52 protein-coding genes and 1 riboswitch are annotated in these 56177 nt (G+C 58.9%); of the genes, 28 read left to right on the top strand and 24 right to left on the bottom strand.

The genetic code is table 11. The features are described 5' to 3' along the window. Positions 1-85: 85 nt before the first annotated feature. Positions 86-1270, bottom strand: coding sequence for an IS256-like element IS3503 family transposase (locus HMPREF1206_RS00465; RefSeq protein ID WP_011018353.1), 1185 nt, complete (start codon positions 1268-1270; stop codon positions 86-88). Positions 1271-1460: 190 nt separating this feature from the next. Then, positions 1461-1718 (bottom strand): tyrosine-type recombinase/integrase, encoded by a 258-nt coding sequence (locus tag HMPREF1206_RS00460; protein ID WP_016421438.1) that lies wholly within the window; start codon positions 1716-1718, stop codon positions 1461-1463. A gap of 329 nt (positions 1719-2047) precedes the next feature. Between HMPREF1206_RS00460 and HMPREF1206_RS00455 the strand changes: the two genes are divergently transcribed. Both HMPREF1206_RS00455 and HMPREF1206_RS11240 read left to right on the top strand, forming a co-directional pair. Next, positions 2048-2620, top strand: a complete 573-nt coding sequence (locus HMPREF1206_RS00455; protein ID WP_016421437.1) for a TetR/AcrR family transcriptional regulator — start codon at positions 2048-2050, stop codon at positions 2618-2620. Further along, positions 2620-2982, top strand: a complete 363-nt coding sequence (locus HMPREF1206_RS11240; RefSeq protein ID WP_016421436.1) for a DoxX family protein — start codon at positions 2620-2622, stop codon at positions 2980-2982. The genes HMPREF1206_RS00455 and HMPREF1206_RS11240 overlap by 1 nt, the downstream gene beginning before the upstream one ends. Before the next feature lie 812 nt (positions 2983-3794). Here HMPREF1206_RS11240 and HMPREF1206_RS00445 read toward each other — a convergent pair. Next, a complete protein-coding gene (locus tag HMPREF1206_RS00445) occupies positions 3795-5297 on the bottom strand; it encodes a hypothetical protein (protein WP_016421435.1) in 1503 nt (500 codons plus the stop codon). Between the two features lie 567 nt (positions 5298-5864). Here HMPREF1206_RS00445 and HMPREF1206_RS00440 point away from each other — a divergent pair. Continuing rightward, positions 5865-6239, top strand: coding sequence for a hypothetical protein (locus tag HMPREF1206_RS00440; protein ID WP_016421434.1), 375 nt, complete (start codon positions 5865-5867; stop codon positions 6237-6239). A 138-nt stretch (positions 6240-6377) separates the two neighbouring features. Beyond that, on the top strand, positions 6378-7220 hold the full coding sequence (locus HMPREF1206_RS00435; RefSeq protein WP_016421433.1) for a PaaI family thioesterase: 843 nt from the start codon (positions 6378-6380) through the stop codon (positions 7218-7220). 9 nt (positions 7221-7229) lie between these two features. Here the strand turns inward: HMPREF1206_RS00435 and HMPREF1206_RS00430 are convergent, their stop codons facing one another. The 3 genes from HMPREF1206_RS00430 to HMPREF1206_RS00420 form a co-directional block, all read right to left on the bottom strand. Beyond that, positions 7230-8003, bottom strand: coding sequence for an alpha/beta fold hydrolase (locus HMPREF1206_RS00430; protein ID WP_016421432.1), 774 nt, complete (start codon positions 8001-8003; stop codon positions 7230-7232). Continuing rightward, complete coding sequence (locus HMPREF1206_RS00425) at positions 7993-8679, bottom strand: triacylglycerol lipase (protein WP_255348483.1); 687 nt, start codon at positions 8677-8679, stop codon at positions 7993-7995. Before HMPREF1206_RS00425 ends, HMPREF1206_RS00430 begins: the two co-directional genes overlap by 11 nt. A 203-nt stretch (positions 8680-8882) precedes the next feature. Further along, positions 8883-9305, bottom strand: coding sequence for an HIT family protein (locus HMPREF1206_RS00420; RefSeq protein ID WP_005511554.1), 423 nt, complete (start codon positions 9303-9305; stop codon positions 8883-8885). A gap of 80 nt (positions 9306-9385) precedes the next feature. Here HMPREF1206_RS00420 and purD point away from each other — a divergent pair, with 80 nt between their 5' ends. The 3 genes from purD (at position 9386) to HMPREF1206_RS11175 (ending at position 12996) form a co-directional block, all read left to right on the top strand. Continuing rightward, the gene (purD, locus tag HMPREF1206_RS00415) at positions 9386-10660 is read left to right on the top strand and encodes a phosphoribosylamine--glycine ligase (RefSeq protein WP_042388932.1); all 1275 of its coding nucleotides are present in this window, start codon (positions 9386-9388) and stop codon (positions 10658-10660) included. 239 nt (positions 10661-10899) lie between these two features. Next, positions 10900-12027, top strand: a complete 1128-nt coding sequence (locus HMPREF1206_RS00410) for an aminotransferase class I/II-fold pyridoxal phosphate-dependent enzyme (RefSeq protein ID WP_042388927.1) — start codon at positions 10900-10902, stop codon at positions 12025-12027. An 813-nt stretch (positions 12028-12840) separates the two neighbouring features. Then, positions 12841-12996 (top strand): hypothetical protein, encoded by a 156-nt coding sequence (locus HMPREF1206_RS11175; protein ID WP_016421428.1) that lies wholly within the window; start codon positions 12841-12843, stop codon positions 12994-12996. 66 nt (positions 12997-13062) lie between these two features. Here the strand turns inward: HMPREF1206_RS11175 and trpB are convergent, their stop codons facing one another. Next, positions 13063-14388 (bottom strand): tryptophan synthase subunit beta, encoded by a 1326-nt coding sequence (gene trpB / locus HMPREF1206_RS00405; protein WP_016421427.1) that lies wholly within the window; start codon positions 14386-14388, stop codon positions 13063-13065. Positions 14389-14823: 435 nt separating this feature from the next. Here trpB and HMPREF1206_RS00400 point away from each other — a divergent pair, with 435 nt between their 5' ends. Both HMPREF1206_RS00400 and HMPREF1206_RS00395 read left to right on the top strand, forming a co-directional pair. Further along, on the top strand, positions 14824-16254 hold the full coding sequence (locus HMPREF1206_RS00400; protein WP_016421426.1) for a TrkH family potassium uptake protein: 1431 nt from the start codon (positions 14824-14826) through the stop codon (positions 16252-16254). Then, entirely contained in the window at positions 16247-16948 is a 702-nt protein-coding gene (locus HMPREF1206_RS00395) for a TrkA family potassium uptake protein (protein WP_016421425.1), read from the top strand. The genes HMPREF1206_RS00400 and HMPREF1206_RS00395 overlap by 8 nt, the downstream gene beginning before the upstream one ends. A gap of 10 nt (positions 16949-16958) precedes the next feature. Here the strand turns inward: HMPREF1206_RS00395 and HMPREF1206_RS00390 are convergent, their stop codons facing one another. Together HMPREF1206_RS00390 and HMPREF1206_RS00385 are read right to left on the bottom strand one after the other, a co-directional pair. After that, positions 16959-17300 (bottom strand): hypothetical protein, encoded by a 342-nt coding sequence (locus HMPREF1206_RS00390; RefSeq protein ID WP_016421424.1) that lies wholly within the window; start codon positions 17298-17300, stop codon positions 16959-16961. 4 nt (positions 17301-17304) lie between these two features. Then, positions 17305-18063, bottom strand: a complete 759-nt coding sequence (locus HMPREF1206_RS00385) for a thiamine phosphate synthase (protein ID WP_016421423.1) — start codon at positions 18061-18063, stop codon at positions 17305-17307. A 70-nt stretch (positions 18064-18133) separates the two neighbouring features. Continuing rightward, positions 18134-18256, top strand: a riboswitch (TPP riboswitch). A 7-nt stretch (positions 18257-18263) separates the two neighbouring features. Here HMPREF1206_RS00385 and thiO point away from each other — a divergent pair. The 4 genes from thiO to HMPREF1206_RS00365 are packed head-to-tail and all read left to right on the top strand — an operon-like array spanning position 18264 to position 21760. Next, positions 18264-19439 carry a glycine oxidase ThiO gene (gene thiO / locus HMPREF1206_RS00380; RefSeq protein ID WP_231367210.1) on the top strand — a complete coding sequence of 392 codons (1176 nt, stop codon included), beginning with the start codon at positions 18264-18266 and terminating at the stop codon, positions 19437-19439. 13 nt (positions 19440-19452) lie between these two features. Further along, on the top strand, positions 19453-19686 hold the full coding sequence (thiS, locus tag HMPREF1206_RS00375) for a sulfur carrier protein ThiS (protein WP_016421421.1): 234 nt from the start codon (positions 19453-19455) through the stop codon (positions 19684-19686). Between the two features lie 29 nt (positions 19687-19715). Then, entirely contained in the window at positions 19716-20561 is an 846-nt protein-coding gene (locus HMPREF1206_RS00370) for a thiazole synthase (RefSeq protein ID WP_042388917.1), read from the top strand. Next, entirely contained in the window at positions 20561-21760 is a 1200-nt protein-coding gene (locus tag HMPREF1206_RS00365) for a ThiF family adenylyltransferase (protein ID WP_016421419.1), read from the top strand. The genes HMPREF1206_RS00370 and HMPREF1206_RS00365 overlap by 1 nt, the downstream gene beginning before the upstream one ends. Positions 21761-21796: 36 nt before the next feature. Here HMPREF1206_RS00365 and HMPREF1206_RS00360 read toward each other — a convergent pair whose 3' ends face one another. Further along, complete coding sequence (locus tag HMPREF1206_RS00360) at positions 21797-23383, bottom strand: alkaline phosphatase (protein ID WP_016421418.1); 1587 nt, start codon at positions 23381-23383, stop codon at positions 21797-21799. A 209-nt stretch (positions 23384-23592) separates the two neighbouring features. Here HMPREF1206_RS00360 and HMPREF1206_RS00355 point away from each other — a divergent pair, with 209 nt between their 5' ends. Further along, complete coding sequence (locus tag HMPREF1206_RS00355) at positions 23593-25404, top strand: BCCT family transporter (protein WP_016421417.1); 1812 nt, start codon at positions 23593-23595, stop codon at positions 25402-25404. Positions 25405-25620: 216 nt separating this feature from the next. Here the strand turns inward: HMPREF1206_RS00355 and HMPREF1206_RS00350 are convergent, their stop codons facing one another. The 5 genes from HMPREF1206_RS00350 to HMPREF1206_RS00330 all read right to left on the bottom strand — a co-directional run bounded on the left by HMPREF1206_RS00350 (position 25621) and on the right by HMPREF1206_RS00330 (position 30348). Next, the gene (locus HMPREF1206_RS00350) at positions 25621-26559 is read right to left on the bottom strand and encodes an amino acid ABC transporter permease (RefSeq protein WP_016421416.1); all 939 of its coding nucleotides are present in this window, start codon (positions 26557-26559) and stop codon (positions 25621-25623) included. After that, the gene (locus tag HMPREF1206_RS00345; RefSeq protein WP_042388211.1) at positions 26559-27245 is read right to left on the bottom strand and encodes an amino acid ABC transporter permease; all 687 of its coding nucleotides are present in this window, start codon (positions 27243-27245) and stop codon (positions 26559-26561) included. Before HMPREF1206_RS00345 ends, HMPREF1206_RS00350 begins: the two co-directional genes overlap by 1 nt. Before the next feature lie 19 nt (positions 27246-27264). Further along, positions 27265-28206, bottom strand: a complete 942-nt coding sequence (locus tag HMPREF1206_RS00340) for a glutamate ABC transporter substrate-binding protein (RefSeq protein ID WP_016421414.1) — start codon at positions 28204-28206, stop codon at positions 27265-27267. A gap of 15 nt (positions 28207-28221) precedes the next feature. Continuing rightward, positions 28222-28950, bottom strand: a complete 729-nt coding sequence (locus HMPREF1206_RS00335; protein ID WP_042388208.1) for an amino acid ABC transporter ATP-binding protein — start codon at positions 28948-28950, stop codon at positions 28222-28224. A gap of 120 nt (positions 28951-29070) precedes the next feature. Continuing rightward, positions 29071-30348, bottom strand: a complete 1278-nt coding sequence (locus HMPREF1206_RS00330; RefSeq protein ID WP_016421412.1) for an MFS transporter — start codon at positions 30346-30348, stop codon at positions 29071-29073. Between the two features lie 260 nt (positions 30349-30608). On the opposite strand from HMPREF1206_RS00330, the gene HMPREF1206_RS00325 reads away from it, so the two are divergent. From HMPREF1206_RS00325 to HMPREF1206_RS00305, 5 genes are all read left to right on the top strand, one after another. After that, complete coding sequence (locus HMPREF1206_RS00325; protein WP_016421411.1) at positions 30609-31058, top strand: MarR family winged helix-turn-helix transcriptional regulator; 450 nt, start codon at positions 30609-30611, stop codon at positions 31056-31058. A gap of 34 nt (positions 31059-31092) precedes the next feature. Continuing rightward, positions 31093-32523, top strand: coding sequence for an adenylosuccinate lyase (gene purB / locus HMPREF1206_RS00320; protein WP_042388205.1), 1431 nt, complete (start codon positions 31093-31095; stop codon positions 32521-32523). A gap of 185 nt (positions 32524-32708) precedes the next feature. Then, positions 32709-33638: an alpha/beta fold hydrolase gene (locus tag HMPREF1206_RS00315; RefSeq protein ID WP_016421409.1), complete on the top strand. Its 930-nt coding sequence runs from the start codon at positions 32709-32711 to the stop codon at positions 33636-33638. A gap of 385 nt (positions 33639-34023) precedes the next feature. Then, on the top strand, positions 34024-35217 hold the full coding sequence (locus HMPREF1206_RS10840; protein WP_231367152.1) for an IS30 family transposase: 1194 nt from the start codon (positions 34024-34026) through the stop codon (positions 35215-35217). Positions 35218-35409: 192 nt separating this feature from the next. Continuing rightward, complete coding sequence (locus tag HMPREF1206_RS00305; RefSeq protein ID WP_016421407.1) at positions 35410-37386, top strand: VWA domain-containing protein; 1977 nt, start codon at positions 35410-35412, stop codon at positions 37384-37386. Between the two features lie 2 nt (positions 37387-37388). On the opposite strand, the gene HMPREF1206_RS00300 is transcribed toward HMPREF1206_RS00305, so the two are convergent. The 7 genes from HMPREF1206_RS00300 to HMPREF1206_RS00270 form a co-directional block, all read right to left on the bottom strand. Next, positions 37389-38084, bottom strand: a complete 696-nt coding sequence (locus tag HMPREF1206_RS00300; protein WP_016421406.1) for a VOC family protein — start codon at positions 38082-38084, stop codon at positions 37389-37391. Between the two features lie 120 nt (positions 38085-38204). Beyond that, positions 38205-38780, bottom strand: coding sequence for an NADPH-dependent FMN reductase (locus HMPREF1206_RS00295; RefSeq protein ID WP_016421405.1), 576 nt, complete (start codon positions 38778-38780; stop codon positions 38205-38207). A 42-nt stretch (positions 38781-38822) separates the two neighbouring features. Next, positions 38823-39827: a class 1b ribonucleoside-diphosphate reductase subunit beta gene (nrdF, locus tag HMPREF1206_RS00290; protein WP_016421404.1), complete on the bottom strand. Its 1005-nt coding sequence runs from the start codon at positions 39825-39827 to the stop codon at positions 38823-38825. Beyond that, positions 39824-40288, bottom strand: coding sequence for a class Ib ribonucleoside-diphosphate reductase assembly flavoprotein NrdI (gene nrdI, locus HMPREF1206_RS00285; protein WP_016421403.1), 465 nt, complete (start codon positions 40286-40288; stop codon positions 39824-39826). The genes nrdF and nrdI overlap by 4 nt, the downstream gene beginning before the upstream one ends. A gap of 356 nt (positions 40289-40644) precedes the next feature. Next, complete coding sequence (locus tag HMPREF1206_RS00280) at positions 40645-41607, bottom strand: MaoC/PaaZ C-terminal domain-containing protein (protein WP_016421402.1); 963 nt, start codon at positions 41605-41607, stop codon at positions 40645-40647. Positions 41608-41660: 53 nt separating this feature from the next. Continuing rightward, positions 41661-43019, bottom strand: coding sequence for a 3-oxoacyl-ACP reductase (locus HMPREF1206_RS00275; RefSeq protein ID WP_016421401.1), 1359 nt, complete (start codon positions 43017-43019; stop codon positions 41661-41663). A 47-nt stretch (positions 43020-43066) separates the two neighbouring features. Beyond that, positions 43067-44389, bottom strand: a complete 1323-nt coding sequence (locus HMPREF1206_RS00270) for an acetyl-CoA C-acetyltransferase (RefSeq protein WP_016421400.1) — start codon at positions 44387-44389, stop codon at positions 43067-43069. A gap of 296 nt (positions 44390-44685) precedes the next feature. On the opposite strand from HMPREF1206_RS00270, the gene HMPREF1206_RS00265 reads away from it, so the two are divergent. From HMPREF1206_RS00265 to HMPREF1206_RS00245, 5 genes are all read left to right on the top strand, one after another. Beyond that, positions 44686-45579 (top strand): phosphoribosylaminoimidazolesuccinocarboxamide synthase, encoded by an 894-nt coding sequence (locus HMPREF1206_RS00265; RefSeq protein ID WP_016421399.1) that lies wholly within the window; start codon positions 44686-44688, stop codon positions 45577-45579. Between the two features lie 5 nt (positions 45580-45584). Continuing rightward, entirely contained in the window at positions 45585-47816 is a 2232-nt protein-coding gene (locus tag HMPREF1206_RS00260; protein WP_369707168.1) for a S9 family peptidase, read from the top strand. Positions 47817-47820: 4 nt separating this feature from the next. Beyond that, a complete protein-coding gene (gene bluB / locus HMPREF1206_RS00255) occupies positions 47821-48492 on the top strand; it encodes a 5,6-dimethylbenzimidazole synthase (RefSeq protein WP_016421397.1) in 672 nt (223 codons plus the stop codon). 133 nt (positions 48493-48625) lie between these two features. Continuing rightward, complete coding sequence (locus HMPREF1206_RS00250) at positions 48626-49435, top strand: polysaccharide deacetylase family protein (RefSeq protein WP_222865203.1); 810 nt, start codon at positions 48626-48628, stop codon at positions 49433-49435. A gap of 46 nt (positions 49436-49481) precedes the next feature. Further along, positions 49482-49973, top strand: coding sequence for a glutathione peroxidase (locus HMPREF1206_RS00245; RefSeq protein WP_016421395.1), 492 nt, complete (start codon positions 49482-49484; stop codon positions 49971-49973). A gap of 6 nt (positions 49974-49979) precedes the next feature. Here the strand turns inward: HMPREF1206_RS00245 and HMPREF1206_RS00240 are convergent, their stop codons facing one another. Further along, positions 49980-50918, bottom strand: a complete 939-nt coding sequence (locus HMPREF1206_RS00240) for a hypothetical protein (RefSeq protein WP_042388202.1) — start codon at positions 50916-50918, stop codon at positions 49980-49982. A 120-nt stretch (positions 50919-51038) separates the two neighbouring features. Between HMPREF1206_RS00240 and HMPREF1206_RS00235 the strand changes: the two genes are divergently transcribed. After that, a complete protein-coding gene (locus HMPREF1206_RS00235; RefSeq protein WP_016421393.1) occupies positions 51039-51746 on the top strand; it encodes a hypothetical protein in 708 nt (235 codons plus the stop codon). On the opposite strand, the gene HMPREF1206_RS00230 is transcribed toward HMPREF1206_RS00235, so the two are convergent. Beyond that, a complete protein-coding gene (locus tag HMPREF1206_RS00230; RefSeq protein ID WP_016421392.1) occupies positions 51743-52750 on the bottom strand; it encodes an acyl-CoA thioesterase in 1008 nt (335 codons plus the stop codon). The two genes, HMPREF1206_RS00235 and HMPREF1206_RS00230, sit on opposite strands and share 4 nt — an antisense overlap. A 29-nt stretch (positions 52751-52779) precedes the next feature. Between HMPREF1206_RS00230 and HMPREF1206_RS00225 the strand changes: the two genes are divergently transcribed. The 3 genes from HMPREF1206_RS00225 (at position 52780) to purM (ending at position 56062) form a co-directional block, all read left to right on the top strand. Next, positions 52780-53220, top strand: coding sequence for a sterol carrier family protein (locus tag HMPREF1206_RS00225; protein WP_016421391.1), 441 nt, complete (start codon positions 52780-52782; stop codon positions 53218-53220). A gap of 50 nt (positions 53221-53270) precedes the next feature. Beyond that, the gene (gene purF / locus HMPREF1206_RS00220) at positions 53271-54839 is read left to right on the top strand and encodes an amidophosphoribosyltransferase (RefSeq protein WP_016421390.1); all 1569 of its coding nucleotides are present in this window, start codon (positions 53271-53273) and stop codon (positions 54837-54839) included. Positions 54840-54997: 158 nt separating this feature from the next. Further along, positions 54998-56062 (top strand): phosphoribosylformylglycinamidine cyclo-ligase, encoded by a 1065-nt coding sequence (gene purM, locus HMPREF1206_RS00215; protein WP_016421389.1) that lies wholly within the window; start codon positions 54998-55000, stop codon positions 56060-56062. The last annotated feature ends 115 nt before the right edge of the window (positions 56063-56177 follow it).

Genomic DNA, 56177 nt, shown 5'->3' with positions numbered 1-56177 from the left:
TCCTTTTTCGTCGCTCCAATGCAAAAACCCCCGCGCCAAGAGGGGTTAAGTAAAGAAAAGTGTGTCTTTTCCGGGCGTGTTGCGGTTATTTGATCCAGCCTTTTTGGATGCCGAGGTTGTGTTGGTAGCTGGTGTCGATGGCGGTGTCGTATTCTGCTGGTGCACCGATGTCATTGGTAGTGGCTGTGGTGTTGTGGGTGATCAGGTCTGTTGCTGTGGAAAGTGCGTCTTGACCCCATCGTTGGTCCCTGGCGATCTTGACCGGATCGTCAGGGACTTCTGTATGTAGATACAGCCACCAATCCATCACTGTGCGTTGATGCGGTAGTGATAGTCCGCGGTGTCTGCGGGCTAGTTCTTTTATGGGGGCGTTGATGCCACCTTCGAGGCTGTTTGTTGTTGCTGCAAGGTTGTCGGGGTCGATGGTTGTTGGTGGGGGTTGCAGGTAGGTAAACAGCAGGTCTCTGCGGTGCAGAGATAGCAATGATTGATAGGCCGCTCGGACGCGTTGGTGGGTGTAGACCTTGGTGTAGGCGCCGGTAGCAGGGTCTTTGATGGTGGTTTTCTCGTTCATCCATTCCCGGTAGGTGTGGTCGAATTCGTGCAGGTGGGCGACCCATGTGGATGCTTGGTCAAGGTCGGTGATGCGAGTGAGTTTCAGGGCTAGGCGGTAGAGGGTTTTGCCGGCATCGGTGCGGGGGTTGCTGGTGGTGTGGCGGCGGACTGTTCGTTGGGCGTGGACGAGGCAGCGTTGGATGCGTGTTGTTGGCCAGCAGTGGTGGATGGCTGATTGGGCACCTTGTCCGCCGTCTGTGACTGCGATTAGTGGTGCGGCAATGGGGCGTAGGAGTTCGGTGTAGGCGGCGGTGGTTTCGTGTCTGGCCCAGGTCCAGTTGATGACGTGGGTTTTACTGGCTGCGATCAGGAGGCATCCGGACTTTAGATAGGTCGCGTCGAGGAAGATTTGGTCATGGATGCGGAATGAGTCGATGGTGGGTGTGGGGATGATCCACCAGCACCATCGGAATCGGTGGTGCATGGTTTGCCTGGTTACGCCATGGTGTGCGGCGAAGGTGGTTAGAGATTGGGTGCCGGTGGCCCATTGGATGAACAAAGCCATGGTGGCGGTGTTTTTGTTGTGGGTTTGGGTGTTGCGGGTAAAGGAGTGTCCGCAGTGGGTGCAGCGCCAACGGGTGGTTGATTTGCTGGTGGTGCCGTTTTTCTTTGTGTTGTTGCCGCATAGTGGGCAGCTGGGGCGGTTGGTGGTCATCCTTTAATCCAACCGGTGTGCGGTTAGCACAAATGTGGCCGGAGGTGCGGGATGGTGTGGGTAATAGCTTTCGGGGAGCTATTCTTTGGTGATTTGTGGTGTGTGGTCTGGGGTTATGGTGGCATGCGGACACACTTTTCTTTACTTAACCCGCCAAGAGGGCGCAGGGGCGGCGGCAGGAGGGCAGCGACTAGCCGCCGAAAATTGCCAGCGCGTCGGCAGCGAACGCTTCAATGATTGCGGAGTTGTCAACATCTCCCGCGCGGTTGATGTAGGCGGCCTCCGTAGTCGAGGCGGAGGCATGGCCCAGTTGCAAGGTGGCCAGCGCCGCGTTGCCCGTTGCAGCCATGGCGGTCGCTACCGTGTGACGGAGGTCGTGATAGGAAATCACCGCAGGCAGCAGCTCCCGGTCGGCCTGCGCCACATCGTCGCCGGCGAGGTGCGGCAAGCCTGCCCATGTTAGAGCCCGGCCAGAGTTTTGCCAGGGTGGGGGTATGTGCCGGATGGGTCGTCACGCATAGGCAGTACCCGCGTCGTCGGTGCCCCTGTCGTGCGTTGGCCGTGGAACAAGCTCGTAGGCTTATCGGCCAAGCGCTCGGCAATCCTTGAGTCTATTGGCCCGAGAAGCTGGTCTGGCAAAAACATGTAGGTGTGTGACGATCAGCTATAACTTTCCTCCTTGTAAGCAGGAAACCCGCTCGCCTCTCATGACAGCAATGTACTTGGATAACCACATCGCTACTTGACCGTAGATTGATGTAGCGATACGATTTGAACATGTTCAGTGAACAAGTTCAATCAAGTCGTGCTACTCAAAAGGAGGCGACGCGCAATAAAGTCTTGGATACCGCCTATGCCCTTTTTGTGTCAGTCGGGTACGCGGATACAAATGTGCGTGCCATCGCGCAGAAAGCTAACGTCAGCGTTGGAACCGTTATGAACGTCGGGAGCAAGCAGTCGCTGTTGATTCAGACCATCGGACATCGAATCACCGTCATGCACGATGAGCTCCGTGGACAATCAGACAACCTTCTCGACGTTCTCGCTCCTTTCCTGAAAATGTTTACTGGGCAGGAAGAATTATCGAAAGCGTATGGCGCTGCCCTAATCACACAGGGAGACAACGGAGAGATTCTCAACGAGCTTCGAACTCTCTTGGTAGATGAAATCGTGTTGCGCCTAGGCAATATGCTCCCTAAAGATGACGCTAAAGAGTTCGCGACAATCCTTTACAACATTTATCTTGGGTTGCTTCTTGGCTGGGCTGCCGGTGCATACGACACCGACGAACTATCCATTCACGCGAACAGTTCCATCTCCCGTCTTAAAATCGCGTACGGAGTAAAATAATGATTCTCGAATCTTCGCCTGCTTGGCCCTCCATCATTCTTGCAGCCATTTTGTTCGGAGACGCGGTACTCTCGCTCAAACCCGTAGCATTCATCGAGGCCTGCCTCAGAGGAGTACGACTTCCTACAGAGTGGTGGTGGGCTCTTATCGTTATCAAGTGCCTAGCAGCAAGTGGACTCATTATTGGGCTCTGGATACCAGGCATTGGAATAGCGACGATGGTTGGAGTCATTGCCTACTTCTGCACCGCAGCAATCGCACATATCCGAGCCAAGTTTCTAGGTAGCGAGTTTTGGGTCAATTGCTTAGGGATGCTCGCTATTTCACTAGGCGCTCTCATTGCGACACTATTGATAGCCTGAAACGACCAATTTACCAATTGTGTTCGCCCATTGAGGGGCGCCGTTGCCCGCGCCGGGCGGCTTGCCGCGGGTGCCTGGGACCCGCTAGCCGCCTACCGCCTCGCCGGCCTGTCGAAGGGTATGAGCGTCTGCCTCGGTGCAGAAGGCATGACAAAGCCCTAGCTGATGGGTCGGGGTTGTGGGATTTGCAGAGTGGCGGGCTGCTGCGGGACTGGTAGATAGGCGTCCAGCTCTTCGACGGGTATCTGCGGTACTGCATCCGAGATACCAGTGGCGAGCGCTGCGCGACTGGGCCCGCGCCGGGATGTCACACCCGACGACGTGGGGTGGCAGGAGCAGTAACCGGAATTGAGGGGTTGGGGGCAATCCCAGTCCATTTTTATGCGTGGGGGGTAGGGGTGCGACGGGCAGGGGTTGCTGGGGCAAGGGGTGTGTGGCCCCTAGTCGACACCGTGTAGCCACCGCCGGTTAAGTCTTGTACTCAGGCTGTGGCGTATGTCCAGCTGCGGGTCTACTTCGGAAAACTCCGCACTTCCCCAAAGACTTTCCTCAAAAATTAGTAGGGGAGGTGTCCCTGTGTGGCGCGAGAAACGGCTTTGACAGGCATAAATGGCATTATAGGTCAAACCTTTACAGGGTACCCTAACGGTAGGTTACGGGTTCGAGTCCCGTTTCCGGCTCCAAAACTCCAGGTCAGGAAGTTTTCCGGCCTGGGGTTCTTTGGTTTAAAGGGGAAAATGTAGGGGTTAAGTAGCGTGAGGGGTGAAATCGTCTAACAGAACGTCCGCATCCCCTCTGTCCCGTAAGTCGGCTTAGAAGCTGGAAGAACCGCCTGAACCGGAAAACCCTGAGCTAAACCCGCTGTTGACGCCACCGCTACTGGAAGAGCTGTCGCGGGCAGTGGTGGCATCGCTATCCCAGGTGCTCACGACATAGAAGGGCACGTAGCCGTGGTAGCCAGAGCCAGCGAAGAAATCAGAGTCGTAGATGCGCGTGCGCTCGGGGCGCTCGTCGGCCTCATTGCGCTTCTGCAGCTGGGACTGCACGTGCTCCGACAAGAGCGCGGAGCGATCCAAGAGTTCTAGGTAGCGCTCCATGAACTGCGGATGGTGTGGTTCCTTGGATAATTCAGTGGCGGCATCTTCCAACTCCTTCGCGTGGCGCTCAAGCGCCGAGTCGATGCTTGCGGCCAAGTAGCCTGCCTGTGCCAGATCCTTCTCCAGCTCGTAGAGTTCATAGCGGCGAGCATCCGCATCAGCGTTCTCAATGCGGTGCAGCTTTTCAATATTGGCCTCAGCGGTTTCCACGCGCTCGCACAGTTGGCGCGCGTTGGCGATGAGCTCGGAGTGTGAGCGGAATTGCTCATCTGGCGCATCCGCCGGAATCGACATGAGGAAACCAACCTGGCTATCGATTGCTAGGAAGTCATCGCGCAAACCCTCCCAGTCCTGGCGCAGGCGCTCATCCACCAGCCCTGATTGGAGCGAGTGCGCTCGAATATCAATCTCCCTTAGCCGTTGCGCCACATCGGTGTAGGTCTGCGACACGTAGTCCCAGTCCTCGCGTGCCTGCTGTGTCTTCTTCTGCCGGCTGCGGCGTACACCGCCGGCGAGGCCGACACCAGCGCCGCCAACGCTCAGGCCCGCCACCCCGAGGCCAACGGCCGCCGCCATCCGGTCCTCTTTTGCGCCCTCGTACTGAGTATCCGCAGCACGGTCTACGTCGATTGCAGCCGCTGCGCCAGCAAAGAGGCCAGCAGGAATGTTGTCATCCCGCACGCCCGGCTTAATTGCTTCGATGGACTGTTTCAGATGGCTGTCATTCTTGCGTAGCTTCATTTGAGCAGCCACGTCCTCACCCGCGAAGACGAAGGCTTGGCGCGGATCAAGGCCCACGCCGACGAAGACCTGGCCATCAGCAAACTTATCCTTGCCGATGAGCTCCTGGTGGTTATCGCGCAGGTACTCCTCTACGGAGTCATTAACGTTTTCCTTGTTCTCGGCAAAGACCATGTAGTGCAGCCCTTGGACCACGTCAGGGGCGGCGATCCGGGAGACATCGCGAAGCATGCGCTGTTCTTCCTCCGGGGTGAGCACATCGTCTGAGTCCATGATGTCAGCCTGCACCTCACGCTGCGCGGGCTGCATGACGTAGTCAGAGCGCTCGGGCGAATCAAAGACCGCCAAGCAGGTGCCCGCACCGACACCTCCGAGAAGCAGGCCGCCCACTGCTGCTGCGCCGATGATGGCACCGATGGAGGTCACTTTGGGGCCGCGGTTGGATGCAAAAGGTTTAATATCGCGAGAGTCGGTCACGGTGATTCTCCTATTCGCGAGCGATCGGCCCCGCCAATTTTATCCGGTTTAAGGAGGTCGGGCGGGGAACAAAGGGTGCGTTTGAAGACTGATTAAAGGGCAAATGCCTGTCGGGGGCTGGGGCGGGGGAATTTTCTTTCACTTATGCGCACGTTGTCGGAAGTCCCGGTCAACATATGGATGAGCTATTCACTTATGGCCACGCTGCTGCGTATCGATAGGTGAATATTGCATCGATAGGACAGCGCAACGCCGCCAGCAGGACAGCGCAACACCGACAGCAGGACAGCGCAACGCCGACAGCCGGAAAATCACAGGCCACGGAGCTTTCACATCTGCAACTCTAGCCCCACGCTTCACAGGGGTTACATGCGCATGTAAAGTGGACTTTGTTCTTAAGTCATAAGCGTCGATAGGGCTGGTCTCGGGGAAGGGCCTGCGCTATGGGCGCTTTTGGCATTTTTCTGCAAAACCTTCCAGAAAACCCCACAAGCTGGGGTGATTTCTCCGAGAAAAATATTCTACGATAGAGCCATGTCAGAGGTGCTCTTTGTCAGTAGTTCAAACATGGGACTCTCACGCGTACTAGAAGGGCTGCTGCGGCAAGCTGCCCCAGGCCTGACAGTGTTGTCAGCAGGTATCAGCATCGATGATGATGACCGCGGTCTGGATGAAGACGCGCGGCGTGCGCTCTGTGAGGTGGGGGCACGGTGCGATGGCGATCCTCATCAACTCACGCCGTCTCTCGCAGACAGTGCGGATGTGGTCATTGTTGTGGGGAAAATCGACGTTTCGGACTACATCGCGCCAGATGTAGAGACTGAGCGCTGGGAATATGATGACCCAGCTGACCGCGGGATTTATGGTTATTCCCGCTACGCGGAATTGCGGGATTTCTTCACTCTGCGCGTCAATACGCTGGCGGAACGGTTTGCTGCCTAAATAGTCGCTGAAATAGTCGCTGTCTTAATAAAAGGTGGGGCGCGGGAACCGTCGTAAAGCATGTGCTGAAGCTGACACACTTTTGTTTTCTGACAATAATGCCCGCGTTCGCCCGGTCAACACCTAATGTAAGTAGTTATGTCTATTGGTCCATCGCTGCGACGCACCCTGTACAAACTTGCTGAGAAAGAGATGTCCCCGGCTAAGGCAAAGTTCTTGCTGAACATTTGGCCGCCGCTGTTTGGCACCGGCATCCGTATCACTGAGATTGCGGATGACTGGTCTGAGGGGCGATTGGAGCTGCGCCTAAACGCTCTGACTGCGAATATGCATGGCGCGGCATTTGGCGGTGCACTGTTTTCGATGACGGATGTGCTGTTTGGCACGCTGGTTATGCAGCGTCTGGATGTCAAGAAGTACGAGGCGTGGACGCGAACTGGGTCGTTTGAATTTATCCGGCCGGGTAAGAATGGTGCGTACCTTGAGGTAGAGGTGCCGGATGAGATGGTCGAAAAGCTTAAGGCCGAAACTGAAGGTGGCTATTCGACGGTCGTTCCATACACCTCTGTAATCCGAAACCGCGATGGCTCCCTGGTCGGTATTGGTCAGCAGGAGCTCTACGTGCGCCGTCGTGGTCGTAAGAAGCCGCCGGCCAATCCGAACCAGCAGGATTGTGTTGCCGGTGAGAACCTCATCTCTGCTGCTCGCACTCTTGCACGGCTGGGGATGCGCGGGGTGGAAAACCGTGATGTGCTCGTCCAGCAGGAACGCACCGCACGACGCTGCATTTCACCAGAGTCGCGTGCAGTCGCATGGCTCCACGGGGTCCTCGAGTACGGCGATGTCACTGTCGACGACTACCGCGCCGCAGGGCTTCCCGACGTCGTCATCGAGGCCCTCACCTCCGATAACCCCTCGCCAGCCGCGCAGCAGCTGCTTGCGGATGTCGTCACCGCGCGCGAGTCGCTGACCAAGTTCTAGGTCGAAGCTCTACGCCAATAGCCGAGTGATCAGTTCGATCACTTCGGGGTCTGTTTGCTGCTTCCAATGCGCAACAGACCTGCCCTCCAGCTCGGTTTCGAGCAAAACAGCTCGACTGTCCGGCAGGAAGCTCTGCGCGGTATCGGACCACGGAATGACCAGGTTGTCATGGTGGCTGATGACATTAATCCAGTCAGGTGTGGCTGCCTTGCGCCTTCGGAGGTGTGGGGCAGTGTTGGCTGCAGGAAGTTCATATTGTCCTGCCGCTACCGCAATTTGATCGGCTAAAGCCTGTCCCATTAGCCAGCGGGCAGGAGCCCCATTCCACCAGCCCAAAATGCGGGAGATCTCAGTCAGATTTACACCGCCGACAGAGCCCGACACACTGATGACACGTCGAAACGAAAAACGCTCGCATTCATGGTTTGCAAGACGCGTAAACAGCAGGAAAGCCAGTAGCCCACCCTGCGAGTGAGCCACAATATCGACCGTGTCCGAGTTCGTTTCAGTGCAGACTCCGTTGATATAGGCCTCGACTTCGGCGACAGAATCTACGAGGGCAGCAGTGCCACGGTCTCCGTAGGCCGGTACATAGACTCGGCGGCCGCGGGCACGGAGTCCGTCGGCAAGCGGTGCCCACGCGCCGGGACTATCGAGCGTGCCATGAAGTGCGATAACCGGAACGGGGTCTCTGAGGTCCCCCGACGCTGGACTTGGATTTGGCAGGGACGGATGTGCGGCTGTCGGTGGGAAAATCCGCGTTAGGAGCGGTCTATTCCGCATGCTCGATTGGGTCAAAATCCTCGCCTACCAGCTTGAATAGTGCCTCGCGAGTAAGCGCGCGGGGGCGCCAATCGTGCGCCATCTGCTCATGCAAAACGATGGCTTGAGGGAACGTGTCCTGCACATAGAGATTGGTGACCATGCCTGTGTCACCATCATCCAAGAAACAGGACTGTGGAGGGGAAATGAGCTGGTCATACTTAGTGGCAATACAGGTGTAAGTAACGCCGGGGCCGAGAATATCGTGGGAATTGGAGTTCAAAACCATCTTTGAGCCCGTGAGCTGTTCCAAGCCGGAAACGCCCCAGTAGCTCTGAACAAAGTTGCTCATCAGCGACCTCGTGCCGGGAATCTTAGTGATGCCGGAAGCGATGCCGCCCAGGTTGGTGCCGTGATTGGGGGCGGCAAGACAGACAACATGCTTGATGTACTTGGAAATGCGTAGAGAAAGCAGGGTGGCGATTAAGCCGCCTTGCGAGTGCCCCACGATAACGGCGTGCTTTGCGTCAGTGGCGTGCAGGACAGCCTTGATGTAGGGCACGAGCATGTCGATGGACTGATTGATGGGGTCTGTTGCGCGGTGCCCAAAGTCTGGCGCGAAGACAGCCCAGCCATCCTCCCGCAACTGACCGCCAAGGGCCTCCCAAATGCCCTTGACCTGGCCTGTTCCGTGCAGGAGGATGACCGGCCACGGCCGGGACTTGGATACTTTGGCTCCCCAGTTATCTTCGAAAACACCGCGCAGCGGACGGAAGATGGCATAGGGAAGCGATGCTGATCCTTCAGCTGCAGCCGGTTGTTGCGCCTCCGGTTCCTGCGCTTCAGGGGCAGGGACTACCGGAAGTTGTTCTTCCCGAAAATCCTCGTTTGAAGCGGCGATTAGCGCACCAACTTTCCGTCTTCGTCAGTCCCGAGGGCCTCCCGTAGCTTAGCGGCGGCCTCATCCATGGACTCTGCGGAAGGATTGCGATCTACCGACTGTAGGTTGTACCCGGACATATCGTGGGCAGGGAAGATATGAATGTGGGTGTGGGGAACCTCGAAGCCGGCGATGAGATAGCCAGCACGCGGAGCGTCAAAAGCGGAGACAACAGCCTGACCAACCTTCTGGGCAACCTCATTGAGGTGAGCCCATAGCTCAGGCGAGGCGTCCGTCCACTTGTCCACCTCTTCAACAGGGACGACCAGCGTATGACCAGGCGCAATTGGCTCGATGGTCAAAAATGCGACGACCTTGTCATCGCGGTAGACAAAACGACCGGGGAGTTCACCGTTGATGATTTTGGTAAATACTGTGCTCATGTGCCAAGGGTAACCCGAATAGCGGATTGAGGGGTTGGGTGCGATGAGAGTTATCCGGGCTGATTAGTAAGATGATTGCTATGCGCATCCTCGTAATTGGCTCCGGTGCCCGTGAGCACGCCCTGTTGTACGCAATGAGTAAGGACCCGCAGGCTACTGATCTTCACGTAGCCCCTGGTAATGCGGGTATGAGTGAAATTGCAACCATGCATCCACTGGTCGTGGATGACCCCGCTGGCGCTGTTGCGCTGGCCAAGGAAATTGGGGCCGATTTGGTTGTTATTGGCCCTGAGGTTCCGCTGGTCGCGGGTGTGGCAGACGCGCTGCGCGACGCTGGTTTCGCAGTCTTCGGACCGAACGCTGATGCAGCTCGGATTGAGGGGTCCAAGGCTTTCGCTAAGGACGTCATGAAGGCGGCTGGGGTAAAGACCGCCTCGGCAGAGGCCATCCAACCGGAGGCTTCCGACGAAGACATCGAGGCCGCCATTGACCGCTTTGGCCCGAACTGGGTCGTGAAGGATGACGGTCTGGCTGCTGGCAAGGGAGTCGTGGTCACTAAGGACCGCGCTGAGGCTCTCGAACACGCAAAGGCGGTGCTGGCAGCCGGTAACCCGGTGCTGCTGGAGTCCTTCCTGGACGGCCCGGAAGTTTCCCTGTTCTGCCTGGTCGACGGCGAAACCGTCGTCCCGCTGTTGCCGGCTCAGGATCACAAGCGCGTCGGTAATAATGACGAGGGGCCGAACACCGGTGGCATGGGTGCTTACAGCCCGCTGTCCTGGCTGCCGGAAGGCGCAACTGCGCGCATTGTCGCCGAGGTCTGCGAACCGGTCGCTCGTGAAATGGCTGCTCGCGGCTGCCCGTTCCAGGGTCTGCTGTACGCGGGTCTGACCTGGGGCGAGGACGGCCCGGCTGTCATTGAGTTCAACTGCCGTTTCGGTGACCCGGAGACCCAGGCCGTGCTGGCGCTGCTGGAGTCCCCGGTGGCGCAGCTGCTCAACGCCGCTGCTACCGGAACATTGGCGGACTTCGGTCCGCTGTCTTGGCGTGATGGTTACGCTCTGACTGTTGTACTGGCCGCTGAAGGCTACCCGGTATCGACTCGCACGGGTGATGTCATTGAAGGTGCAGAGCCTGGCCGCGAGGAAGATGGCATTCTCCACGCTGGTACTGCCCGCAACGCTGCAGGTGAGCTGGTCTCCGCTGGTGGTCGTGTGCTCAACGTTATCGGCGTTGGTGACACGCTGGAAGAGGCCCGCGACAAGGCGTACGAGACCATCAAGACCATTAAGCTCGAGGGCTCGCACTACCGCACCGACATTGCACTACCTGCAGTTGAGGGCCGCATTTCCATCTAAATAATGCCCGAGGCGGTCAGGCTGCACTCGGATACCTCACTGGTGCACCCACCCGGGTTGAACTGGATTTCCCGGGTGGCCTCGGTGGCTGCAAAGATGAAGGTATGCACGCCGAATCTCCGCAGTTGCCAAAGTCGTCGCAGTCACCGCAGCCGTTAAACTCCTCGCAGTCACCGCAGGCATCCCAGCCCCAGCGCGACCTAGCATCCCGCCGCTGTGAGGTCGCACCCTTCCATGTGATGGATGTTCTCGCGCTCGCACAGGAGCGTCAGCGTACTCACGGTGATGCTCTATTCCTCTGCGTGGGACAGCCCGCGACCGCGGCCCCGGCTGCCGCGATTGCCCGTGCGCGTGCTGATTTAGAAAATCAGGTTCTAGGCTACACAGCGGCCGTCGGCACGCCTGAGCTGCGTGAAACCATCGCCGCCTGGCATCGTGAAAACTACGGCACGGCCACGGAGGCCGCTGATGTTGTCATCACTACCGGTTCTTCCGGCGGTTTCGTGGCACTCTTCCTCGCAGCGCTCGACGTCGGCGACGATATTGTGCTCGCGCGCCCGGGCTATCCCGCATACCGCAATACGCTGCAGGCGCTCGGCGCCAACATTGTTGAGATCGACTGCGGTCCCGAGACTCGTTTCCAACTCACTGCCCAGCACCTGCAGGCACTTCCGCGCGTGCCCAAGGCCGTGATTGTCACCAGTCCGGATAATCCCACTGGCACCATTATCGATGCCGACGAGCTGCGTGCCATTGCGAAGTGGTGTGAGCAGCACGATTGCCTGCTCATTTCCGACGAGATTTATCACGGCATTACTTATGGCCGACAGTGTGCGTCTGCACGCGAGTTCTCCGACGCGGCGGTCGTGGTTGGCAGTGTCAGTAAGTACTTCTCGATGACCGGCTGGCGCGTCGGCTGGCTCATCGTTCCCAAGTGGCTGCGTGCGCCGCTTGATCGCCTCGAAGCCAACCTCACTGTCTGTCCACCGGCAATTTCGCAGGCAGCGGCGGTGGAAGCGTTCAGCCCCGAGTCCATTGCCGAGCTCAATTCGCACGTGACGCGTTACGCACGCAACCGCGACGTTTTGCTCGAGGGGCTGCCCCGCGTCGGTCTCGGTAATATCGCTCCGCCCGACGGCGGTTTCTATATCTACGCCAATATCGCAGGGCTTTACGACGACCCGAACTCCGTCGACTCCATGACATGGGCACGGGAACTGTTGGCTGCAACGGGCGTGGCCGTTGCCCCTGGAATCGACTTCGACACAGAGAACGGCCATGAGTGGGTTCGCCTCTGCTTCGCCGGTGAGACGTCCGAGATGGAAGAGGCTGTTCGGCGTATTGGGGTATTTACTGGTCGTGGTTAAAGCGGCTTTAGTGGCGCTCACGGTGTGATTTACCTCACCCTTTCAGGGGTGTTTTTCAGCCGGTCGAGATAGGGAGCTCGACGAGCAAATCGCTGCTTTAAATCCTCTACCGGCGGCCACAGGTAGAGCCGATGTTGGGGCATTCCTGGAAGGGGCCGTTGGGCCTCTGTTTTCTTGATCGCCCGTTCGCTGTAAAGGCGGAAAACCGCCTCAGATTGAGGGCTCTGTGGCTGCGGTCACATCAAGTGAGGCTGGGGTTGGGGCGATAGTGGAGTGGGGTGGCCTTCGTGGCAGCATCTTTGACAGCCGGCAGCTCTGTCGGTGGTCTATTTCCGCTGGCAGGGGACCCTTTTTCTTTAATTGCCGATGGGGTTGGCCTCTGAGGAGTTGGCGGCTATCCCCGCACGGGGTGACGATTGAGCGCGGTGTGTAACTCATGTTCAACGATGGTTGCAAGCGCTTTTAGTGGGGATAGTTTATGTCCGACCGAAAGATGCTTCCGCGCCCTGTTTTTGGCTGTGTAAAAGCGTGATTTTTGAAACCGTTGTCGGGAGCGGTGAAGCGAGGCTTGGGGTGGCGCTGAGGGGCGCTGTTTGTGGTGCAGTGATTGCGCTAAAAAACGTCCAAAAGTTAACAAAAGGTTAACTAAAAATAAAGTTTAGTGCTTGCCAGGTCTTGTGTTGTGGTCTACGGTTGCAAGTCATAAGTTCCAATCGGTTCGATGAAACATTGTTTCAACTGCGGAATCGCAAAGAATCGGTTGGAGAAGTCCAACAATAAAGATCAAAGAGATCTTAAGAGAGGTGACCTCTGATGAACGCATTCAACGAGATTATGGATACTGTGTCCCCGATTTTCCGGGACGGCAAGGAATCTAAGCAGGATGCGCTGGCATCGCTGCTTGCCGAAGCCATCGTGGAGGCGAACCCGAACCAGGGCATCGCCGCCGACGACCGCCGCGCTGCCTAACAAGAATTAGCTTTGGTCCGATTCCTGCTAGGCAGCTAGTGGGGAAGCAATCCCTACTGGTTATTCCTACTGGTTCAGGTACTCCCGGACCTGCTCCATATCCTTATCACCGCGACCCGACAGGTTCACGAGCAACAGCAAAGGCTCATCGCCTTCGTGAACCGGCAGCCCGAGCTCGCTACCAGCGGCAGGGTCGGTTTCACGGAGTCGCGCAATTTTAATGGCCTGCGCCAGCGCATGCGAGGATTCCATCGCCGGAATAATGCCCTCCATGCGGCTGAGCAGCTGGAACGCTTCCAGCGCCTCCTCGTCGGTAATCCCGACATAGCTGGCGCGGCCATTCTCCTTCAGCATGCCGTGCTCCGGGCCAACAGACGGGTAATCCAAGCCCGCCGAGATGGAGTGCGATGGCAACACCTCGCCGTCGTCGGAAAGCATGACAAATGAGCGCATGCCGTGAAGGACGCCAGTCTTGCCCGCATTGATGGGCGCGCCGTGACGATCGGTGTCGAGTCCCTCACCTGCGGGCTCGACGCCAATGAGGGCGACATCGGAGTCGTCGATGTAGTTAGCAAATGCACCGATGGCGTTGGAGCCGCCACCGACGGCTGCGATCACAGCGTCGGGAAGCTTGCCGTAACGCTCGACCATCTGGCTGCGTGATTCCTCCGAGATGACCTGCTGGAATTCACGCACGATAGTGGGGAATGGGTGCGGACCGGCGGCGGTGCCCAGCAGGTAGAAAGTGGAGTCGAGAGTCTTGCTCCACTCGACCAGTGCCTCGTCAATAGCATCTTTCAAACCGGCCTCGCCGGTGGTGACGGGAACGACCTTCGCGCCCATGAGCTCCATGCGCTCGACATTGGGGTGCTGGCGGGCGACATCGTGCGCGCCCATGTAAATCTCGCACTCAAGTCCCAGCAGCGCTGCGGCCATCGCGGTGGCCGTGCCGTGCTGGCCTGCACCCGTCTCAGCAATGAGGCGGGTTTTTCCCATGCGCTTTGCCAGCAGCGCCTGGCCGACCACGTTGTTGCCCTTGTGCGCGCCGCCGTGGTTCAAATCCTCGCGTTTCAGCACAATCGTCGTGTTCGGCGTGGATAGACGACGGCATTCGAACAGCGGGGTCGCGCGGCCGAGGAAATCGCGACGCAGTTCTTCCAGCTCGCGCTGGAACTCCGGATCGCTCATCGCCTCGATGTAAGCCGCTTCCAGTTCATCGAGAGCTGGCAGCAGGAACTCTGGCACTTCCTGTCCGCCGAAGCGACCGAAAAATGCAGGTAAGAGGGTTTCGCGCACCTCGCCCGCGCCGTTAACGCTTGCCGACGGCACCCTAGTTGCAGTCGGTGCTGAAGCCTTGGCGATGGCATCCGCGCTGGGGTTGTAATCAGTCATTGAGGGGGCCTTTCGTTGCTGTTGTTTATTTCAGCGGGCCCTGGTTCTCTTTGTCGAACCGATAAAAGTCTCGAACCGATAAAAGAAAAGAGCCCGCCAGATTTATCTTCTTGCGAGCTCGTACTTGACGGGTTTGCCGTCGACATTAATGAGATGACGTGACGTTGCTCGCAGACTTAAGCGAGCCACCACCACTGTGCGCCGCACGGCGCGGGTGTGTTCATCAGGGGTGTCATCATGAATCTGACCATAACTCAAGGTTTCCGCAGTAGCCAAAGCGGGGTGGGGTGTGGGGGCGGGGATTAAGCGCGAATTGTGTACGGATATTGCAACTGTGCATGGGGCGTAAGGCAGTTCCCCTATTAGTCGGGTACGCGTAAGGGGCAGAATTCTCGGATCCCCTCGACACCGCTGGCCACGAGGACTAACGTTTCGATGGTGATTACGCTGTCGCGGCAGACCACTAAATCACGTCGGGGAGTTCGTCCCACGACGTTGGTGGTGTGGTGTTATGTCGCCCTCATAACCGTTGGCACGGTTTTGTTAATGCTGCCGATTTCGGCAGCCAATAGCCACCCCACGGGGCAGTGTGCCCCGAGCCCTGGGGATATGTGCCTGCCCACGGCGCTGTCTGATGCGCTGTTCACAGCCACCTCGGCAACGAGCCTGACCGGATTGATCACCGTAGATACGGCTACCCATTGGTCAACCTTCGGCAAAGTCGTCATCATGTTGTTGATTCAGCTGGGTGGCCTCGGGTTCATGACCTTGGCTTCTCTTTTTGGCCTCTTCGTAGCAGGAAGGCTCGGCCTGAACCGCCGTGCCGGTGCGCGCGTTGAGGGCCGCGGTATGGACATGGGCGAGATCTCGTGGGTTGTCCGTGCTGCCGTTAGCTTCACGCTGTTGGTGGAGTTTGTTGTGGCAGTGGCACTTATGCTGCGGTTCCACCTAGGTTATGGGTACGGCTGGGGGAGAGCTGCGTGGGAGGGCTTGTTCCATGCCATCTCAAGCTTCAACAATGCCGGTTTTGCTCTGTATACGGACAACGTCATTGGGTTCCGCAGTGATGCCTGGATACTTTTGCCGTTGGCCTTCTCTCTTATCGTTGGTGGTCTGGGTTTTTCTGTTCTGCTCGAGGCTTGGCGACACCTGAAAGCGTGGCTTAGTGTCCGCACGCGAGGGCAGTTGCCTAAACGCTGGTCTCTGACTACTCGCTTCACTATCAAAGGCACCATCCTGCTGATTGCTTTGGGCACAATCATGGTGGCATTTGGTGAGTGGTCCAATGCCATGTCTGGATTCACTACAGGGGAGAAGATACTCAACTCATTCTTCGCTAGTGTGAGCCCGCGTACCGCGGGGTTCAACGCGCTCGATTACGCGGACTTCCACCCATCGACACTGCTGGGCACTGACTTCCTCATGTTCATTGGCGGCGGCACCGGTGGTACTGCAGGTGGCGTGAAAATCACGACGTCGGCAGTCATTCTCGCCGCCGTTCTCGCGGAGATTCGCGGTGACACCTCCGTGTCCGTGGCTCGGCGGCGCCTCAATCCAAAGGTGCTGCGTCAGGCCCTCGTCGTTCTTGCATTCGGTATTGGCCAGGTTTTTCTGGCAGTGATCGCCGTCAGTTTCCTAGCGCCACAGTTTTCTACTGATCAAATCCTTTTTGAAGTAGTCAGTGCCTTCGCCACGGTAGGCCTATCCACAGGCATAACCGCTAATCTGCCGGTGGCAGCACAGGCAATCTTCATCGTGCTGATGTTCACCGGACGTGTTGGCCCGATCGCTTTGGCGACGGCCTTGGCCGCCCGCCCACGCCAGCGCATCTACGAATATCCGGAAGAAAGGCCCTTCATTGGCTAACTCGAAATTCAACCCGTTTGCTGGTTTTGCAGAGCATTTCGCCGACCAAGTCAGCTCTTCTCCTGTTGTAATCCTTGGCATGGGGCGTTTCGGACAGGCGCTCGGCGAGGAGCTGGTCGCTGGCGGTATCGAGGTTCTCTGCGTAGACCATCGCGAAAAGGTGGTTCAGGAGCTGTCCTCGACCTTCGACCACGTGGTCACCGCCGACACCACCATGCCGGAAGTACTGAAGCAGCTCGGTGTCGATGAAGCCGAACGCGTGGTCATTGCAATCGGCAGTGATATCGAAGCGTCGTTACTGACCGCGTCCGCGCTGGTGGACATGGATGTACCGCTGATTTGGGCGAAAGCTGATAACCAGGCTCACGCCAAGATTCTGGGCCAGATCGGTGTGCACCATGTCATTCGCCCGGAGGCCGACACTGGCCGTCGTATTGCGCACCTAATCGGCGGCAAGGTCCAGGACTTCCTTGAGTTCGATCGCGACTACGCAGTCGGTAAGGTCGCGCCGCCGATCCATTGCCTGGATAAGACCGTGGCGGAGATTAACCAGAGCGCACCGATTACGGTTGTCGCCGTGCAAAAGCGCGGTCAGCGCTTCCGCCCTGCGCTTGCCGACGACCGCATTACCGCAGGTGACCTGTTGATTGTCTCGGGCGCCATTCGGCAGTTGGAGACGTTCGCCGGAGAGTAGGCGTTGATTGCTACTTGTCGCCGTGGCTGTCGATTCCTTCGACTCCCGTGACCGTTGTCAGTAGGAAGACGGAATCCGCTAGAGCCTTCACTCCGTGCTTGACGTGGGTGAGCACTTTGAGATTGCCCTCGGAAATCGTGGTTTTATCGGCACCGGTGATTTCAACTTCGCCAACAAGCACAAGCATCGAGGCTGCGGGCGGCGAGTTATGGGCGGAAAGCTCAGTTCCTTCAGTCAGTGCGATGAGAGTCTGGCGTAGCGGGCCGTCGTGGACAACAATTTCCGCAGCGCGGCCATTACTGTTGCTTTTGGCCTGAGCGAGAAGTTCGTCCTTGTGGGAAAGAATCCTCATGGTCCTAGCTCCTTGGTGAAACCACAGCGCGCAGAGCACGCGCTGCCTCTTCCGGATTCTCCGCATCGGTCAGTGCGCGAACCACCACAATGCGCTCCGCACCAGCGGCGATAACTTCGCCGGCGGTCTCGGCGTTGATACCGCCGATTGCCCACCATGGCTTTACCGGGTCACTTGCGCCGCGGTCGTGCGGGCGCACAATATCGGCCACGGAATCTTGGTGGGACTCCGCTGAACCCTGTGCACGCGCCCTCCGCACGAGTGCCGCAGCTTCACAGACCATCTCGACTCCGACGGGTTGACGGTCGGGCTTCGTCGGGGTGGCATACACCGGACCGATTACCGCGTAATCGATGCCATCGTCGGCAAGCGAGGCGGCGAACATGTCCAGATTTCGGTTGGATCGGCCGATGAGAACCTCGGGGCCAACGATCTGGCGGGCCTGCTCGGTGGTGAGGTCCTCCTGGCCCACATGCAGGATGTCTGCGCCGGTCAGTGCGGCAATGTCGGCGCGGTCATTGACGGCGAAGAGCTTGCCGTGTTCAGCGGCGACCTCGGCGAGGGTCTCCACAGCGGCAATCTCGTCGCGGGTGTCGACTTTCTTGTCGCGCAGCTGGATGATGTCGGTGCCGCCTTCGTAACAGGCGTGCAGGAATTCGCGCAGATCACCGCGGGATGCGCGCGAGTCGGTGCAGAGGTACAGGCGGGCGTCGGCAAGCAGGGCGCGTCGTGTTGTGCGAGTGGCGGCTGATGAGGCGTTCATGTCCCCATGTTAGGCGAGGTTGGGGATGCGGTGTCGTGGCGGTGAGTCCGAAGTCATATGATGGGGGAGTACCACGTTCCGCGGGAGCCGTACTCGGTATCGATGAGATGCCGCTGGCTGAGAGGGCGAGTAACGCCGACCGCTTTTACCTGATGCGGGTTATGCCGCCGGAGGGAGGAATGGCAGTGAATGCTGCCGCTATGGGTGCTGCCTCGACAAGTGAGGGCGGCACAGGGGAGACGTCGTCGAGCGTTGTTATCGCAGGCGCGGGCATTATCGGCTTGGCGACGGCATGGAGACTACTCCGCCAGGGATTCGATGTGACCGTCCTCGATGCCGAGCCCGTTTCCGGCGCAACCTTCGCCGCAGCTGGCATGCTGGCGCCGGTGGCCGAAGTCGTGTGGGATCAGCCGACGCTGTATCCGCTGATGGTGGAGTCGGGCAAGCTTTACCGCGACTTTGCCCTCGCCATCGCCGAGGAATCGGGCCACGATGTCGGCTACATCGAGAATTCCACGTTTGTTTGTGCGGGCGATGCCGCTGACCGGCAGACACTCAGCGAGCTCGTTGAGCTGCAGCATGACATGGGCATGGAGATTAACCGCATCACTGCCACCGAGGCGCGCCGGGCAGAACCGGCACTGGGGCCGGGCTGTGTTGGTGCGGTGGATATTCCGGGAGATCACCAGGTCAATCCGCGTCTGCTCGCCGAGGCGTTGCTGACCATTCTGGGAGACCGCGTCATCCGCACCCGCGCGGAAGAGGTTATTTACGCTTCCGATGCCGACCCCCGCCAAGCCATTGGGCTGCGCGGTACGGACCGAAATGACTACCTCGCCGATGAGGTCGTTCTGGCTGCGGGGCTGAACACTGCTGACATCGCGGGGCTGCCGGAGAATCTGAATCTGCCGCTGCGCCCGGTCTATGGGGATGTGCTGCGGCTGCGTGTACCGGAGCGCTTACAGCCACTGGTCACTCGCACTATTCGCGGTGTGGTTCAGGGGCGTCCGGTTTATATCGTCCCGCGTGCCGACGGCACCGTCGTGCTCGGCGCAACCTCGCGTGAAGATGACCTGACCGGTGTCTCCGCCGAAGGAGTCCACCAGCTACTCCGCGACGCATACCGCCTGGTGCCCGGCATTCTCGACTGCGAAATCTACGAGATGACCGCCCGCGCCCGGCCTGGCTCCCCAGACGATGTCCCCATGATTGGTCGCGTGGCTCCAGGACTGACCGTGTCGACCGGCTACTTCCGCCACGGCATTCTGCTTACCGCCATCGGTTCCAAGCTCACGGCCGATGTCGTCGCAGGTCGAGAAACTGACAACGACCCGGCGCTTCTTTCCGCCGTCAATCCATTCCGCTTCAGCGATTAGAGGAGGCTCGCTTATGTCCACCACAACACTCAATGGCGAAGGCTACACACCGGCTGCGGGGGAGATGGTCGCAGATCTCGTCGCAAAGCACACGGGGCACGCGCTTAACGACGACGGCACCGCCGCGGACGGCACCCGCCTGGGAATCGCGGTAGCCGTGGATGGCGCGGTAATCCCGCGTGCCAAGTGGACGACCACACCCGTGGCAGGCGCCATCGACATCGTGACAGCAGTTCAGGGAGGCTAGAGATGACCGCGAATTCCGCACAAGCAAAGATGTCCGCACAGGAAAATGAAACCGGGGCGGCAAGCGAAGTTACACGCGAACCGCTGCGCATTGGCGGGCTGGAGTTGAACTCCCGTCTGATTATGGGAACTGGCGGTGCGACCAGCATGGATACGCTGGAGCGCGCGCTGGTGGCTTCGGGCACCGAGCTGACTACGGTGGCGATGCGCCGTTTTACGCCCGGCACGAAGCAGAACGTTTTTGAGATTTTGCAGCGCAACAATATTGCGGCGCTGCCGAATACTGCGGGGTGCTATACCGCTCGTGACGCGGTGCTGACTGCGCAGTTGGCCCGCGAGGCGCTGGAAACCAACCTGCTGAAGCTCGAGGTCATCGCCGACGAGGACACGCTGCTGCCGGACCCGGTCGAGCTGGTCGCGGCAGCGGAGCAGTTGGTAGCTGACGACTTCGTCGTTTTCGCCTACACCAACGACGATCCGGCGCTGGCCAAGCGGCTGGAAGATCTGGGCTGTGCAGCTGTCATGCCGGCGGGCTCGCCGATTGGCACTGGTCTGGGCATTCTTAACCCACACAACATCGAGCTGATTGTGGACCGCGCGAATGTGCCCATCATCCTGGATGCGGGCATCGGTACCGCGTCTGAGGCAGCTCAGGCGATGGAGCTTGGCTGCGATGCAGTGCTGTTGGCATCCGCAGTGACCCGTGCACATGATCCGGTGGGCATGGCCACGGCGATGCGCTTCGGCGTTGAGGCAGGACTGACTGCTCGCGAGTCCGGCCGCATTCCACGGCGTCGACTAGCCCAGGCGAGCTCGTCGTTTGAGGGAATCATCACTGAGCGCGTCAGCGGCGCACGCGAGCAGGATTCTCTGTAATGGCGGAGCAGGGTGTCAATCTTTCGGACCGCGACCTGCGCCGGTACGCACGGCACCTAACATTGCCGGGCTTTGGTGCCGAGGGTCAGCGAACTTTGCGAGCCTCCCGCGTCCTCGTTATCGGAGCTGGCGGCTTGGGATCGCCTGCGCTGTTGTACCTGGCCGGGGCAGGGGTCGGGCACATCACCATCATTGACGATGACGTGGTCGACGAATCCAATCTTCAGCGCCAGGTCATTCACCGTGAGTCCGACATTGGTCGCCCGAAGGCCGAATCCGCCGCGGATGCCGTGCGGCGCCTTGACTCCGAGGCATCGGTGACCGCAATCGTCGGCAGGTTAAGCGTCGACAATGCTGAGGAGCTCTTCGCCACTCACGATGTAGTGCTCGACGGCGCGGACAACTTCGCCACGCGCTACCTGTCCTCCGATGCCGCGGAGTTGACCCGAACGCCACTGGTCTGGGCCACAATTCTGCAGTTCGCAGGACAACTGTCCGTCTTCTGGCCCGGCCACGGCCCCATGCTTCGCGATCTCTACCCCGACATCCCCGACCCCGGCTCCGTGCCGTCGTGCGCCGCAGGCGGTGTCCTCGGCGCAATGGTCGGACAAATCGGCTCCATGATGGTCGTCGAAGCTATCAAGGTGCTCACCGGTGTCGGCAAGGTCGCCGTCGGCAAACTCGTGCTTATCGACGCCCTGGAGGCAACCACCCGCACACTGTCCTTTGCGGCCGACCCGGAGCGCGAACCCGTTTCCGACTTGACCGAAATTGCGCAGGTGTGCGCAGCATCGTGGTCGGAAAATGAAGACGGCGCGGAGCAGAATGTGCGCAGCGTTGGTCCTCATGCAGTGCGTGAGCTTCTCGCCGAGGGCGTGCCTCTTATCGATGTACGCGAGCCCGAAGAGTATGCAGAGGCCGCCATTGCCGGATCGGTGCTTGTACCGCTCGGCGAAATTCGCAGCCGTAGGTGGGCTGCGATTCGCGAAGCGTGGGCTGAGCGGAACCTCCAGCCGAACTCCCCACGAGTTGTCATTCACTGCCACTCGGGTGCCCGTTCGCAGCAGGCAATTGAGCTGCTGGCTGGTGAGGTCGAGACTGATGGTGCCACGCCGGAGCTCATCAACTTGGACGGAGGTATTGTGGCCTGGCAGGCTGCGGGGCAGGAGACCGTCGTAAAGCGTGGTGGAACGCACTAATTAGCAGCTACCGCCACGCGCTGTTGAACAGTGTGCCTACGCCTGCGGCTTCAGCGTTGTCGACCACAACTCGGTGCCACGAGTGGTGAGCAGACGGACGGTCATCTCGCGTGAGTCGCCGTCGATATCGACTTCGCCGAAGTGCTGGAAGTCCTGTGTGGGGTCGGCGTTGGCATTGTCTTTACCCGGTGCGTGGACGTACTCCACCTTCGGCCCGAAGGTCGAGTCCATTTCGTTGGGGCCGAATGCGCCCGCGTGGAGAGGACCGGAGACGAATTCCCAGAAGGGTGCGAAGTCGGTGAACTGTGCGCGCTCTGGGCTGTAGTGGTGAGCCGCGGTGTAGTGCACATCGGCGGTGAGCCAGACGACATTTGAAACATCTTTAATGGCGCTGAGCAGGCGGGCGATTTCACGTTCACGTCCTGCAGGTGCACCGGCGGCACCATTGGATACGCTTTCTTGGTCACCATCGTCGCCGTCGGGGACGATGATTCCAAGCGGTAGGTCATTAGCAACAATCTTCCACGTCGCGCGGGAGTCCTTGAGGGAGTCGATTAACCAGTTGGTCTGCTTTTCGCCAAGGATTGGTTCTTCGGTTGTCGAGCGCGGATTATTGGAAGTGTTTTCTCCCTTGTAACTGCGCATATCCAGAATGAAGATGTCTAGCAACGGGCCGTAGGAAACCTTGCGGTAGACGCGCCCATCTACAGCCATTTGCTGATCAATTGGCTGCCACTCATGGAAGGCCTGGTAGGCGCGCTTGGCCAGAGTGTTGACATCGCGCTCGGTATAGCGATCGTCGTCTAGGACTTCGTTGGGGTACCAGTTGTTGACTGTTTCGTGGTCATCCCACTGAACCAGCTGCGGAACCTGCGCATTGAAGGCCAAGTAGTTCTTGTCCATGAGGTTGTAGGAGTACTGGCCACGATACTCTTCGAGGGTTTCAGCAACCTTGGATTTGGCCGGAGTGACATGGTTGCGCCACACAGTGCCGTCGGAAAGCGTGACGGATTCATCCAGCGGACCGTCGGCATAGCAGGTGTCGCCTGAGTGAATGAATAGGTCTGGATTGCGCTCCATCATGGTGGAAAAGCCGGTGTAGCCACCGATTTCGTCGTTAATTCCCCAACCCTGACCTGCGACATCGCCGGACCAGTGCAGGCGGATGTTGGATGCGCGGTTTGGGGCAGTACGGAAGGTGCCGATAACGGGATCAGAGCAGATTCCAGTATCTGCCTCTTCGAGCGTGACGCGATAGAAGATTTCCTGCCCCGGTTCGAGACCGACGACACGTAGACGTCCGGTGCCGTCAGTGTCTGGAGTTAACAGAGAGTTACTGCGGAATACCTTGGCATTCTGGAAGCTCTCAGTTGCAGCAGTTTCAACCACCATGTGGGCGGGGCGGTCTGAGCGAGCCCAAATTAATGCGCCGTCGCCGCGGATATCGCCACTTGCAACGCCGTGGGTGAGCTGTGGCCGAGAACGCAGTAACCCTGGGGAGGCCAGTGACGGCGAACCCGGTGTAGCTGAAGCCGCAGCTCTAGAGGCATGAGCGAGCGTGACTGAAGTGGCAAGTGCGGTGGATGCGCCTAAACGTAGAGCGCTGCGACGGGAAAGCTGCATGGAGTCGAACGATAGGTTTTCCACTTTGACGTTCAGTTAAACCAGCGTGAACTCGAAGGAAAAAGTCGCAATTACAGAACAAAGGCTTAGTTATTGAGAATGACTGGGCTTCCTTTTGTAACGTAGATAACCGACTTGGGAGGAATGTGTCTTCCGAGCTGTCTTTTCTGAGACAAACAATCTAGAAGTGAAAGGCGCTGACCCCGATAATGGGATCTACACAAACGCCACAAGTAAAAACGCAAGAAAAGAAGTCGGGCGGTTTTCTTAAGAACCTGCCGACCGACCCGTTGATCTTCACGACGGCGATGGGTTTCATTGTCCTCTTTGTGGCAGTGACCATAGCGCTGGGGGATACCGCTCGGGATGCCTACTCGGCCGCTTCCGATTGGGTTACGTCTAACATGGGCTGGCTGTTCATCGGTGGTGTCTCGGCAAGCTTTATCTTCCTCATCGGCTTGTTTGTGTCCCGCTACGGACGCATCCAGCTTGGCGATGATGACGAAGAGCCCGAATACACCATCGCCGAGTGGTTCGGCATGCTCTTCGCCGGTGGTACTGGCTCCATGCTGATGTTCTGGGGCGTGGCTGAACCGCTCAACCACGCTTACAACCCGCCGTTCGGTCAAGAGCCGATGAGCCGCGAAGCTCAGAACACTGCGATGGCATTTACCATCTACCACCTGGGTATTCACATGTGGGTCATCATGGCGCTGCCGGGGCTCGCGCTGGGGTACTTCATTTACAAGCGTCACCTGCCGCCGCGCGTCTCCTCCATCTTCGCGCCGCTGCTCGGTGCCCGAATCTACTCATGGCCGGGCAAGCTTATCGACGCCGTCGCCATCATCGGTACCGTCGTCGGTATCGCGGTATCGGTGGGCATGGGTGCGCTGCAGATTAACTCCGGTGCTGCTCGTGTAATCGGTACCCCGGAAAACTCGATGGTGCAGCTCATTCTGATTGCCATCATTATTGTGATTGCCTCGATTTCCGTGGCCCGCGGTCTGGACAAAGGTATTAAGGTGTTGTCCAATGCGAACATTTGGGCCGCCATGGCATTGATGGTCTTCGTGCTGCTCATGGGCCCGACATTGACGCTGCTGCGCCAGACCGTCGATACGACAGGTGTCTACTTGGATGCGCTGCCTCGCATCATGTTCTGGACTGACTCCTACGACGTCAACCCGAATTGGAAACAGGGCGCCTGGACGGTCTTCTACTGGGCCTGGACAATCTGCTGGTCGCCATTTGTGGGCATGTTCGTCGCCCGTATTTCCCGCGGCCGTACAGTCCGTCAGTTCATTGCCGGTGTGATTGCACTGCCGACAATCGTGTCAATCATGTGGTTCTCTATCTTCGGCCGCGCTGGCTTCGAACTGGAAAATGAGCAGCCGGGCATTCTGACGGAACCAGTCGTCGAAGGAGGGGATCCCTCGCCGGCTCTATTTATCCTGCTGGAGCAGTACCCACTGGCAACCCTTGTCAGTGTGTTTGCGCTCTTTGTGATCATGATCTTCTTCGTCACCTCCATTGACTCCGCTTCGATGGTGATGGACATGATGTCCACCGGTGAGGAAAACAAGGCTCCGACCTTCTACCGAGTGCTGTGGGGCGTCATGATCGGTGCTGTGGCAGCTTCTCTGCTGCTGATTTCTGGTGAAACCGCACTGGAAGCGCTGCAGTCTGCCGTGATTGTTATCGGTGTACCGTTCTTCTTCCTCCACTTTGTGATGATGTACTCCTTGGTCAAAGGCATGAGTGATGACCACATGGCAGTGCGCAAGCCGGTTACCCGCCAGTGGGAGAAGACCGATACTCCGGAGAAGTTGGAGAAGCACGAAGCCGCACCCGCGCCGGGCTACGACGAAGAGGGCAATGAGCTGCCGCGCTTTGAGTACACCCACGATGAAGAGGGACGTCTGGTTATTCAGTCCGATGTGGTCGTTGAAGGTGAGTTTGAGTCTGGCGAAAAGTCGGAATCGGAGGAATTAGAGGAGTCGGGGACGAAGTCTGAGTCATAGTAGAGCACGGTCGCAGTAGTGCCCGGCACTTGTGGCCACGCTATTCACCTATCGTTGCGCTGTAGCGGGGCCATCAGTGAGTAGTGCATCGATAAGAGCGAAGGCAAAGGCCGTAGCCAAACAAAAACGCCGCCCAGCGGAAACCTTTAGCAGTTTCCGTGGGCGGCGTCGCTGTGTTCGTCGTAAAGCAAGTGCGGCGTTAAGCCGTGATTAGCTTTACTCGTAGGTGCCTCGGAGGTCCTTGTAGTCCTCATCGTGCCAGTCCACGTTGGCCTGGTCCTTGGTGGTGACACCGACGTCAGGCTGATGCGGGACCTTCGCAATGATGTTGCGGCGGGCGCGGCCGGCGCGGAGCTGGCTTTCGATGCGCTCGGCAAGGTTGGCCAGGCCGAAGTTGATGGCGATGAGAATGATTGCCACGACGACCAGCGATGGGATCATGGCGCCGTAGTACTCGCCAAGCTGGCGGCCGGAGCGGACAACCTCGACGTAACCAATCATGTAGCCCAGTGCGGAGTCCTTCAGCGCGATGACCATCTGCGAGATAATCGCCGGCAGCATGGCGGCGACTGCCTGCGGCAGCAAAATGGTGACCATCGTCTGGCGGTGGGAGAGACCCAGCGCAATCGCGGCCTCTCGCTGGCCCTTCGGCAGCGATTCGATGCCGGAGCGCAGCGTCTCGCCAATGACGGATCCGTTGTACATGGTCAGGCCAAACACAACGGCGGCAAAGCCGAGGTAGTTCGACGGAAACAGCTGCCAAAGCGCGAACACCGAGTAGGCAAACAGCATGAGCACCAGCACCGGAATGGCGCGGAAGAACTCGACAATCACCGAGCACAGCCAGCGCACCGGTGCGACCGGGCTCAGCCTGCCGACGCCCAGGAGAGCGCCAATAACCAGTGCCAACACAATAGAGACGACAGCCGCGACAATGGTGCTGACCAGACCGGGCAGAATGTATGTGGTCCAGGTTGTGGATTCGAGGAAGAACGACCATTTATTGGCCTCGAACTGGCCCTTGTCGGCCAGCTTCATTCCCACCCAGGCGAGAATCGCAACGGTGATTGCGGCCACGATCCAGGTGAGGGTTCGGTTGAAGCGCTGAGCCTTGGGGCCCGGCGCGTCGTAAAGAACTGTTGCGCGAGTAGCCATTAGCGCTTCACCGCCCATCGCTTGCCAGCCCAGCCGAAGAACAGGCCGGTCGGCAGAGTCAGAATAATAAAGCCGACAGCGATGATGCCGAAGATAATCAGGATATCGCTGGCGTAGTTTTCGGTCATGGTCTTCATCAGCAGCGACGCTTCAGCCACACCGATTACCGAGGCAATCGTGGTGTTCTTGGTCAGCGCGATCAGGGTGTTGCCGAGCGGCACGATAGCGCCACGGAACGCCTGCGGGAAGATGATGTAGCGGAAGCTCTGGCCGAAGCTAAGCCCCAGGGAGCGGGCGGCTTCGGCCTGACCGAACGGCACAGTATTAATACCGGCGCGCAGGGACTCCGCAACGAAGCACGAGGTGTAGGCAACAAACGCCAACACCGCGAGACGGAAGTTCTGCTTGACAATGAAGGAGTCATTCTCCGCAGCCAGCAGCAGCCCCAAGTTGTAGTAGAGACCCATCGAGGCCAGCAGCACAATCAACGTCAGCGGGGTATTGCGGACAATGCTGATGTACCAGGTCGACAGGGTACGTAGGATTCCCACGGGGCTCACGCGCATAGCGGTGAGAAGCGTGCCAAAAATCAGGGAACCAATTGCCGAAGCAATCGTCAGTTTGATGGTTACCCAGAAAGCCGGAAGCAGTTCCGGCCCCATTTCACTCCATAGTTCTGGATTCATTGTTTGCTCGCACCCCTTCCTACTTCTTCTCTACGAACGACAGATCGCCGATTGCCGGCTTGTCGTCGAGCTCGAACTTGTCGCCCAAATGCTTCTTCAGGATCTTCTGAAGCTCACCGGTGTCGTACAGCGACTCCAGCGCCTCATTGATGGCCTCACGGCTGGCATCATCACCCTTGGGCAGGCCGATGCCGTAGTACTCATTGGTCCAGTAGGAACCATCGGGGTTGCGCAGCTCGACCACGCGGAAGTCGTCGCCGAAGCGCTCCTTGTAGCGCTGGGCGAAGCCCGCGAGAATAGTCGCATCGGTGGTCAGAGCATCGACGACACCCTGCTTCACACCTTCCGCGCACGCGGCGTAGGTATCGAACTCCTGCAGCTGTACCTCCGGCAGAGCGTCCTTGACCTTCTGCGCTGGGGTGGAGCCGGATACAGAACACAGGCGAGTGCCCGGGGCGACGTCGTCAAGCCCCTGGATGCCCTCGGAACCGCGCACTAACAGTGCCTGGTGCGTGACCAGGTACGGGCCGGCGAAGTCGACGGCAGCCAGGCGGCCAGCGTTGATGGAGTAGGTGGCGGCGATCATGTTGACCTCGCCGTTGTTAATCAGCGTCTCGCGCTGAGCGGACGGGGTCTCGCGCCACTCCATCTCGGGCACATCCCAACCGTTCTTGTTGGCGATGTACTCAATGACGTAGCGGGAAACATCGTTGTCGACGCCCGCGAACTCACGGTCCGGAGTGCGCTCACCGAGGCCCGGCTGGTCAAACTTCGTACCCAGCGTCACGTGCCCGGCTTCGATATCGGCCAGCAGGTTTCGGGGTCCGCCGCTACCGCAGGCCGCGAGGCTCATCGTCGTGGCAACAGCTACGACAGCCGCCGCAACTCGCTTGCCGACGACACCTCGGCGGCCCTGGTTGCGACTGCGTCCCCGGCCTCCTCGTAATAGTGAAAGCTTCATGGTGACCAGCCCCGCCTAGTGTCCGACGATCTTGGCCAAGAAGTCCTTGGCGCGATCGCTCTGCGGGTTGGTGAAGAAGGTCTCCGGGTCGGTGTCTTCGACAATCGCACCGTCGGCCATGAACAGGATGCGGTCGGCCACGCGGCGGGCGAAGCTCATCTCGTGGGTGACACAGACCATGGTCATGCCGCCCTTGGCCAGGTCGGTCATGACATCGAGGACCTCGTTGATCATTTCCGGGTCGAGCGCGGAGGTGGGCTCGTCGAAAAGCATGACCTTCGGGTCCATGGCCAGGGCGCGTGCGATGGCGACGCGCTGCTGCTGACCGCCGGAGAGCTGCGCCGGGTACTTGTCAGCCTGTTCCGCAATGCCGACACGGGCGAGCAGCTTGTCCGCACGCTCGCGGGCCTCGGCTTTGGAGATCTTGCGGACCTTCAGTGGGGCCAACGTGACATTGTCGCGAATGGTCATGTGGCTGAAGAGGTTGAACTGCTGGAAGACCATGCCGACCTCAGCGCGCAGGCGGGTGAGTTCCTTACCTTCTTCGGGAAGGAGCTTGCCGTTGATGCGAATTTCGCCGCTGTCGATGGTTTCCAGGCGGTTGATGGTTCGGCACAGTGTGGATTTACCAGAGCCGGAGGGGCCGAGGATAACTACGACCTGGCCAGCTGGGATTTCCAGGTTGATGTCGCGCAAAGCGTGGTAATCGCCGTAGTGCTTGTTCACCTCGGCAATCGAAATCATGCTCTGTGGTGTGGATGATTCAGTCATGGGGGAAAGTATAGGTGACTCACGACACATAACTGCTATCGGTGTTCCTTGTCCGATATTCACCTGTAAAAAGTGACTGCACACCAATTAGTTCTAAAGATCCACGCGATGGCGCCTCGCAACAGGCTTGCGGCCATGCACGAACCAGTAGAAGACGGCCGCGAGAACCACCACAACCGCCAGGCCTGCGTACATCTTGTCGAAGCCCATAGTGGCGACCGAACCCAACACGATTGGGCCGAGGCCGATGCCCGCGTCGACAAGCAACAGCAGCGTCGAGATGCCGGTGCCGAGCTTGTGTGCCGGGGCTAGGTGTACAGAGATCGTCTGGCAGGCCGGCATCAGAGTGCCGTAGCCCAGGCCGCAGAGCGCACCGGCGACAATGACGTGCCAGTCAGCGCTAGCGAAAGATAGAACCAGCAGCGAGATAGTGAAGCACACCAGGCCAATCGCAATTACTGGGTTGTCTCCACGGCGATCCTGCAGACGTCCCAGCGAGAAACGCGCCGCCATCATCGCCACCGCATAGGCGATGAAGAAGAAGCTGGCGCCCTTAGTCAGGCCGCCCAGCTGCGAATATCGGTTCAGGAACGTAATCACGCCCGCGTACGCCAAGCCAATGAGCAGCATGAACAGGCCAATCGGAACGACGCTCGGTGTCATGATGTCATCGAAGGAAAACGCGCGCTTCGTCTCGCTTGCCGACGAATCCTCGGTGGCCTCGGCCTTGTCTGCCACGGTGGTGGGCTCGGTGTGTTGTGGGAGGACTAGCGCCAGCACCAGACCTATAACGGACAGGCCGAGGGCGGTGGCGAAGAGGACGCTGTAGCCGACCGAGCCAATGAGAGCCAGGCCAAGAGCTGGACCAATGGCCGTGGCCAGAGTGGTGCCGAGTGATATGTAGCCGGTGCCCTCTGCACGTCGCGAAGCGGGAATGGCGGTCTGGGCGGCGGCCATCACGGCGGTGGAGGCGAAAGCGTAGGTCAGGCCGTGGATGATGCGGATCGTAATTAAGATCGGCAGGGAAGCGGCCCAAATATAGGCGGCGCAGGCTGCAACGATGACAGTGAGCGAGCCGAGCATGATTTTGCGACCACCGAAGGTGTCCACCAAGTAGCCCGAGAAGAGGCGAGCGATGGTGGCACCGACAACGAAAGAACTGGCGGCGAAGCCACCGGCGGCGTCGGAGGCGGAGAAGCGCTGGACGGCGTAGAGCGCCATGACCGTGATTGAAAGGTAGAACACCAGGTACATGCTGAAGTTAATCAGCCAGCTGATTATGAAGGCGGGGGAGAAGAGCTTGTCTTGTCCGCGCTGCTCGTCCTGCTCGTTCTGTTTGTGCCTGGTCTGTGTGGTCGTATGCGTTGTCATGCTGAAAGTACGGTCTCTTTTCTCGTTTGAAAACAATCGTGGAATTAGTGCTGTGGCAAAACTGCTTTCCGGTATTTGTATCGTGCAAAAATGCAGTTAGGGGTCGAATTATAACAATTGGTTTGTATGATGCAAATGCATTCCCGTGGGATTAACTCTGTCCGCGGCACGCTAGAATAGGTGAGGAATTAAGCAAACAGATACATCTCGCAGACCCACTAACGGGCCGAAATAAGGCGACATAAGGACTGACTGCCACCGTGCGAAACGACGACCTGGCCGCGCTCGTTTACGAGAACATGCTGCTGTCCCGGGTGAGTTCCAGCGGCTACCGACCACACCGCAAGGACATCCTGTTAGATCGCTCCGCCGCGGCACTGCTAGCGCGACTGGAAGCGCAGCCGGATATGACAGTCGCGGAGCTCTCCGATGCACTGGGGTTGGACATTTCTACAGTGCACCGCCAACTGGCCGCCGCTATGCGCCAGGGGTATATCGCGAAGAGGTCTGCGCCGTCGTCAAGCGCCAAAGTGCATAGCGCAACTGATAAGGGATTGGAGTTGCTGCACCGGGAGATTGAGGCGCGTAAGAAAACCGTCGATGACATCACTTGCGACTGGGAGGACGCGGAGCTCGCAGAGTTCGTGCGATTGATGCGCAAATTCAACGAAGGCGTGGAAGAAATGCGTGGTCACCCATGGCCTAGATAACCGCGGATGCCGGGGTCATGGAATACTTGAGGGCGTGGCTGAGAAAAAGAAGATTGCAAACGTCCTTGCTAACCGATACGCCTCTGCGACTCTGGCGGAGTTGTGGAGCCCTGAGTACAAGATCATCCTCGAGCGCAAGCTCTGGATTGCAGTTTTGAAGGCCCAGGTCGCCCGCGGAATTGAGGTTCCGGAGGGCACTATCGAGGCGTATGAAAAGGTCATCGACCAAGTTGACCTCGACTCCATTGCCGCCCGTGAGCGTATTACTCGCCACGATGTGAAGGCCCGCATTGAAGAGTTCTGTGAACTGGCTGGCACCGAGCACATTCACAAGGGAATGACCTCACGAGACCTGACTGAAAACGTCGAGCAGCTGCAGGTTCTGCAGTCGCTGAAGGTCGTGCGTGACAAGGCCGTTGCCGTTGCCGCCCGCACTGCCGAGAAGGCCTCCGAGTACCAGTCGCTGGTCATGGCGGGTCGTTCCCACAACGTCGCCGCGCAGGCAACGACTCTGGGCAAGCGCTTCGCCTCCGCTGCGGACGAGATGCTGCTGGGTATCGAGCGCGTAGAAGACCTGATCTCCCGCTACCCGCTGCGCGGCATCAAGGGCCCGATGGGCACCGCCCAGGACATGCTGGATCTGCTTGACGGTGACGAGTCCGCGCTGGCCTCCCTGGAAAACGAAATCGCTGAAGGCCTCGGCTTCGACCGCGTCTTTGACTCCGTCGGTCAGGTTTACCCGCGCACCCTCGACTTCGACGCTCTGTCCGCGCTGGTCGAGCTCGGTGCAGGGCCGGCATCGCTGGCCACCACCATCCGCCTGATGGCCGGTAATGAGACCGTCACCGAGGGCTTCAAGGAAGGCCAAGTTGGCTCTTCCGCCATGCCGCACAAGATGAACGCCCGCTCCTGTGAGCGCGTCCACGGTTTCCAGGTCATCCTGCGCGGCTACATGACCATGCTCTCCGAATACGCCGGTACTCAGTGGAACGAAGGCGACGTTTCCTGCTCCGTGGTCCGCCGCGTTGCACTGCCGGATGCATTCTTCGCCATGGACGGCATGTTCGAAACCTTCCTCACCGTCCTGTCCGAGTTCGGTGCATTCCCGGCCATGATTGACCGTGAGCTGGAGCGCTACCTGCCGTTCCTCGCCTCCACCAAGATCCTCATGGCAGCCGTCCGCGCTGGTATGGGCCGCGAGGAAGCCCACGAGATCATCAAGGAGCACGCCGTCGCCACCGCACTGGATATGCGCGAAAAGGGCGCCGAGCAGAATCTCACTGAACGTCTCGCTACAGATGAGCGTTTCCCGCTGGATGCCGCAGGGCTTGCCGACGCTCTGGCAGACCGCCACGCTTTCATCGGTGCCGCAGAATCTCAGGTTGACCGCGTAGTTGCGCGTGTGCAGACCGTCGTGGACAAGTACCCAGAGGCCGCGGCCTACAAGCCGGGCGAGATTCTGTAGCTTCACGTGCGTCACGCGCGAAACACGTAAACGAAAAAACGTAAAGACGTAAGGTCCCTTGAAAAACTCTGTCACGTTGGTGGCAGAGTTTTTCTTTGTTTGTTGACGAAAGCACCAGTGAGCAGCCAAGTTCCTCGGTACGATGAGCGATAAGCATCGAAACCTCTACTCGAAAGGTGCCCGACGTGACATCGGCTGTTAGGACTTCGCTTTCTCGCCCAGGTGCCACATTGAATGTGCTGCGCTGGGTTCCAGAAAATGACAAGGGCGCGCCCATTACTCCTAAGGGAGTGGTGCAGATTGTCCACGGCATGGTCGAGTACGCCAACCGCTACGCCAAGTTCGCCGAGTACCTCGTATCCCAGGGTTATGCCGTCGTCGCGCACGACCATCGCGGCCACGGTATGACCAAGACGGATGCTGGCATCCCGGGCTTCTTCGCTGACTACGGTGGCTGGAACCTGATTCTCGAAGACCTCCACGCGGTGCGCCAGTACGTTGATGCAGAATTCCCAGGTAGCAAGCACTATATTCTCGGCCACTCCATGGGGTCGCTTCTGACTCGTAACTACATCGCCAAGTACGGCGAGGGGCTCACCGGTGTCATTATCATGGGCACTGTGTCGTGGCCAGGGGCTAAGGGCGACGCGGGAATGAAGGTGGCAAACCTGCTGGCTAAGATTCGTCCTACCGCGCCGGGCAAGCTGCTCAACACTCTCACCTTTGCTGATTACAACAAGGACTTTGAGCGCCGCACTAAGTTTGATTGGCTCACCCGCGACCACAAGATTGTCGATGCTTATATTGCGGACGACAAGTGTGGTTTCGTTCCCACCAATGCCTTTTTCCGCGACCTTCTCGTCGGCACGCACTACGCGAACTCGCCTGAAGTCTATGAGAAAGCGCCTGATGAGCTGCCGCTTTTCGTGGTTTCCGGTGCCGTTGATCCGGCGGGTGGCGCTGCCTGTGTGACTGAGGTCGTGGGCAAATACCTGAACGCGGGCAAGAAGGACGTGCGCTTTAAGGTCTATCCGGATGGTCGCCATGAGATTCTCAACGAGTTGAATAAGGAAGAGGTCTACTCCGACATTGTGGCGTGGTTGGAGTCCCGCTAGGGGGAGCTGGTTAATAGACAAAAAGTATGCCCGTTCGGCGGGTCGACCGGTGGGCATCTTTTGCTACTTATCCCAATGCGAGTTACTGACTGCGTTTATGTCAGCGGCGGCAGGGCGATGCAAGTTACTGACTGCGTTTATGACAAAAATGGCCGGTAGGTTCAGGCGGTGAATGCATCACCACTTTCGACCAGGAGAAGTAGTGAAGCAAACCCGCCGAACGAAATACAGTGCCATCAAACCCATTGCGCTTCAACACATCGCCAACGGGGCATCAGCAAGCGCGGTTGGGCGCGATTTAGCGATTCCCTCACCAACTGTCAGGCGGTGGGCGCGACAAGCCGGAATTGCGATTCAGCACCAATCGCACTGCCCGAAGTTATCGATGATGGATAAGCACCGCGTGATCTACGAGATGCTTATGGCCGGCACATATAGTGTTGCCCAGATTGCCGCGCAGGCTGGGGTGTGCACAACCACGGTGTACAACCGGCGGGCTAGATTAACCACTATGAATACCCGCAGTCGGATAACACCTGGTGATGTATCTCGTGTTGGCGCTGGTCGGCGGCTAGGGCTGACGGAACGCTTAATTATTGCCGATTGCCTGCGGGCAGGTCATTCGCACCGGCGTATCGCCCAGATAGTCTGTCGTAGTCAATCCACTATCAGTCGTGAAATCGCACGCAACAGCGTCGATGGTATCTACGATGCCTATCACGCTGATCAGGCCAGCCGCGGGCGTCTTGCTCGTCCAAAGCCGCGCAAACTCGATGACAATCGATTCTTACGCGCCCAGGTTGTCAATCTGCTCAACCGTGGCGCCTCGCCGCGTCAGGCCAGTGGCAGGTTGGCTGCACTGTGGGGTGATAATACGTCCATGACTATTAGCCACGAGTCGATTTACCAGGCCCTTTACGTACAAGGGGCAGGCAGCTTGCGCAAAGAACTTGTGTTTGAAAAGTCCTGCCGGACTACCCGGCCAGGGCGTAAACCCCGCTCGCTTCTCGCAGGGGTGCCCAAGCCACGTGGAAAACGCTGGACTCATGATGCCAATATTTCACTTCGCCCAGCCGAAGCCAATGATCGTGCGGTACCCGGTCATTGGGAAGGCGATTTGATTATTGGCGCAGATGGCACCAGTGCTTTAGCGACGTTGGTGGAACGCCGCAGCAGGTTTGTGCTGCTCGGCAGACTCGGCACTGACCATACTGCCGCCAGTGTCAATGAGGTGATGGTACGGATGATTCGTCGGCTCAAAGAGTCGATGGACACCACGATTTCGACGTTGACCTGGGACCAAGGGGTGGAGTTTGCCAAACACACGGAGTTTTCTGTCGCGGAGAATATCCAGGTGTTTTTCGCCGATCCGCATTCGCCGTGGCAGCGAGGTAGCAATGAGCGGATGAACCGGGATATCCGGTTTTATTTCCCCAAAGGCACCAACTTTACCGATGTCACCGACCAAGAGGTCGCCGAGGCGGAAGCATTGCTGAATAACCGGCCGCGGGTAGTGCTCGACGGGTTAACTCCCCGGGAGGTAATCTCTGGTGTTATCCATGATGCAATGACCGCCTGACCCTACCGCCCGAAAAATTGCCTGAAAGTGTCATAAACTCATACAGTTTCACATTTGCAGCCCGTAATCATATTTGGCGCCCGTAATTTTTGGGGTCTGCCCAGTCATTATCTTGAGAATCAGACATACTTTTGTCATGTAACGTTCTTTTTACGCTTGAAGATTTACGCTTGAAGAAAAGGAACCGACCACATGATCAGAAGAAGACAACTCTCAGCGGTCGTGCTCACCATCTCCATGCTGCTGGTGCTCGTAGGCTCTTTTGCGGGAATCACAACAGGGCGTGCACAGGCGCAAGAGGCCGCGAGTACTATCTCGCCAACCATGGTGATCCTGGATGCTTCAGGGTCAATGCTTGCCGACGACGCGGGCGGCCAGACCCGAATGGAGGCAGCGAAGACTGCCACGAGTAAGTTCGCGGGATCGGTGTCAGAGGACTCCGAAATTGGGTTCATGGTCTACGGCACGGAAGTTGGCAATTCGCCGGAGGAGCGGGAAGCTGGCTGTCAGGACATCACCACGCTGCTGCCCGTGCAGGCGGGTAACTCGGCGAAGATTCCTGCTGAAGTAGGAAAGGTCCAAGCCTCCGGCCACACCCCGATGGGGCCTGCGCTGCGTCAGGCTGCCGATGAGTTGCCGAAAGAAGGGCAACGTTCGATTGTGTTGGTCTCCGATGGTGAGGACACCTGTGCTCCGCCACCGGTGTGCGAGGTAGCCAAGGAACTCAAGCAGCAGGGCATTGACCTGGTCATCAACACAGTTGGTTTCCTTGTTGATGCAGGTGCACGTGCTGAACTGGAGTGCATTGCTGAGGCCACTGGCGGTGAGTACCTGGACGCCCAGGACTCCGATTCGCTGGCTGAGTCCATGAAGACGCTGGCGACCCGCACCGCACGCACCGCGCAGTCCAGCGCGCAAGAGATACAGGGCGGCGACGCTCCTACGAGCGCTACCAAGGTGCCTGCCGACGTGGAAACGTTCTCGACCAAGCTGCGGGAAAAGACTCCTGAGTCCGAGCGCAGCATCGGTAATCAGGAAGGCGACGGTGCTGAGTACTTCTCCGTCCCGGTTGCTGAGGGAGAGCGGCTTGCAATTAGTGCGGCTACCGTGCCGGGAGCGTCGTCAGGCGCGACGTTGATGGACCTAGATGTTCGTAACTTCGCGCTCACTATGCATTTGGATGACAGCAGTTGCTTCCTGGCCAATGATTTCGGCAATGGCATCATCGACTCCAATGGCCCCTTTTTCGCATCGATAACAACCAAGCAGTCCGGGGGAGCTGAGGGGGACTGTAAGCCGGGCAATGTGGTGTTCTCCGTGGCTCGGAAAGGCGGCTCCTTCGAGGGCCAGGACATTCCTGCAGAAGTAACCATCAAGCGTTTCGCCAACGAAAACCTGATTGATGTGCCGGAGGCGTTCCCGTCCGACAAGGAGAGCTTGAACCCTCCGCCCGCGACACCGGAAGCAGATCAGGCTAAGAAGGTCACCCCAGGTTCGTGGTTCGATGACGCCACGGAACTTACTGCCGACAACATCAGCAGCGTCACGGCCGACATTGTTCCTGGTGAGACGCACGTGTACAAGATCAAGTCCGAGTATGGGCAGCAGCTCCGCGGCGCCGTCAAACTCATTGACGCCCCAGAAGCGGACAAGCTTGCACAGATCTCCGGCCTGGATATCAAGACGCTGAACTCGGCACGCCAGCTCGCCGGCAGCGAGGAAAACCGTCCGGCCAATGAACACCAGATCGGTGAAGAGACTACATTTGGTAACTCGGCCCGGATTAACTATCGCAATCGGATCGGCGAAGATAGTGAAAAGTCGGGCGATTACGAGGCTGAAAGAGCCTGGTTGGATGGCGACCAGTACATCGTTGTCTTCTTCAACAACAGCTGGGGTGCCGGTCAATCCCACGATGTCGCGGGTGTTCAAAACGTCCCGGTGACTTACCAGCTGACCACGGAGTTGGTCGGCGAGAAGATTCCGGGCCCAGCTTTTGAACAGGTCGCGCACAAGTCGCCAAGTAGCGAGGCCCCGACTAGTAGCCAGCAGAATCCGAAGGGCACCGAAGAAAACGAGGATGACGGCTCTTCCAACATGATGTGGTTCTCTATTGGTGCAGTTCTGTTAGCCGTCGTCGGCGCGGCAATCGCGTTGACCCGTAAGTAACGCTAGAGCGTCCAGTACACGCCGAATCGGTCAGGCTTGACGACGGCTTCCGTGCCCTCGGCAACCTCAGCGCCTGTTAGGCCAAGCGCTTGGCAGGCGCTTTCGACCTCTTCGGCCGAATCGCTGGAGAGGCGCATCGCCACACCGTCGCCGAAGGTGAAATTGTGCATGCCCGGCGAGTCGAGCGTCATGACATTCCCTGACCCGAAAAGCCGGTTGTATACCTCGGTGGCGGCGGCAGCCTGTGGTTCGTCGCCTGTCCACATGAAGTAGGGAATAACGGCGGGATTCGCTGTCTTTGCGGCAGCGTCCGTGCTTGCAGCCCCGCTGGTTAAGGAATCAATCATCAGTTGCCAGTTGACCCCATTGCCGTCGACCAACCAGCCAAAGAGCGGCGAGAAATCGTAGCTGGTCAGGGGCATGAGCGTAGCACCACCGCTGATGGTTTCATCACCCGCCATCAGATGCTCCCACAGTCTGCGCAGCTGGTTTTCCTGACCAGGGGCAAATCGCACCATAAAAGACACAGCGGGGGTTAATCGGCGGTTCCCGTTCTCAATGAGTTCAAAGTCCATCCCGCCGATGGTGAGCGTGGTGGAGTTGGGCTTGATGTTGGAGTGAAAACCTTCGGCGTAAAACCGCGCAGCGGCGCGGGGGTCGTCGTTAAGCGCGATCACGGCCGAGATAGAAACAGTCATGAAAATGAGCCTAACGACGAGCGCCTAACCGCGCAGAGAACGCAGCGTTTGATCCTAGTCAGTGAAGAATCTTCATACGGCGATATCCCCAGTAACGCTGCGCTGATTAGGGGATTTCAGTTAGTGGCGTGGGCTCTGCTCGCGAACTAGGTCTGCAAATCTGTTGATGTAGTCGCGAACAAAGTCCTCAGTGCTTGACGACGTGAATTCTCCTTGTTCGTCAATGAGTGTTGGCGATTGTCCCAGGAAGACCTCTGGCTGACCGAGCATCGGCATGTCGAAGTACGACAGCGCGAGTCGCAAGTTCTTCTGAGAGCTATAACCGCCCATACGGCCGACGGAGTGGCTGATAATTCCCGCGGGCAGGTTCTTCCATGCCACATCACCGTTGGGCTTAGATCCGATGTCAACGGCATTCTTCAGAGCTGCAGGAATTGTGCGGTTGTTTTCTGGGGTGACAAATAGGATGCCATCGCTGGCTTTAATGGTTTCCCGGAAACTGGTGTATTCCGCGGGAGTCGCAATATCGGACACTGCGGGGTCGTCGTAGTCGAAGTTGTAGAGAGGGAGGTCACGAATCTCGACGATGTCGACTTTGAAGTCATCGGGGAAGTACGTGGCTGCCTTGAGTGCAATCTTTCGTGCATAGGAGGCTCGACGCAAGCTTCCTACCAGGATAGAAATCTGTGCAGTCATGCGAATGTTCCTTTCTTAGGATGTATGGGGAAAGACGTGGATTTAGAAATCCCAGTCTTCATCTGCGGTGTCTTCGGCTTTTCCGATGACATATGCGGAGCCGGAACCGGAGAAAAAGTCGTGGTTTTCATCTGACCCCGGGGTGAGGGCGGCGAGAATTTCGGGCTTGAAGGCGGTCTCTTCATGGTTAAACCGCTGCGGGTATCCCAAGTTCATGAGCGCTTTGTTGGCGTTGTATCGAATGAAGTTGGCAACGTCGTCGTAGAGCCCGAGTGGTTGGTATAGGGCTTCGGAGTACCTCAGTTCGAGCTGGTATAGATCATCGAGAAGTTCGAAGACGAAAGCCTTCATCTGCGTTTGCGTGGCGGTGTCGTAGGTTTCTACGCCTCGCTGGAATTTGTAGCCGGAGTAATAGCCGTGAACAGCTTTGTCACGCAGAATCAGGCGCACCATGTCGGCGGTATTGGTCAGGATGCCACGTGATGCGAAGTGCAGCGGGAGGTAGAAGCCGGCGTAGAGCGAGAAGGACGAAAGAAGCGTTGCTGCCGCCTTTCGCTTGAGTGGAACGTCGCCGTAATAGTGTTTGAGCACAGCTTTTGACCGAGCCTGCAGGATGTCATTGGCGACTGCCCATTGGTAGGCAGCGTCGATGTCAGGGGTATTGGATAGCGTAGAAAATACTGAAGAATAAGACTTTGCATGCACTGCTTGCATGAAAGCGATATTCGTGTAGACGGCCTCTTCATGTTCGGTGCGGGCATCTTGAATTTGGGAAATCTCCCCGACAGACGCCTGGACTGTGTCGAGCATGGTCAGTCCGGTGAAGACCTTCATGGTCAGCTCGCGTTCTAGATCGGTGAGGCGTCGCCAGTCTGCAAGGTCATTGGACAGTGGGACTTTTTCGGGCAGCCAAAAATTTGCTGTTAGGCGATTCCACACTTCGAGATCTTTGTCATCGTGCACTCGGTTCCAGTTGATTGGCCGAAGGCGGGCAGCTGGGTCCTTGCGAAAAGACGGTGGCGTAGTTGAATAGCTGTAGATGTTCAAGAAGTAGCGCTCCTCCAGAATTTTTCCAGGCCCTCTTTGACGTTTTCCACATCGTGGTCTGTCCCCAGTAACTCGTAGTGGTATAGCTCCGGGACCTGGCATTTTGCAGAAATGATGGCTCCGGCTATGCAAAAGTCGGTGCCGAAATTTGTGTTGCCCGAGGTGATGACACCGCGGATGAAACTCCTGTTGGTTTCGTCGTTGAGAAAAGCGATGACCTGCTTAGGCACCGCGCGGCGCCGACATCCGCCGCCATAAGTCGGTGTGATCAGGACAAATGGGCTGCGAACGCGAATCATTCCGTCTTTTCGCGGATGTAACGGGATGCGTGCTGCTGGTTGAGCCAGCTTTTGGACGAACCGGTGAGTGTTTTCAGAAGCACTGGAGAAGTACACGATTCGGGGTGACTCCTCCGGTGGGAGTTCCGTGAAAGTCAGCGGCGTCTTCGATGATGAAGACACTCGATTACCTCCTATGTTCAATCGATTGAACATAGAATAGAGGAGTGAATGGGATGTCAACAAGGCGTTGCTTACGTGCGGTTGAACAGTGCTTAGTCACGCAACTGCGAAGTAAAGCCGCGACTCTGCATTAACGGCGGAAAAATCCAGCAGCTAACTATCAAGGCGAGAAAGTGGCGGGGTTGCCGGCGGGGGGGGGGAAGGAGACGGTGTCTCTCTGGGGGGGGGGGCATGCCAGTGGTGCCCTCGGCAAAAGCACAACTGGGAAAACAAAAACGCCACGCTTTGGAAAGGTCCAGTCAATGAGGAGACTGGTTTTCCAAAGCGCGGCGTTTTCTACAGCGCTTTCGTGTCAACTACTTCAGCGGACGAACACTTCCGGTGAAGTGCGGACGCTTCTTCTTGCGATCCCACGCGACAATGTTGACTGCGCGGCCGATGTTGGAGCTGCCCTCAGTCAGGTTGTGAGCAGCACCTGCACCGTCACCGGTGTGGGTGAGTGCGACATTGATGGTGGTCGGCAGAACGACCGGCGCACCGAAGGAAATCTGGAACTCGTACGACTGACCCGGCAGAACCTGTGCCTCAGCCAGCGCGCGGGAGGCGGTGTACATGCCGTGTGCAATCGCTGCTGGCATGCCCAGAGCCTTCGCGGAGACAGAGGTGATGTGAATCGGGTTCCAGTCACCGGAAACCTTGGCCCACTTGCGGCCGGTGTTGCCAGCCAGCTTCCACTGAGCGGTGGGGAAGGGAACCTTGAACTGCTCGCGTTTGATGGTCTCGGCGCCGGACTTGATGGCCTCACGCTGTGCCTGGACCTCTTCGAAGCCCTCGGCATCCTTCAGGCGAACGCCCTTGGCCAGATACACCGACTGCTCCTCGACCAAGGTGGCGCCGGATGTGGACGATGTAACAGTTGACTCCAGAACAACCTCAGTGCCCGAGCGGTGAGCGCGGAATGCGGCAACCTTCACCGCGATATCAACTTTGCCACCGAGTGTGACAGGCGAGATTTCGCGGTAGGTGTTCTCGGTGTGGACCAGGCCCATCATCGGCAGCGGGAAATCATCCGCAGCCATTAGCTCCATCTGGATGGGCATGATTAGGGCGTGGATGTGGCCGAAGAAAGCCTGTTCAGACTTCGGAGCGCCAACGACGTCGCGGAAGTCCTGGTCACGGTCGGCATCGACAGTGACGCCCTTGACCACTAGTTCATCGACCTTGATTTCGGTGGAGTTCGGGCGTTTCTTCGCCGAACCAGCAGCTGCCTTGGCGTAGAGCGGAACCAGATTGGGAATGGCATCCAGGGTCTTAGCCATAAGTTTTCCTCTTTCCTCCTTATCGGGAGCCTATGCGGAAGCCGCGACTTCGCTTAGGCGCCGACGATGTTCTGACCGCAGACGCGCAGGACGTGACCATTGACGCCGAGAGCGCGGTCGGAGACCAGGAAGGCGATTGCCTGGGCGACATCGCCCGGTTGGCCACCCTGCTGCAGCGAGTTCACGCGTCGAGCAACCTGGCGGTTGACGAACGGAATAGCAGCGGTCATGTCGGTCTCGATGAAGCCCGGAGCAACAGCGTTGATGTTGCCGCCGCGCTTAGCGAACTCCTCAGCGTAAGCCTCGACCATTGCGATAACACCGGCCTTGGAGGTGGCGTAGTTGGTCTGACCGCGGTTACCTGCGATACCGGAGGTGGAAGCCATGGTGGCAATACGCGGAGCCTTCTCGAAGGCCTTGTGGTTCAGCAGCTGCTCGTTCATCTTCAGCTGAGACTCGATGTTGACGGCGATGACCGAGCCCCACTTGGCTTCGTCCATGTTGGCGAACATCTTGTCGCGGGTGATGCCTGCGTTGTGGATGACGATGTCCAGGCGACCGTAGCGGGCTACAGCGGCATCGGCAATGGCGTTGCCGGCGTCGTCGGCAGTGATGTCCTGCTGCAGAGCCAGGCCACCGAGCTCGTTGGCAACCTTGGACAGAGCCTCGCCAGCCTGTGGAACGTCGATGACGATGACCTCTGCGCCGTCAGCCTTGAGCTGGCGAGCGATAGCGGCACCGATACCACGGGCGGAACCGGTGACAGCGGCAACCTTGCCAGCCAGCGGCTTATCCCAGTCGGACGGGATCTCGCCAGCGTCGGAGGTGACGCGGAGGAACTGGCCGTCGATGAAGGCCGAGCGGCCGGAGAGGAAGAAGTGCAGGGAGGAAATCACGGACGGTGCGGTGACTGAGACACCCGGAGCAACGAGGATGCCGTTGGCGGTTGAGCCGCCACGAACCTCGTGGCCGAGGGAGCGAATCAGGCCCTCGATACCACCGGCGACAGCGTTCTCAGCGACCTCGGCCGGGGTTGCGTTGTGGTGAGCATCCTTGGCGCGGGAGACGGTGACGATGCGGCCACCCTTGTCCAGCTTGCGCATGTGCTTTGCAGCAGCGAGCACTGGGCCCTGCAGCTCTGACGGGCGCTTAGCCTCGGTGGCGACGAGGACAATGGCACCAATCTTGTCGTCAGCGGCGTTGCCACGACGAACTTGCAGGCCCCACTCTGTCAGCTGAGCTGCAACTGCGTCTGCATCTGCACCCTCGCCGGTGACGAGCACCTTGTCGTTGTTCAGCAGCGGACCGCCCGGCTTGTGGCGGCGCAGGAACGGTGGCTGTGGCAGGCCAGCTGCTTTAGCCAGTCCAGTGAGCGGACCACCGTTGACGAGTTCCTGGTACTTATCGGTCATGGAAAATTCTCCTTGAAAGTAAAAGTGTCTTTATCGGTGGTGCGCTTTTAGACGCGAGCCTCGAGAACTGCGACAACACCCTGGCCGCCCGCGGCACAGACAGAAATCAGGCCGCGAGTGGTCTTGCCGGTCTCGTCTGCCTTCTGGCGCAGCATCTTGGCGAGGGCTGCCACAATGCGGCCGCCGGTAGCGGCGAATGGGTGGCCGGCTGCCAGGGAAGAGCCCTTGACGTTGAGCTTCTCGCGCGGAATCGAGCCCAGCGGGCCTTCCAGTCCGAGCTTGGTACGGCAGAACTCCTCGTCCTCCCATGCCTTCATAGTGGACAGGACGGTGCCGGCGAAAGCCTCGTGGATCTCGAAGAAGTCGAAGTCGTCGAAGGTCCAGCCGTTGCGGGCCAGCAGGCGCGGGGTGGCGTAAGCCGGAGCCATCAGCAGACCCTCGTCGCCGTGGACAAAGTCAACTGCGGCTGCCTCGGAATCGACGACGTCGGCAAGCACCGGCAGACCGCGCTCAGCGGCCCACTCCGGGGTGGAGACGAGGACGGCAGAGGCGCCGTCGGTAAGCGGAGTGGAGTTACCGGCGGTCATGGTCGGCTCTGCTTCCAGACCGCGGCCGAAGACTGGCTTGAGCTTGGCCAGCTTCTCCGGGGTGGAGTCCGGGCGCATGTTGGTATCGCGGGAAACGCCCTTGTACGGGGTGACGAGGTCAGTGAAAAAGCCCTCGTCGTAAGCGTTTGCCATGTTCTGGTGGGAAGCGGCGGCGAGCTCGTCCTGCTCAGCACGGGTAACGCCCCACTTGGCGGTGGTGATGGCCTGGTGCTCACCCATGGACAGGCCAGTGCGCGGCTCGCCGGTCGACGGAGTGTCTGGAGCCAGGTCGGACGGACGAGCCTTCAGGAAGACCTTTGCCATGTCCAGAGTGGACTTCTGGCGGCTGGCCTCCAGCAGGATCTTGCGCAGACGGTCGTTGACAGCAATCGGAGCGTCGGAGGTGGTGTCCACGCCGCCGGCGATGGCGGAGTCAATCTGGCCCAGCTTGATCATGTTGGAGACAGAGTTGAGGGCTTCCATGCCGGTGGCACATGCCATCTGAATGTCGAAAGCCGGGGTGTCCGGCGCCAGTGCGGAGCCGAGGACACACTCACGGGTGAGGTTAAAGTCACGGGAGTGCTTCAGCACAGCGCCGGCGGAGACTGCGCCGAGGCGCTCGCCGCCGATACCGAAGCGGGCGACGAGACCGTCGATTGCAGCGGTCAGCATGTCCTGGTTCGACTCGTTAGCGTATTCCTTATTAGAACGAGCGAACGGAATGCGGTTACCGCCGACGACGACTGCGCGGCGCAGAGAGTTATTGTTGGCCTGAGCTGCCATGTGATTGTTCCCTTCAAAATCCTTGAAGTGTGACGTGAATTACTAAATTTAGACAATACTGGTATCGGTGTTTTCTGTCACGTTTTTAGAAATATTTTTGCCCAGTCATCTACCGAGCGGGGGAGGTGAGGGGTAAACACCGTCGTCCACCTGTGAAAAATTCGATGGGCAGCACTGCGGAATCTCAAAAGTTTTCCCGCTTGACGACGGTAATTGCGTCAATCCCCACTAGTTGGGGTGGCGGCCGGAGGTATCAATAGAGTGCAAAGGCGTATAGGGGTTTAGACTTTATCGCCATGCGACCTGAACTTTCCTCGTATAACCATCTTTCCGCGGGCAAGGTCCGGGAAATCTACGAGATTGACCCTGAGACTCTGCTGCTTGTGGTCAGTGACCGTATTTCTGCCTTCGACCACATTCTGGAGACCCCGATTCCTGACAAGGGTCGAGTGCTCACCGCGATGAGCGTGTTCTTCTTCGATGAGATTGACTTCCCGAACCACATGGCTGGCCCGGCTGACGATGAGCGCATTCCGGAGGAGTGCCTCGGCCGTGCGCTGGTGTGCAAGAAGCTGGACATGCTGCCATTCGAGTGCGTCGCACGTGGCTACCTGACCGGCTCTGGTCTGGTCGAGTACAAGGAAAACGGCACTGTCTGTGGCATTGAGCTGCCAGAGGGCCTCGTCGAGGGCTCCAAGTTGCCAGAACCGATTTTCACCCCGGCCACCAAGGCCGAACTGGGCGAGCACGACGAGAATGTCTCCTTCGACGCCGTTGTGGAGTCCCTGGGGCAGAAGCGCGCCGAAGAGCTGCGCGATGCCACCCTGCGTATCTACACCCAGGCTGCTGAACTGGCTGCTGAGCGCGGCATCATCCTGGCCGACACCAAGTTCGAGTTCGGTCTCGACTCCGACGGCAATCTGGTGCTGGCCGACGAGGTTCTCACCCCGGACTCCTCCCGCTACTGGCCAGCCGACTCCTACCAGGAGGGTTCGGTTAACCCGAGCTTTGACAAGCAGTACGTACGAAACTGGCTGACCTGCTCCAAGTCCGGCTGGAAGAAGGACGAGGGCACTCCGCCGCCAGCGCTGCCGGGTAGTGTTGTGGAAGCAACTCGCGAGCGGTACGTCGAGGCCTACGAACGACTGTCGGGCCGCCGCTTCTCGGACTGGATTGGAGAACCTGCGTGAGCGAAGTGACCTTGGACTCGGCATCCGTCGGCAAGCCTGCAAAAAAGGATTTGCCTGCACCCCGTGCACAACGGAAGCCGGTGACTCGGTCCTTCCACGGAAGGGACTTCACCGATAACTTCGAGTGGCTCCGCGATAAGGAAAACTCCGAGGTTATCGAATACCTAGAGGCTGAAAATGCCTATACGGAGGCTTTTACCTCCGATCTTGACGGCACCGCGGACGCGATTTTTAAGGAGATCAAGTCGCGCGTGCAGGAGACCGATATGTCGGTCCCAACTCGCCTTAATGGCTGGTGGTACTACTCGCGCACGCAGGAGGGTAAGTCCTACGGGATGAGCTGTCGCGTGCGTGCGGAGGCCGGTGACGGTCTTGCCGCGTGGACTCCGCCGACCATCGCCGACGATGCCCCGGCACCAGGAGAACAGGTCATCCTGGATGCCAACGAGCTGGCCGAAGGCCATGATTTCTTCGCCCTCGGCGCAGCGAGCGTCTCCGCGGACGGCAATCTGCTGGCCTATTCCACCGACGTCACAGGCGACGAGCGCTACACGCTGCGCGTAAAGGATTTGCGTACGGGCGAACTGCTTGACGACGAAATTGCGGGCATCGCCGCAGGTGCTACCTGGGTCGGCTCCGAGTGGATCTTCTACCAGAAGGTCGACGAAGCCTGGCGGCCGGATTCCGTGTGGCGTCACCGCGTGGGCACCTCCACCGAGGATGACGTCTGTGTCTTCCATGAGCCCGATGAGGCCTACTGGGTCGGAGTCGGTACGGTACGCAGCGAAAAGTACCTGATTATTGAGAGCTCCTCGAAGATTACCTCCGAGGTTTGGTACCTGGACGCCAGTGACCCGACCGGTGAGTTTACCTGCGTGCGCCCGCGCGAGGCCGGTGTTGAATACGACATCGACCACGCCGTCATCAGCGGCCGGGATATGTGGCTGATTACACACAATATGACTGGCTCGAGCTTCGCACTGGCCATGGTGCCAGTGGGGTCTTTCGACAGCGTTTCAGAGCTCACTGAGCTGGTTCCTCACCGCGATGACGTCCGCGTTGAGGGCGTCGACTGCTTCGCTGGCCACATCGCGTTTGGCTACCGTCGCGGCGGTATTGGCCGTGTGGCGCTGGCGGTATTGGATCATGACGAGGATGGTGCTGGCTCCGCTGGTGATATCTCTGATACAGGCGATGCTGCTGTTCCAGTGCCAGCGTCCGCTGTGAACTTCGTCGAGCTCGACTTCGACGAAGAGCTCTATTCCGCAGGCACTACCGGCAACGCTGAATGGGACACCCCGGTGTTGCGCTACGCTTACGGCTCCTTCACCACGCCGTCGCAGCTCTGGCAGATTGACATTGCCTCTGGCAAGCGAGTGCTGCTCAAGGAGCAGAAGATTCGCGGGGAGTTTAATCGCGGTGATTACGTCGCCAAGCGTGAATGGGTGAGTGCAGCCGACGGTGCCCAGATTCCGGTATCGATCATCCACCGCGCGGACCTGGACCTGAGCAAGCCGAATCCGACGCTCCTCTACGGCTACGGCTCCTATGAATCGTCGATGGATCCGGGCTTTTCCATCGCGCGGCTCTCGCTGCTGGATCGCGGGATGATCTTTGTCATTGCACACGTCCGCGGTGGTGGCGAGATGGGTCGTGGCTGGTGGGAGAACGGCCGCGCAACCACGAAGAAGAACACGTTCACTGACTTCGTCGCCGTCGCTGACTACCTGCTGGATTCCGGTTGGACCACGCGCGAGCAGCTGGTAGCACTCGGCGGTTCGGCGGGTGGCATGCTGATGGGCGTGGTCGCAAACATTGCTGGCGATAGGTTCGCGGGCATTCAGGCCGTGGTCCCGTTTGTCGACTGCCTGACGTCCATGCTGATGCCAGAGCTGCCGCTGACCGTGGTGGAGTGGGATGAGTGGGGCGATCCCTACCACGACCCGGAGGTCTACGACTACATGGCCTCCTACGCGCCGTACGAGAACATCTCGGCCGATGCGAAATACCCGAAGATTCTCGCGATTACTAGTTTGAACGACACCCGCGTGCTCTACGTGGAGCCGGCAAAGTGGATTGCCAAGCTGCGCGAGGTTGCCGGAGGTCAGCCGGGGCAGTTCCTGCTCAAGACCGAGATGTCCGCTGGTCATGGTGGTGTTTCCGGTCGTTACGAACGTTGGCGTCAGACTGCCTTCGAGTACGCCTGGATTGTCCACACTGCTGGTGCGGTGGAGTAACGGCATGGATATGCGCACGCTGCTGGCAGCGCAGGGTTTTGACACCGATTCGCTTTCCGACGATCAGTTGGCCGTCTACCACACCCTTTTTCGGCGGCGGGATGTGCGCCGCGAATTCGCCGGAGAAGTGGTGGACAGGGAGCGATTGATGCGCGTGTTGGCGGCGGCCCACGCTGCCCCATCGGTGGGGCTGTCCCAACCATGGGACTTTCATATCATTCAGAGCCCGGACCGCCTGCGGCAGTTTGCCGACCACGTAGCCGGACGCCGCGCTGAATTCGCGGCCAAGCTCGAAGGCGAGCGGCGTGAGACCTTCAATCCGATTCAGATTGAAGGAATTGTGGACTCGGGAACGGGCATCGTCGTCACCTATGACCCGACCCGTGGCGGCAAGAGCATTCTCGGCCGCGACACCGTCGATGACACCGGCCTCATGTCAGTCGCGCTGGCTATTCAGAATCTGTGGCTGGCTGCTACGGCAGAGGGGCTCGGCGTCGGCTGGGTCAGTTTCTACCATGAGGATTTCCTGGCTGACTTTGTCGGTGTCGAGGCACCCGTGCGCCCGGTGGCCTGGCTGTGCATTGGTCCAGTAACGCACCTGGCCGAGGAGCGTGACTTGGAGAAGTTCGGTTGGCGCAAGGGACTGGCGCTCGATGAGGTTGTGCATTGGGGATAATCCGCGCTGCAGACGCGAATTGATGCCCTGCGATGGCGCTTTTTGAACTCTTACTTGAAAGGCTTCTGAGTATTCTCCAAGCCTTGTCCTCTCCGTTACCAAAAATTTACATACGCCTGTTTTTGTTGAATCCATGGCAGGCAGTGGGGTGCAAGAACAGATTCGGACGACCGACCAGGTCATTCGTCCAGCGGGCAAAGAGCTCGTAACTGTTGACGGTGGTGAGGTCGGTTCGCCGCTTTTGGTGTCGGTGTCGGGTTTGCGCGATGGCACATTGCTCGACGTCGCTCGTTTCGTGGCAGCGATGGAACAGCGCGGTATTACACCGTCTCTGCTGGTAGCGCCGCATGCGGGTAAAAACTGGTCGTTGCGGGAAGCTCCGGCGGTGCTGGATTGGCTCCGCCGTCGTAGCGATGACGGCATCGAGATTGTTCTCGCGGGGTTTGATCAGTCAGTTCGAGGCCGGGGCGCGGAATTTGCGTCGTTAAGCGAACATGAAGCGCGTTTGCGCCTGACCGCCGCAACGCGCCAGATGCGTGCGATGGGTTTTGAGACGGACGTCTTTGCACCGCCGAAGTGGACCATGTCGCCAGAGACCATGAACGTGCTGCCGGAGCTGGGCTTCCGTGTGGCAGCGGACCGAAATGGTGTCCGCGACCTGACCACTGGTGCTGTTGATCCGACTCGCGTGCTGGCTATCGGCGAGGGCTTCGGCGGCGCCGGTTGGTGGCGCCGTGCGGTGCGCTCCTCGGTGCAGCGCTCGCTGGAGAAGGGCCGCGCGGTGCGCATCTCCGTCAACGCTTTGAAACTGCGGGAGCACAAGCTACGCCAGGATGTTGTCGGCATCATTGACCAGGCGGTCGATGGGGGTGCGCAGCCGGTCAACCACTCTTCGGTGCCGCTGGGCCGCGAGCTCTTTGAAGGTATGGAGCAGGTCGGCTAGTCGCTACCTCTGACGGCTATCGGGGCACTGCCCTAGTGTGGGGTTTATGAGCAATCTCTTCGACATCCCAGTGACCACCATCGACGGCAACGAAGCAACGATGAATGACTGGGCAGGCCACGTTCTGCTTATCGTCAACACCGCCTCGGAGTGCGGTTTCACGGATCAGTACGACGATCTGCAAGGACTTTTCGACGAATTCGCACCCCGTGGCTTCTTCGTCCTCGGCTTCCCCTGCAATCAGTTCGGTGGGCAAGAGCCCGGCAACGCCGAGGAAATCAAGCAGTTCTGCCAGCGCGAATTCGGCGTTACCTTCCCGCTCTTCCAAAAGACGAAGGTCAACGGCGATGGCGCGCACCCACTGTACAAGCTGTTGAAGGAAACCCCGGACGCCGACGGCGAGGCTGGGGATGTGAAGTGGAACTTCGAAAAGTTCGTTGTCTCGCCCGAGGGTGAGGTCATCGGCCGTTTCCGCTCCAAGGTCTCGCCTGACGACGACACTCTGCGCGACCTCATCGAGGAAAACTTGCCTATTTAAACTTGGCTATTTGGTGGCGTCCAGCGGTGCTTGCTCGAAGTAGCCCGTGGCACCGTAACCCACGATGCCACCTCGGTTGCGCAGGGTCATGCTAGCTAGACCGACCTTGCCAAGCTCATCGCCACCGATGGTGACCCAGTCCCCCTGAACCGCGACAACCATGTTGGCGTGCACCCCAAGGCCTGCGGGGTAGCGGTAGAAAATGATGTCACCCACCTGAGGAGAGAAGTCCTTGTCGGTGACGAAAGCATCATGTGCCTTGTAGGCATCCATGAGCTGTTCGACATCCGTAACCAGCCATGGGTTCTCGGTTGTGGCAGCCGAATCCTCGGGCGTATCAAAGACCGGAACACCCGCGGAAGCGAGCAGGAATGACAAGAATGGCGCAGTCCAGGAACCGGAGCAGTCGACCGTGTTGCCGAATGCGTCAAGGTTTGGATTCAGTTTCGAAGTCTCGTTCGCAGCCGCAGGTGCAGAACCCGGCCTGGTGGCAGCAGCGGCGGCGACGGCATCTGCATCAGCAGTTGGGTCTGCGTCTGAATTCGGGTGCTCGCCGACCTTGGGGATAACGCTGCGGATGTCGTCATCAGTAGCACCACACGCCAGGCCGAAGTAAACCTCAGGGGAGGGCTGCTCCTCGTACTGATAGCGCGCAACATCCTTCAGAGCCTGCTGATAGTAAGGGCGGTCTGCCTCGGTGCGGGGGAACGTGCCACCACGCCACGCCAGAACATTGATAGGACCGAAGAGCGTGAACCACCCGGCGAAGAGGAATACCGCCGTCAGTACCAGGATGGACACAGGCGGGATAGCGGCGCGAACACGTTGCAGCATGCTCGGTGAGGATGCGTTCTCCTGGCCGTCGTCAAGCGATGGTGAGGAAGACTCAGACCGTGCTGCATGAGGCTGCTGTGCGGGCACAGGCGCGGGTGAATCGGTGGTCATATCTTCCCAGGATAGTAGGCGGCGCTGCGCTCGTCCTTGGCGAGTGCGTCTGAGGCCGTACGTAATGGCCTAGTCTGCGGCTCCTGCTGCGGAAGAGGGCGTGCAGTTAAACTGTGGTTCATGACTTCCCCCGACATGCGTAACGAGGCCGAGCACGACCCTCGTGAGGATCTGCCGAGCTTCCTGCGTGAGCCGGACAAAATAGACAAGCTTCTCTATGCATCGCTGATGCTGGTTGCCGTGTACGGCTTTGCAATCATCCCGTTCCGTGCGGTCTTGCTGCTCAAGTACACGTTCTTGCACACATGGCTGACAGGATCGAATCTGTCGGTGCTGATTCTCGCGTCGGAAAACGAGGACCGGCCGCTCTTCCTCTTCGCTGTTGTAGTGATTGCGGCGCTTTCGACAATCAAGTTCATGCCGTTCTTCTACTGGATGGGCAAGAAGTGGGGCACGGAATTCATAACGATGAGTTTCGGCGGACACCCACCGCGATGGTTTAAGAAGATGGAGAACTTCATCTATGAACGCATCGGGCTGAGTGTGCTGGCATCGTTTGTGCCATTCTCGCCGATTCCGGCCACGATTGTCGTGGCCATCGGTGGTATTGCGAAGGTGCGCGGCTGGGTAGTAGGCGTGTACCTCTTCCTCTGTGCCGCAATGCTCAAGTGCTTCTACCTGTACTTGGGCCTGAAGTTTGGCCCAAGCATCCAGGGCTCCCTGCAGACGATTGACCGGTACGTCACCTACATCACCTTCGCGCTGATTGGCTGGATGTTCCTATCCATCTGGTGGAAAAACAGGAAGCCGGGCGGCCAGGCGGCTTAGTCCTGTTCGCGCTCAATCAGCGGCAGTGGGCTGTACTTGTCACGCAACGCCTTCAGTGACAGATCGTGAGCGTGCAGGCGCTTGTCCTCATCCGTCGTCGGCTGGAAGTGCGGTACCGGCTGCGGGTTGAAATCGTCATCAATTGCGACATAAGTCATGGTCGAATGCAGTGCCTTGCGCAGGCCGCCGACACCCTTGCGGGGCTCACAGCAGTAGACCTGCACCGACAGATGCATCGAGGTCGTGCCTGTACGCAGGATGCGTGCGCGCACCTCAACCAGGTCGCCAATGTGGATTGGGCTGTAGAAGCGAATACCACCTGCGTAGACAGAAATGGTCTGGCGACCTGCCCAGTTGGTGGTAACTGCCGTCGCAGCCTCGTCAATCCACTCCATGGCGGTGCCGCCGTGGACGTTTCCGCCCCAGTTAACATCGGTCGGCTTTGCCAGGAAACGAGTGGTCAGTTCGGGTGCGGAAGAGTCCGCGGAGTAGGTCTGCGCGCGCATGCTGGCCTCGATGTCGCGGCGAAGCTCAAAACGGGAAAGAGCGGCCTTCTCAACGCGCTCCTCTTCCTCTGTTTGCGGCACCCACTTCGGCACCGGAGTCGACTTACCGTTTTCATCCATGGCCACGAAGATCACCAGGCAGTCAGCTGCGCGGGTGAACTTGCCCTCGCGCGGATCAGCCGAGAGCACCTCATTGACGATGTGCATGGAACTGCGACCGGTATGCGCAATCTTGGAGCGCACCTCAACAATGTGGCCACTGGGAATCGGGCGAGTGAAGTGAATGTGACCGAAGTACGCAGTCACGCAGTAGCGTCCCGACCAGCCGGTCGCGCAGGCGTAAGCGGCCTTGTCAATCCACTGCAACACACGGCCGCCGTGGACGGAATTGGTTCCGGCCATAATGACATCGGTCGGCGACGCCATAAAACGGAGTACAAGAGATGGTGACGCTGGAGCATGCACCTGTTCAGCTTTTTCAGTTGACTGCGTATCCATATATGAAAGCATAACTCTAGGATGAGGTTATGGTATCCAAAATCTCGCCTTTCGACGTTCGCAGCGCTCTTTCCACCGCCGCACCCTGGGCGGCGCAACGGCTTCTCGGTCGCGAATTGCTATCTGACCAAGAGGCTGCCTCCTTCATCGGGCCGGATGGGGCGCAGGGGTCGTCGTTAAGCCGTGCGAGCCTTGCCAAAGCGGTACGTCTGTCCGTGCGGATGCTCGCCCAAGAGGCTCCGGGGCATAGCGTCGAGGTGCGCGTGCCGCCCTTCGTCGCGGTCCAGTGCATTGAGGGGCCCAGGCACACGCGCGGTACGCCGCCCAATGTCGTGGAGATGTCGCCGGAGATTTGGCTGGGACTCGCGTGCGGAATGATCACGTTAGAGCAGGTGCAGGCGCACATCGATATGTCGGGCACGCGCGCGGCGGAAATTGGGAATCATCTGCCGGTGGCGCGCATTTCTTAAAGCCCGTGGGGGGATGCTGAATTGGTGCCTAGGCGGGTGGGGCTATTAGTGTGAATGTCGTGGCCGATACCAACATTTCAGGTGCACCAAAGTCCAAACTTTTGCCAATTTCGCCTTACGACGATCTGGGAGAGACATCCCCGCGCGAAGAATGTGGCGTTTTTGGCGTTTGGGCACCTGGCGAAGACGTGTCCAAACTCACCTACTATGGCCTGTTTGCCCTGCAGCATCGCGGCCAGGAAGCCGCCGGTATCGCAGTCGGCGACGGCGACCAAATTCTCGTATTCAAGGACCTGGGACTTGTTTCCCAGGTTTTTGATGAGCAGACGCTCGACGCCCTGAAGGGGCACGTAGCGGTGGGGCACACGCGCTACACCACCGCCGGCGCTCCTGCGTGGGAGAATGCACAGCCGATGTTCCAGATGGCCTCTGACGGCACGGACATCGCGCTGGGGCACAACGGCAACCTGACCAACCACCTCACGCTGTTCCATGAGGCGGTCGACAAAGGTTTACTGCGTGAAGAGGGCGAGCTGCCCAGTGACTCCGCAATCATGACCACTTTGCTTGCCGACGAAACCGGCAAGATTGACCACCCCGAAGATTACGGCTGCAGCACCAATGTAGAAGCGGCCGCGATGGCACTGCTGCCGCGTTTGAAGGGTGCTTTCTGTCTTACTTTCACCGATGGCGAGACCCTGTACGCCGCGCGTGACCCATACGGTGTGCGCCCGCTGTGCCTGGGGCGCCTGTCCGGTGGCTGGGTAGTCGCATCCGAGACTTGCGCGCTGGATATCGTCGGTGCATCGTTCGTCCGCGAGATCGAGCCAGGCGAGATGGTGACCATTGATGCTTCCGGTGTGCGTTCGCAGCGTTTTGCCGAGACCACCCACGCTGGATGCATTTTTGAGTACGTCTACCTGGCGCGCCCGGACTCCAACATCCGTGGTCGCTCCGTCAACGCGGTGCGTCTTGAGCTGGGCCGCCAGTTGGCACGTGAGTTCCCGGCTGACGGTGACCTGGTGATGCCGGTTCCGGAATCCGGTACCCCGGCCGCTGTTGGCTACGCCCAGGAATCGGGCATCCCGTTTGGACAGGGGCTGACAAAAAACGGCTACGTGGGGCGTACCTTCATTCAGCCTTCGCAGACGATTCGTCAGCTGGGCATCCGACTGAAGCTGAACCCGCTGAAGGAAGTTATCGCCGGTAAGCGCTTGGTCGTGGTCGATGACTCCATCGTCCGCGGCAACACCCAGCGCGCACTGATCCGCATGCTGCGTGAGGCCGGTGCAAAGGAAGTGCACGTGCGCATCGCCGCACCGCCGGTGAAATGGCCGTGCTTCTACGGCATTGACTTCGCCTCTCCGGGCGAGCTGCTGGCCAACGGTGTCGATGAGAATGACATCGTCGCCGGTATCGCAACCGCGATTGGTGCCGACAGCCTGGGATTTGTCTCCATCGATGGCATGGTCGCCGCTTCCGAGCAGGCAAAGACCGAAGTCTGTTGTGCGTGCTTCGATGGCAAGTACCCGCTGGGGCTGCCGGAGGGCAATCCGAATGCGGCAGCTGTGGAGAGGATGCAGGCAGCCCAGGCTGCCAAAGCCGCAACGAGCAATTAGCCTCGAAACCTCCTTAGAATGAACTACGAGAACTGAACCGAGAACGAAGCGCAAGCGGTGCTGTGGATTGCAGCCGTTGCTTTGTTCCCGGTCCGCCAATACTCCCGGATACGGCAGTAACGCCGCCCGGGGGAGAAAGTTTAAAGCGAGAGCCTCTAATGACCGAGAACGTTTCTGGTGCTTCCTACGCTGCAGCCGGTGTCGACATCGAAGCCGGCGACCGCGCCGTTGAACTATTCGCCCCGATTGCCAAGAAGGCCACTCGCCCAGAGGTCCGTGGCGGGCTCGGTGGTTTTGCCGGCCTGTTTGCACTGGGCAACTACGAAAAGCCGCTGCTGGCCGCATCCTCCGATGGTGTGGGAACCAAGTTGGCCGTGGCGCAGGCCGTCGGCAAGCACGACACCATTGGCCTGGACCTGGTCGCCATGGTCGTCGATGATCTGGTCGTGTGCGGTGCCGAGCCGCTGTTCCTGCAGGACTACATTGCAATTGGCAAGGTCGTGCCGGAGCACGTCGCCGAGATCGTTTCCGGCATCGCCGAGGGTTGTGTCCAGGCGGGTTGCGCGCTCCTGGGTGGCGAGACTGCAGAGCACCCGGGTGTGATGGAACCGGGTGAGTACGATGTCTCAGCTACCGGCGTCGGTGTCGTGGAAGAGGACAAGCTTCTCGGCCCGGACCGCGTGCGTGAGGGCGATGTCATTATCGCCATGGAGTCCTCTGGACTTCACTCCAATGGCTACTCGCTGGCTCGCTACGTTCTCCTGGAGAAGGCCGGTCTGGAGCTCGACGGTTATGTCGAGGACTTCGGGCGCACCCTCGGTGAGGAGCTGCTGGAGCCAACCAAGATTTATGCGAAGGACTGCCTGGCTCTCATGAACGAGGCCGAGGTCCGCACTTTCTGCCACGTCACCGGTGGTGGATTGGCTGGCAACATGGTTCGCATCATGCCGGAAGGCCTGACCGCCGACATGAGCCGCGCAACTTGGACCCCGGGTCCGATTTTCAAGACCATTGCTGAGCTCGGCAACGTCTCCCGCGAGGAGATGGAGAAGACCTTCAACATGGGTGTCGGCATGGTTGCGATTGTTTCCGCAGAGGACCGCGATCGTGCCCTGGCGCTGCTGACTGCCCGCCACATCAACGCTTGGGAGCTGGGTACTGTCCGCAAGAGCGAGGCTGGCGAGGACGGGGCTGTTTTGCGCGGCAGCCACCCGCGCTTCTAAGCGTCGGTCGGCCGTCGGTTTACTGCGACGGGCGGCCGGGATGCGGGTTGCACAACGGAGATTCCAGAAAACCACGGGCTGCAAATGTGAAACTGTATGAGTTTATGACACTTTC

Source organism: Corynebacterium sp. HFH0082, from assembly GCF_000411235.1.
GTDB lineage: Bacteria > Actinomycetota > Actinomycetes > Mycobacteriales > Mycobacteriaceae > Corynebacterium > Corynebacterium jeikeium_D.
Note: the sequence above shows the minus strand (reverse complement) of the source record. Positions and strands in the feature narration are given on the sequence as shown.

What these genes read in the sequence shown, in the direction of transcription:
- HMPREF1206_RS00465 (WP_011018353.1), bottom strand. Translation starts at nt 1,270, where the DNA reads ATGACCACCAACCGCCCCAGCTGCCCACTATGCGGCAACAACACAAAG.
- HMPREF1206_RS00455 (WP_016421437.1), top strand. Translation starts at nt 2,048, where the DNA reads ATGTTCAGTGAACAAGTTCAATCAAGTCGTGCTACTCAAAAGGAGGCG.
- HMPREF1206_RS11240 (WP_016421436.1), top strand. Translation starts at nt 2,620, where the DNA reads ATGATTCTCGAATCTTCGCCTGCTTGGCCCTCCATCATTCTTGCAGCC.
- HMPREF1206_RS00440 (WP_016421434.1), top strand. Translation starts at nt 5,865, where the DNA reads ATGGGACTCTCACGCGTACTAGAAGGGCTGCTGCGGCAAGCTGCCCCA.
- HMPREF1206_RS00435 (WP_016421433.1), top strand. Translation starts at nt 6,378, where the DNA reads ATGTCTATTGGTCCATCGCTGCGACGCACCCTGTACAAACTTGCTGAG.
- HMPREF1206_RS00430 (WP_016421432.1), bottom strand. Translation starts at nt 8,003, where the DNA reads ATGCGGAATAGACCGCTCCTAACGCGGATTTTCCCACCGACAGCCGCA.
- HMPREF1206_RS00420 (WP_005511554.1), bottom strand. Translation starts at nt 9,305, where the DNA reads ATGAGCACAGTATTTACCAAAATCATCAACGGTGAACTCCCCGGTCGT.
- purD (WP_042388932.1), top strand. Translation starts at nt 9,386, where the DNA reads ATGCGCATCCTCGTAATTGGCTCCGGTGCCCGTGAGCACGCCCTGTTG.
- HMPREF1206_RS00410 (WP_042388927.1), top strand. Translation starts at nt 10,900, where the DNA reads ATGGATGTTCTCGCGCTCGCACAGGAGCGTCAGCGTACTCACGGTGAT.
- HMPREF1206_RS11175 (WP_016421428.1), top strand. Translation starts at nt 12,841, where the DNA reads ATGAACGCATTCAACGAGATTATGGATACTGTGTCCCCGATTTTCCGG.
- trpB (WP_016421427.1), bottom strand. Translation starts at nt 14,388, where the DNA reads ATGACTGATTACAACCCCAGCGCGGATGCCATCGCCAAGGCTTCAGCA.
- HMPREF1206_RS00400 (WP_016421426.1), top strand. Translation starts at nt 14,824, where the DNA reads ATGGTGATTACGCTGTCGCGGCAGACCACTAAATCACGTCGGGGAGTT.
- HMPREF1206_RS00390 (WP_016421424.1), bottom strand. Translation starts at nt 17,300, where the DNA reads ATGAGGATTCTTTCCCACAAGGACGAACTTCTCGCTCAGGCCAAAAGC.
- HMPREF1206_RS00385 (WP_016421423.1), bottom strand. Translation starts at nt 18,063, where the DNA reads ATGAACGCCTCATCAGCCGCCACTCGCACAACACGACGCGCCCTGCTT.
- thiO (WP_231367210.1), top strand. Translation starts at nt 18,264, where the DNA reads ATGGGTGCTGCCTCGACAAGTGAGGGCGGCACAGGGGAGACGTCGTCG.
- thiS (WP_016421421.1), top strand. Translation starts at nt 19,453, where the DNA reads ATGTCCACCACAACACTCAATGGCGAAGGCTACACACCGGCTGCGGGG.
- HMPREF1206_RS00370 (WP_042388917.1), top strand. Translation starts at nt 19,716, where the DNA reads ATGTCCGCACAGGAAAATGAAACCGGGGCGGCAAGCGAAGTTACACGC.
- HMPREF1206_RS00365 (WP_016421419.1), top strand. Translation starts at nt 20,561, where the DNA reads ATGGCGGAGCAGGGTGTCAATCTTTCGGACCGCGACCTGCGCCGGTAC.
- HMPREF1206_RS00360 (WP_016421418.1), bottom strand. Translation starts at nt 23,383, where the DNA reads ATGCAGCTTTCCCGTCGCAGCGCTCTACGTTTAGGCGCATCCACCGCA.
- HMPREF1206_RS00355 (WP_016421417.1), top strand. Translation starts at nt 23,593, where the DNA reads ATGGGATCTACACAAACGCCACAAGTAAAAACGCAAGAAAAGAAGTCG.
- HMPREF1206_RS00350 (WP_016421416.1), bottom strand. Translation starts at nt 26,559, where the DNA reads ATGGCTACTCGCGCAACAGTTCTTTACGACGCGCCGGGCCCCAAGGCT.
- HMPREF1206_RS00345 (WP_042388211.1), bottom strand. Translation starts at nt 27,245, where the DNA reads ATGAATCCAGAACTATGGAGTGAAATGGGGCCGGAACTGCTTCCGGCT.
- HMPREF1206_RS00340 (WP_016421414.1), bottom strand. Translation starts at nt 28,206, where the DNA reads ATGAAGCTTTCACTATTACGAGGAGGCCGGGGACGCAGTCGCAACCAG.
- HMPREF1206_RS00335 (WP_042388208.1), bottom strand. Translation starts at nt 28,950, where the DNA reads ATGATTTCGATTGCCGAGGTGAACAAGCACTACGGCGATTACCACGCT.
- HMPREF1206_RS00330 (WP_016421412.1), bottom strand. Translation starts at nt 30,348, where the DNA reads ATGACAACGCATACGACCACACAGACCAGGCACAAACAGAACGAGCAG.
- HMPREF1206_RS10840 (WP_231367152.1), top strand. Translation starts at nt 34,024, where the DNA reads ATGATGGATAAGCACCGCGTGATCTACGAGATGCTTATGGCCGGCACA.
- HMPREF1206_RS00305 (WP_016421407.1), top strand. Translation starts at nt 35,410, where the DNA reads ATGATCAGAAGAAGACAACTCTCAGCGGTCGTGCTCACCATCTCCATG.
- HMPREF1206_RS00300 (WP_016421406.1), bottom strand. Translation starts at nt 38,084, where the DNA reads ATGACTGTTTCTATCTCGGCCGTGATCGCGCTTAACGACGACCCCCGC.
- HMPREF1206_RS00295 (WP_016421405.1), bottom strand. Translation starts at nt 38,780, where the DNA reads ATGACTGCACAGATTTCTATCCTGGTAGGAAGCTTGCGTCGAGCCTCC.
- HMPREF1206_RS00280 (WP_016421402.1), bottom strand. Translation starts at nt 41,607, where the DNA reads ATGGCTAAGACCCTGGATGCCATTCCCAATCTGGTTCCGCTCTACGCC.
- HMPREF1206_RS00275 (WP_016421401.1), bottom strand. Translation starts at nt 43,019, where the DNA reads ATGACCGATAAGTACCAGGAACTCGTCAACGGTGGTCCGCTCACTGGA.
- HMPREF1206_RS00270 (WP_016421400.1), bottom strand. Translation starts at nt 44,389, where the DNA reads ATGGCAGCTCAGGCCAACAATAACTCTCTGCGCCGCGCAGTCGTCGTC.
- HMPREF1206_RS00265 (WP_016421399.1), top strand. Translation starts at nt 44,686, where the DNA reads ATGCGACCTGAACTTTCCTCGTATAACCATCTTTCCGCGGGCAAGGTC.
- bluB (WP_016421397.1), top strand. Translation starts at nt 47,821, where the DNA reads ATGGATATGCGCACGCTGCTGGCAGCGCAGGGTTTTGACACCGATTCG.
- HMPREF1206_RS00250 (WP_222865203.1), top strand. Translation starts at nt 48,626, where the DNA reads ATGGCAGGCAGTGGGGTGCAAGAACAGATTCGGACGACCGACCAGGTC.
- HMPREF1206_RS00245 (WP_016421395.1), top strand. Translation starts at nt 49,482, where the DNA reads ATGAGCAATCTCTTCGACATCCCAGTGACCACCATCGACGGCAACGAA.
- HMPREF1206_RS00240 (WP_042388202.1), bottom strand. Translation starts at nt 50,918, where the DNA reads ATGACCACCGATTCACCCGCGCCTGTGCCCGCACAGCAGCCTCATGCA.
- HMPREF1206_RS00235 (WP_016421393.1), top strand. Translation starts at nt 51,039, where the DNA reads ATGACTTCCCCCGACATGCGTAACGAGGCCGAGCACGACCCTCGTGAG.
- HMPREF1206_RS00230 (WP_016421392.1), bottom strand. Translation starts at nt 52,750, where the DNA reads ATGGATACGCAGTCAACTGAAAAAGCTGAACAGGTGCATGCTCCAGCG.
- HMPREF1206_RS00225 (WP_016421391.1), top strand. Translation starts at nt 52,780, where the DNA reads ATGGTATCCAAAATCTCGCCTTTCGACGTTCGCAGCGCTCTTTCCACC.
- purM (WP_016421389.1), top strand. Translation starts at nt 54,998, where the DNA reads ATGACCGAGAACGTTTCTGGTGCTTCCTACGCTGCAGCCGGTGTCGAC.